Raw genomic sequence first — 56,009 nt, 5'->3', positions numbered from 1 at the left:
TCTGGGCCGGGTCCTTGATGTCGCAGGTCTTGCAGTGCACGCAGTTCTGCGCGTTGATCTGGAAACGCTTGTTGCCGTCTTCCTGGGTGACCACTTCGTACACACCTGCCGGGCAGTAGCGCTGGGCAGGCTCGTCGTACAGCGGCAGGTTGCTGGCGATCGGTACGCTCGGATCGGTCAGCTTCAGGTGGCAGGGTTGTTCCTCTTCGTGGTTGGTGCTGGAGAGGAATACCGAGCTGAGCTTGTCGAAGCTGAGCTTGCCGTCCGGTTTCGGGTAGTCGATCTTTTTCGAGTCGGCGGCCAGCTTGAGGCAGGCATAGTCCGGCTTGGTGTCGTGCAGGGTGAACGGCAGCTTGCCACCGAACCAGTTCTGGTCGACATAGTTGAACGCCGCGCCCAGCAGCGGGCCGAACTTGTGCATGGCCGGGCCGAAGTTGCGGCTGGCGAACAGTTCTTCGTACAGCCAGCTGGCCTTGAAGGCGCTGACATAGCTGTTCAACTGATCACCGCCTTCGCTACCGGCGATCAATGCGTCGGCCACTGCTTCGGCAGCAAGCATGCCGGACTTCATCGCGGTATGGCTGCCCTTGATCTTGGCCACGTTCATGGTGCCCAGGTCGCAACCGATCAGCGCGCCACCATTGAAGACCATTTTCGGCAGCGAGTTGATGCCGCCCTTGGCCAAGGCGCGGGCGCCGTAGCTGATGCGCTTGCCGCCCTCGAGGTACTGGCTGATCACCGGGTGGTGCTTGAGGCGCTGGAATTCGTCGAACGGCGACAGGTAGGGGTTGGCGTAGGACAGGTCGACGATCAGGCCGACCACCACTTGGTTGTTTTCCAGGTGATAAAGGAACGAGCCACCGGTGTTTTCCTTGGCCACCACGTCCAGCGGCCAGCCGGCGGTGTGAACCACCAGGCCCTGTTCGTGCTTGGCCGGGTCGATTTCCCAGATTTCCTTCAGACCGATGCCGTAGTGCTGGACGTCGGACTCGCTGTCGAGGTTGAAGCGCTTGATCAGCTGCTTGCCAATATGGCCACGGCAGCCTTCGGCGAACAGGGTGTACTTGGCGCGCAGTTCCATGCCCGGGGTGTACAGGCCGTCCTTGGGGTTGCCTTCACGGTCGACACCGAGGTCGCCGGTAACGATGCCGCGGACCACGCCGTTGTCGTCGAACAGCGCTTCCTGGGCGGCGAAGCCCGGGTAGATCTCTACACCGAGGTTTTCGGCCTGCTGCGCCAGCCAGCGGCACAGGTTGCCCAGCGAGATGATGTAGTTGCCATGGTTGTGCATGGTCTTGGGCACGAACAGGTCAGGCACCTTGGTCGCGCTGCCGGCATCCTTGAGCACGTAGATGTCGTCGCGCTTCACTTCGGTGTTCAGCGGTGCACCGAGTGCTTTCCAGTCGGGGAACAGCTCGTTCAGGGCGCGGGGCTCGAACACTGCGCCAGAGAGGATGTGGGCGCCGACTTCAGAGCCTTTCTCCACCACGCAGACGCTGATTTCGCTACCGGCTTCGGCGGCCTTCTGCTTCAGGCGGCAGGCGGCGGACAGGCCCGCCGGGCCGGCGCCGACGATGACCACGTCGAATTCCATGTATTCGCGTTCCACTGGTTCTCTCCTACTCATCAAGGCTCGTGCTGTTGCTTTGTCTTATGGGTGCGGGGCATTCGCAGCGGTTCTACGCAACGGCGGAACTGTAGCTGGGCAAATGACGGACTACACCGTTTTGTCTTGGCCGCGCATTATATCTACACCACTTGGCGGGTCCAATACAAACGTTTGTTTGAATTTGCCGCAGGCCAGTAAAATCACAGGAACGCGGCTGGAGGGTGACCGATTTGCCGTATTGACCGGAATGGGTGTTACGGTCAAGATACGAGCGGTTTTACGTTCGCCGTAGGCTTGCAGCCGGGCGCAGGTACACCTCTAAAGACCAGGTGTGGAGCAGGGTTTTGCGGGCTTAGGCCGGTTTGTAGTGGAGTTTACACGCCACGACAGGAAATGACCCGTGAGGATTTGTCGCAAGAGTCCGAACAAGACTGTTTGGTCACTGTGAAGTTGCTGCCTCCCGATACGTCTTTAGAGGTGCCCTTGTACCCACGCGCATCGCAGGGCTCTGCCCCAGGCGACTATCTATTCACCGGAGAGTAACGAGGAATCCATGAAGGTTCTTGTAGCTGTCAAACGAGTGGTCGACTACAACGTCAAGGTTCGCGTCAAAGCGGACAACTCCGGCGTCGACCTTGCTAACGTCAAGATGTCCATGAACCCCTTCTGCGAAATCGCCGTCGAAGAAGCCGTGCGCCTGAAGGAAAAAGGCGTTGCGACCGAGATCGTCGTCGTTTCCGTCGGCCCGACCACTGCCCAGGAGCAACTGCGTACCGCCCTGGCCCTGGGTGCCGACCGTGCCATCCTGGTAGAAGCCGCTGACGAACTGAACTCCCTGGCCGTGGCCAAGGCGCTGAAGGCCGTTGTCGACAAGGAGCAGCCGCAGCTGGTCATCCTCGGCAAACAGGCCATCGACAGTGACAACAACCAGACCGGCCAGATGCTGGCCGCGCTGACTGGCTTCGCCCAGGGCACCTTCGCTTCCAAGGTCGAAGTCGCTGGCGACAAGCTGAATGTCACCCGTGAAATCGATGGCGGCCTGCAGACCGTTGCGCTGAACCTGCCCGCGATCGTCACCACCGACCTGCGCCTGAACGAGCCACGCTACGCGTCGCTGCCGAACATCATGAAGGCCAAGAAGAAGCCGCTGGAGACTGTTACTCCAGACGCACTGGGCGTTTCCCTCGCCTCCACCAACAAGACCGTGAAGGTTGAAGCCCCGGCTGCCCGCAGCGCGGGCATCAAGGTCAAATCGGTGGCCGAACTGGTCGAGAAGCTGAAGAACGAAGCGAAGGTAATCTGATATGACTATCCTGGTTGTCGCTGACCTTCTACAAGGTCCGGAGAACGGTGCCGTAGCCCCGGCCACCCTGAACACTGTCGCCGCAGCCGCCAAGATCGGTGGTGATGTGCACGTGCTGGTCGCAGGCCAGAACGTCGGTGGCGTTGCTGAAGCCGCTGCCAAAATCGCTGGCGTTGCCAAGGTGCTGGTGGCTGATAACGCCGCCTACGCCCACGTCCTGCCGGAAAACGTCGCGCCGCTGATCGTCGAGCTGGCCAAGGGTTACAGCCATGTGCTGGCCCCGGCTACCACCAACGGCAAGAACATCCTGCCACGTGTTGCCGCGCTGCTGGACGTGGACCAGATCTCCGAGATCATCTCGGTCGAGTCCGCCGACACCTTCAAGCGCCCGATCTATGCGGGTAACGCCATTGCTACCGTGCAATCGAGCGCGGCCATCAAGGTGATCACCGTGCGTACCACCGGCTTCGACGCCGTGGCCGCCGAAGGTGGTTCGGCTGCCGTCGAGGCTGTTGGCGCTGCGCACAACGCCGGCATTTCGGCTTTCGTTGGCGAAGAGCTGGCCAAGTCCGATCGCCCAGAGCTGACCGCAGCCAAGATCGTCGTTTCCGGCGGCCGTGGCATGGGCAACGGTGACAACTTCAAGCACCTGTACAGCCTGGCCGACAAGCTCGGCGCCGCCGTCGGTGCTTCGCGCGCCGCGGTCGACGCAGGCTTTGTGCCGAACGACATGCAGGTCGGCCAGACCGGCAAGATCGTTGCGCCACAGCTGTACATCGCCGTCGGTATCTCCGGCGCGATCCAGCACCTGGCCGGCATGAAAGACTCCAAAGTGATCGTGGCGATCAACAAGGATGAAGAAGCGCCGATCTTCCAGGTGGCTGATTACGGCCTGGTTGCTGACCTGTTCGAAGCGGTGCCGGAGCTGGAAAAGCTGGTCTGATCCGCCTGCTTCACTTATAAAGAACCCGGCCCTCGTTTTGAGGGTCGGGTTTTTTTATGGCTTGAGGGGTGAGGGATGACGTTGCGCGGAACGGGCAGGGTGCTGGCATGTGTGGCGCTGTTGGTGTCACCACTGGCCATGGCTGCAGGCAAGTGCGAGCGCCTGGTGGCGACCGGCAGCCCTGATGCGCCGCCCTATTCGTGGCAGGACCCGAAAGACCCGAAGCACCTGGTCGGCGCCAACGTTGACCTGTTGCGCCAGGTGGCGGAAGAGCTGGGTGTGAAGGTCGAGGTGCTGAGTGCCGGTCGCCGTGATCAGGCGCTGGAAGAGGTGCGCAGCGGGCGCATGGACCTGCTGCTCGACACCCCCATGCAGGTGGAGCAACTGACCGCGCTGGACTACATCCATCCGCCGTTGCAGCTCAATGAGTACCTGGTGTGGACCCGCCATGATGCAGCGGTGACCTTTGATGGCCCGGCCGATCTGGCCAGGTACCAGGGCAGTTTGTCCGAGCGTGCGCGCCTGACCCCGGCCTTTACTGCGTTCGCCAAGGCCCAGCTCAAGCTGGTGCCGGCGCAGAACCTGACCCAGGCGTTCCAGAAACTGGTACTCGGCCAGGTGGATTATGTGCTGGCTGGCCGTTACTCCGGTATGGCCATGGCCCAGAGCCTGGGTATGAGCAATGACCTGATAGCCCGCGGCTTGCCGGTGGACAGGCCGGGCCTGTACCTGGCGCTGTCGCACAACTCGGCGTGCAATGACAGCTGGTTGCGTGGGCAATTGGCAAAAAAACTGACAGAATTGCCGATCTCTGGTGCATCCGAAGCTGTGCTGCAACGTAATGTCGAGCGCTGGAAAGCGCAGTTGCACGTGCCTGCGGACGCCCCCAAACACTAGGAAGATTGCGTGAGAACCCAACCACTAATCCTCGCCCTGGCCGTGCTCGGCCTGGCTGGCTGCGCCAATGATCCGGCCCCTGACGAGCAGATGCGCATTTCCGAACAGGCTCTGGACCAGGCCAAGGCCGTCGGCGCCACTGAGCAGGTAGAAACGCTGAAACTGGCTGAAGACAAGCTGGCCCGCGCCAAGGCCAACATGCTTACCCAGGACTATCGCGATGCGCGCATGCGCGCCGAGCAGGCCGAGCTGGATGCGCGCCTGGCCGAGGCCCAGGTGCTGAACCAGAAGAGCGAAGAGCAGCTGCAGGTGCTGCAGTCGCGGGTCAAGCGCTTGCGCAAGCAACTGGAGGTGCAGCCATGATCCGTCGTACGCCTTTGGCTGCATTGGCATTGTTGGCGCTGACGGCAGGTTTGCAAGGTTGTGCCAGCCAGCGCAGCAGTGCCGCGTTGGATGAGGCCACCGTCGCCTTCCAGGGTGTCAAAGATGATTCCGATGTGCTGCGCAGCGCGCCGCGTGACGTGATTCGGGCGGGTGAATCGCTGGCTCGCGCCGAGCGCCTGTCCAGTTACATCGGCACCGGTTCTGATGTGCGGCATTATGCTTACCTCAGCCAGCGCTACAGCGAGATTGCCCGCGAGCATGCCAAGCTGGCGCTGAACCAGGAGCGCCAGGCCAAGCTCGACCTGGAGCGCCAGCGCCTGCAGCTGGCCTTGCGTGAGGCCAAGCTGGCCAGCGTGCAGCAGCAGGGCAAGTGGGTCGAGTCGCAGATTGCTGCGTTGGCTTCGGAGCAGACCGACCGTGGCTTGGTGATGACCTTGGGCGATGTGCTGTTCGATACCGGCAGTGCCGACCTGAAGAACTCGGCCAGCCGGACTGTGCTCAAGCTGGTGCAGTTCCTGCAGCTCAACCCGCGCCGGGTAGTGCGTATCGAGGGCTATACCGACAGTACTGGCGCGGGCGAGGAAAATCTCAAGCTGTCGCGCGACAGGGCGCAGTCCGTGGCCGACATGCTTGTGGACCTGGGCATCGATGAAAAGCGCCTGCAGGTCGAGGGCTATGGCGACCAGTACCCGATCGAGGCCAATGCTTCGGAGCGGGGCAGGGCGCAAAACCGACGAGTGGAGATCGTATTCTCCGATGACAAGGGTCGGCTCGCGCCAGCGCGCTGAGTCTTGTCGAAACGGGCCGCTTTGCGGCCCGTTTTATGTCGGTTTAATCGTTTCGATAGCGGTCACGCTGTTGTATTGTCGACTATGTTGCAATCTGTCCCAGTACACTTTGCAACTGTTACGGTATTCTCTACCGTCAGTGACCCGTACAAGAATAACGAGCATGTCGACATGACCAACCTGCTGCTGTACCAGCGTATCGCCCAGCAACTGGCCGATGATATCCGTCGCGGTGTCTACCAGCCAGGCGAGCGGGTACCTTCCGTGCGCAAGATGAGCGCCCAGCTCAACGTCAGCCATGCCACGGTGTTGCAGGCCTATGCCAATCTTGAGGACCAAGGGCTTATCCGGGCGCGGCCGCAGTCTGGCTATTACGTGCACCAGACCCCTGCCTTGACCGCGCAAACCCCGGACATCGCCCGGGTGGAACGCCCCGGCCTGGTCACGCGCGCCAGCATCATCCAGCAGGTGCTGACTGAGGCGCGCCGCGATGGTGTGTTCCCGTTTGGCGCTGCAGTGCCGCATGTCGACTACCTGCCAGTGCGCGCCCTGCATCAGCAAATCGCCAAGGTGACGCGCTTCCACAGCCCGCGCGCCTTCAGCTACATGTTCAGCCCCGGTTTCGAGCCGCTGCGCCGACAGATTGCCATACGCATGCGCGATGCCGGCGTGCTGGTCGACCCGCGCGAAGTGATCGTGACCCATGGGTGTGTCGATGCCCTGCAGATGTCGCTGCGGGTGCTCACCCGCCCAGGTGACCTGATTGCCGCCGAGTCGCCGACCTATTACGGCTTGCTGCAGCTGGCTGACCTGCTGGGTTTGAAAGTGATCGAAATCCCCAGTGACCCGTCCACCGGTATCAGCCTCGAAGCCTTGCAACTGGCGGCTAACCAATGGTCGATCAAGGCGCTGGTGCTCACTGCGCGCTTGAGCAACCCGCTGGGCGGCACCGTTCCCGAAGAGCGGCAAAAGCAATTGCTGCGCCTGGCCTCGGACTTCGATATCCAGATCATCGAGGATGACATCTACGGTGAGCTGATGTTCGAGCAGGGCAAGACCAAGGCGCTGAAGGCGTTCGACCGGCTGGACCGGGTAATCTACTGTTCGAGCTTCTCCAAGACCCTGTCCCCTGGCGTGCGGGTGGGCTGGATGATCGCCGGGCGTTACCAGGACGAGATTCAGCGCCTGCAGACGTTTACCACCCACTCGGCCTGTAGCGTGACGCAGATGGGCGTGGCAGCCTACCTGGAGAATGGCGGCTACGACCGGCATCTGCGCTACATACGCCAGGAATATCGCAAGAACCTCAGTGCCTATCAGTTGGCAGTGCAGCAGCACTTCCCCGAGGGTACCCAGATGACCCGGCCGACAGGCGGCTTCATTCTCTGGGTGAGCCTGCCGGGTCGGGTCAATACCCAGGAGCTGCATGTGCGCGCGCTGGAGCAGGGCATCAGCATTGCGCCAGGACTTATATTCAGTAACACAGAGCAGTTCAACCACTGTGTGCGACTCAACTGCGGCATTCCTTGGAATAAGGAGGCCGAGCGGGCTGTGATTACGCTCGGTTTGCTGGCGCAGCAGTTGTGCAGGGAGACTGCGGTTACGCTTTTGTAAGGCTTGCAAGCTGCCTGTGGAACAGGGAGCATACGCATTTTTCCTGCCAGTCTGTCCATTTGCCATGAACGTTTTGCGCTGCTTTGTTCTGATCGTGTGCCTTTTGCCGTTTTGCTGCCCGGTCGCCCCTGCCTTGGCTGCGCAACCGGCAAACGAGGTTCAGGCGGCTCAGGGTAAGCACGTGCCAAAAAAGGCGACAGCCAAGCCCGCGCACAAGCCGGTCAGCAAAGCGGTTGCCAAGCCATTGCCCAAGACAGGGCTGGACCTTAGCTTGCCCGTCGAGATGGTCAACAACCTTGAGCCGAATGTGGGCACGCTTTCCCCAATCCAGCGGCGCAAACCTTTGTTGCCGCCCATGTTCACAGAAAAGCCAGAGACCAATGACAGCCCGTTCCAGCTCAATGGCCGGCTGATCAACAACGAAATGCAGCTGCAACTGCGCAATGATAGCCGTCGTGAGGTGGAGGGCGCTGCCATCGATTTCGAGTATCGCCAATAGGCGAGAACTGACTGCTGGGTCACAGCAGATTTCATCGTGCCAGCAATTTCAAACGACTGTTTGAGCGGTTACTATCCAGGGACGTTCGTCCCGTTTTGTTCCAGGGAGTCCTGATTTTGGTGAATAGCCATGAAATGCCGTGAGGGCTGTGGTGCCTGCTGCATCGCCCCGTCCATCACTTCTGCGATGCCGCGAATGCCCAATGGCAAGCCGGCGGGTGAGCGCTGCCTGCACCTGACTGCGGCCAACCTTTGCGACCTGTTCGGCAAGCCCGAGCGGCCGGCGGTGTGCGGTGGCTTCAAGGCGGATGCCGAGGTGTGCGGCAGTGATCGTGACGAGGCAATCAGGATTCTTGGCTGGTGGGAGCAGATGACGGCGGCGTGACAGGCTGGATCTTCGACAACAAGGATAAACATGATGAGATCGTTCAAGCGTATTGCACTGCTGTGTGGCGTGGGTGTTCTGCTGTCGCCTGTGGCCTGGGCTGAAAACTGGCAAGTGGCCAAGAACGAGGACGGGATCAAGGTATCCCTCAGCGAAGTGGCGGGTTCCAAGTACAAGGCCTATCAGGGCGTTACCGTGATCAAGGCGCCGCTGGCCAAGGTGCAGGCGTTGCAGGAAGATGTGGTGGGTGCCTGCGCATGGATTCATGAGTGCAAGTTGCAGAAATTGCTCAAGCAAGAAGGTGACCAGACCTGGACCTACACCCAGTTCAATACACCCTGGCCGGTGACGCCGCGTGATTCGGTTTTGCATGTGACCACGGTCAAGGAGACGGACGGCAGCCTGGTGCGTAACCTGAAGGAAGAGCCGACCTATTTGCCGGAAGAGAAGGGCTTTGTGCGGGTGGCCAAGGTTGAGGGCTTCTGGAAGCTGGTGCCCAAGGGCGACAGCACGGAGGTGACCTACCAGGTGCACACCGAGCCGGGCGGCAGCGTGCCGGCGATGGTGGCCAACAAGTTCGTGGTGGATGCGCCGTTCAATACCCTGAAAGCTCTGCGCGAGCGGGCTGAGAAAAACTGAGGTTTAACGCGGCGCGCGGTCTGTGGGAGCGGCCTTGCGTCGCGAATGGGGCGCGCAGCGGCCCCCGAATCTTAGGCTTGGCGCAATATTGCGTGGGCTGCTTTGCAGCCCTTTCGCGACGCAAGGTCGCCCCCGCAAAGGCCGCACTGCGACCGGCAGGATTTACAATAAAAAAGGCTGCCCGAGGGCAGCCTTTTACGTTCAGCGATCAACGCTTACTTGCGGTCTTTCAGAGCAACGATGTCACGCTTCTGCTCACCGGTGTACAGCTGGCGCGGACGGCCGATCTTGTACGGGCTGGAGAGCATTTCTTTCCAGTGCGAGATCCAGCCCACGGTACGTGCCAGGGCGAAGATCACGGTGAACATGCTGGTCGGAATGCCGATCGCCTTGAGGATGATCCCCGAGTAGAAGTCGACGTTCGGGTACAGCGAACGCTCGATGAAGTAAGGATCGGTCAGGGCGATCTCTTCCAGGCGCATGGCCAGTTCCAGCTGCGGGTCGTTCTTGATGCCCAGCTCGCGCAGGACTTCGTCGCAGGTCTGCTTCATCACGGTGGCGCGCGGGTCGCGGTTCTTGTACACGCGGTGACCGAAGCCCATCAGCTTGAACGGGTCGTTCTTGTCCTTGGCCTTGGCGATGAATTTGTCGATGTTCGAAACATCGCCGATTTCATCCAGCATGGTCAGTACGGCTTCGTTCGCACCGCCGTGGGCCGGGCCCCACAGTGCAGCGATACCGGCGGCGATACAGGCGAACGGGTTGGCACCCGACGAGCCGGCCAGACGAACGGTGGAGGTGGAGGCGTTCTGCTCGTGGTCGGCGTGGAGGATGAAGATCCGGTCCATTGCCTTGGCCAGCACCGGGCTGATCGGTTTGATCTCGCACGGGGTGTTGAACATCATGTGCAGGAAGTTTTCCGCGTACGACAGGTCGTTGCGCGGGTACATCATCGGCTGGCCCATGGAGTACTTGTAAACCATCGCAGCCAGGGTCGGCATCTTGGCGACCAGGCGCACCGCGGAGATTTCGCGGTGTTGCGGGTTATTGATGTCCAGGGAGTCGTGATAGAACGCCGACAGGGCGCCGACCACGCCGCACATCACCGCCATCGGGTGAGCGTCGCGGCGGAAGCCGTTGAAGAAGGACTTCAGCTGCTCGTGAACCATGGTGTGGTTCTTGACGGTGCTGACGAACTGGGCCTTCTGCTCGGCATTCGGCAGTTCGCCGTTGAGCAGCAGGTAGCAGGTTTCGAGGTAGTCGGACTGTTCGGCGAGTTGCTCGATCGGGTAGCCGCGGTGCAGCAGGATACCTTTGTCGCCGTCAATATAGGTGATCTTCGACTCGCACGAGGCAGTCGCCATGAAACCTGGGTCGAAGGTGAAGTGACCAGTGGCCCCTAACCCGCGGACGTCGATTACATCAGGACCAACGGTGCCGGTTAAAATGGGCAGCTCGACGGGGGCAGCGCCCTCGATGACCAACTGCGCTTTTTTGTCAGCCATGTGGCCTCCTATTAATGCTTGAAATCATCAGACAGACCCCCCACGCAGGGCCCGCACCACTATAGAGGGATAAATTCAGATGTCAATTTGCCTAAAGGCTTGTTGAATCAGGCATTCAAGCCTGATTTTTCCCGAAATTCTCGCCCATTTACGCCTTTTGTTCATTAAAGGCAATGCGCTATTTGGGCTACCCCGTCACGTTGTCATAAGCAGCCTAACTGTCTATACTCGGCACCCGACCGCCAGGGGCTTGCAAGCCCGAACTGCTGGGGGTCGCCGTTCCCTGGGTGGTGGGTACCTGACCAGTACACTTACCAACAACTTTGCCCTGATTCGCTAGGGGCTCTTCAGTGTGAAAAAAGCCGTGAAAAGCCAACGACCTGTAAACCTAGACCTAAGGACCATCAAGCTCCCCGTCACTGCGTACACGTCCATCCTGCACCGTATCTCCGGCGTCATCCTGTTCATCGGCCTTGCCATCATGCTTTATGCACTGGGCAAGTCGCTGGGTTCCGAGGAAGGCTTCGGTGAGGTGAAGGCGTGTCTGACCAGCCCGCTGGCCAAGTTCGTGACCTGGGGTCTGCTGTCCGCCCTGCTTTATCACCTCGTGGCAGGTGTTCGTCACCTGATCATGGACATGGGTATCGGTGAGACGCTGGAAGGCGGCAAGCTGGGCTCGAAAATCGTGATCGTCATCTCCGTGGTGCTGATCGTTCTGGTGGGAGTTTGGGTATGGTAACCAATGTCACGAACCTGTCGCGTTCGGGCCTCTATGACTGGATGGCGCAGCGCGTTTCTGCGGTCGTTCTCGCGGCTTACTTCCTCTTCCTGATCGGCTACGTGGTCGCCCACCCAGGCATTGACTACACCCAGTGGCATGGTCTGTTCTCCAACAACGCGATGCGGATCTTCAGTCTGCTGGCCCTCGTTGCCCTGGGCGCTCACGCCTGGGTTGGCATGTGGACCATTGCAACCGACTACCTGACGCCTATGTCGTTCGGCAAGTCGGCAACTGCGATTCGTTTCCTGTTCCAGGCGGTATGCGGCGTTGCGATGTTCGCTTACTTCGTCTGGGGTGTGCAGATTCTCTGGGGTATCTGATCCATGGCTAGCATTCCAACCATTTCCTTCGACGCCATCATCATCGGTGGCGGCGGTGCCGGCATGCGCGCAGCGCTGCAACTGGCTCAAGGCGGCCACAAGACTGCCGTAGTCACCAAGGTCTTCCCGACCCGTTCGCACACCGTATCCGCCCAGGGCGGCATCACCTGCGCCATCGCTTCGGCCGACCCGAACGACGACTGGCGCTGGCACATGTACGATACCGTCAAGGGTTCCGACTACATCGGTGACCAGGACGCTATCGAGTACATGTGTCAGGAAGGCCCGGCTGCGGTCTTCGAACTGGACCACATGGGTCTGCCGTTCTCGCGCACCGAAACCGGCCGCATCTATCAGCGCCCGTTCGGTGGTCAGTCCAAGGACTTCGGTAAAGGTGGCCAGGCCGCCCGTACCTGTGCCGCTTCGGACCGTACCGGTCACGCGCTGCTGCACACCCTGTACCAGGGCAACCTGAAAGCGGGCACCACGTTCCTCAACGAGTACTACGCAGTTGACCTGGTGAAGAACCAGGACGGCGCATTCGTGGGTGTGATCGCCATCTGCATCGAAACCGGCGAAACCCTGTACATCAAGTCCAAGGCCACCGTACTGGCCACTGGCGGTGCAGGCCGTATCTACGCGTCCACCACCAACGCCCTGATCAATACCGGTGACGGTATCGGCATGGCCCTGCGTGCAGGCGTGCCGGTGCAGGACATTGAAATGTGGCAGTTCCACCCGACCGGTATCGCCGGCGCCGGTGTACTGGTCACCGAAGGTTGCCGTGGTGAAGGTGGCTACCTGATCAACGCCCACGGCGAGCGCTTCATGGAGCGTTACGCGCCGAACGCGAAAGACCTGGCCGGCCGCGACGTGGTTGCCCGTTCCATGGTCAAGGAAATCATCGCCGGCAATGGCGTGGGCCCGAACAAGGACCACGTACTGCTGAAGCTGGACCACCTGGGCGAGGAAGTGCTGCACAGCCGCCTGCCAGGTATCTGCGAACTGTCCAAGACCTTCGCCCACGTCGACCCTGTGGTCGCGCCGGTGCCGGTGGTTCCAACCTGCCACTACATGATGGGCGGCGTTGCCACCAACATTCATGGCCAGGCCATCACCATGGACGCCGACGGTCAGGATCACATCATCCCGGGCCTGTTCGCCGTAGGTGAAGTGGCGTGCGTATCGGTTCACGGTGCCAACCGCCTGGGCGGCAACTCGCTGCTCGACCTGGTGGTGTTCGGCCGTGCTGCCGGCCTGCACCTGGAGAAGGCGCTGAGCGAAGGCGTGGAATACCGCGACGCCAGCGACACCGACGTCGATGTTGCCCTGAACCGCCTGAACAAGCTCAACGAGCGTACCAGCGGTGAAGACGTTGCCAGCCTGAAGCGCGAGCTGCAGAGCTGCATGCAGAACTACTTCGGTGTATTCCGTACTGGCGAATACATGCAGAAGGGTATCGAGCAACTGGCCGGTCTGCGTGACCGTATCGCCAACGTCAAGATCAACGACAAGTCCCAGGCCTTCAACACCGCGCGTATCGAAGCGCTGGAGCTGCAGAACCTGCTGGAAGTTGCCGAAGCTACCGCCATCGCGGCGGAAGCCCGTAAAGAGTCCCGCGGCGCTCACGCCCGTGAAGACTTCGAAGACCGTGACGACGAAAACTGGCTGTGCCACACCCTGTACTACCCGGGTGAGAAGCGCGTTGCCAAGCGCGGCGTCAACTTTGCGCCGAAGACTGTTCCAGCCTTCGAACCAAAAGTCCGGACTTACTAAGGGTGGCTGCTATGTTGAAAGTCGAAGTTTATCGTTACAACCCGGACACCGACTCGGCGCCAAAAATGGAGTCGTTCGACGTCGATACCGGCGGCAAGGACCTGATGGTGCTGGATGTATTGGCACTGATCAAGGAAAAGGACGAGGGTTTCTCGTACCGTCGCTCCTGCCGTGAAGGCGTTTGCGGTTCCGACGGCATGAACATGAACGGCAAGAACGGCCTGGCCTGCATCACCCCGCTGTCGGCGGTGGTGAAGGGCGGCAAGCTGGTTCTGCGTCCTCTGCCAGGCCTGCCGGTCATTCGTGACCTGGTGGTCGATATGAGCATCTTCTACAAGCAGTACGAGAAGGTGAAGCCGTTCCTGCAGAACGACACCCCGGCCCCGGCCATCGAGCGCCTGCAGTCGCCGGAAGACCGTGACAAGCTGGACGGCCTGTACGAGTGCATCCTGTGCGCGTGCTGCTCGACTTCCTGCCCGTCGTTCTGGTGGAACCCGGACAAGTTCCTGGGCCCGGCAGCCTTGCTGCAAGCCTACCGCTTCCTTGCCGACAGCCGCGATACCAAGACTCAGGAGCGCCTGGCGTCCCTGGATGACCCGTTCAGCGTATTCCGCTGCCGCGGGATCATGAACTGCGTAAACGTTTGCCCGAAAGGTCTGAACCCGACCAAGGCAATCGGTCACGTACGTAACATGCTGCTGCAAAGCGGCACCTGATACAAAGCGTTGTACCTGCAGTAAGCCGAGGTGCGGGTGGTGAGCCCGCACTGAGGTAAAACCCGAACAAGGGCCCACAAAGCCCGCGTTCATTACCTATGAAGATATGAGACCAGCAGGGGCTTTCCGGGCTGGTACCCGGAAAATCAGCAGGATCCAAGTGGCGTGGTTCAGTCGCTGTTTTCGGACTTTTCCAGGTTTGCTGTGGCTCTCGCCGATCAGTCCCCTAATCGAGGGTGACCAAGCATGCAAGAAAGCGTGATGCAGCGCATGTGGGATAGCGCCCACCTTTCAGGTGGTAACGCTGCATATGTGGAAGAGCTCTACGAGCTCTACCTGCACGACCCTAACGCTGTGCCAGAAGAGTGGCGCACTTACTTCCAGAAGTTGCCAGCCGACGGCAGCACCGCTACTGATGTATCGCACTCGACAATCCGCGACCATTTCGTACTGCTGGCAAAGAACCAGCGCCGCGCCCAACCGGTTTCCGCCGGGAGCGTGAGCAGTGAACACGAGAAGAAGCAGGTTGAAGTTCTGCGACTGATCCAGGCCTATCGTATGCGCGGCCATCAGGCTGCCAAGCTCGACCCGTTGGGGTTGTGGCAGCGCCCTGCGCCCGTAGACCTGTCGATCAATCACTACGGCTTGACCAATGCCGATCTTGATACGACCTTCCGTGCCGGCGACCTGTTCATCGGCAAAGAGGAGGCGAGCCTACGCGACATCTTCGATGCACTCCAGAAGACATATTGTCGCACCATTGGCGCCGAATTCACCCACATCGTCGATTCCGAGCAGCGCAGCTGGTTCCAGCAGCGCCTGGAAAGCGTGCGCGGCCGTCCGGAGTTTTCCGCTGACGTGCAGGCCCACCTGCTCGAGCGCGTGACCGCCGGTGAGGGCCTGGAAAAGTACCTGGGCACCAAGTACCCGGGCACCAAGCGTTTCGGCCTTGAAGGCGGCGAGAGCCTGATTCCGATGCTGGATGAAATGATCCAGCGTTCCGGCTCTTACGGCGCCAAGGAGGTCGTGATCGGCATGGCCCACCGTGGCCGCCTGAACGTGCTGGTGAACACCTTCGGCAAGAACCCGCGCGAGCTGTTCGACGAGTTCGAAGGCAAGAAGATGAACGAGCTGGGCTCCGGTGACGTGAAGTATCACCAGGGCTTCTCCTCGAACGTGATGACCCCGGGTGGCGAAGTGCACCTGGCCATGGCGTTCAACCCGTCCCACCTGGAAATCGTTTCGCCGGTGGTCGAGGGGTCGGTGCGCGCCCGTCAGGACCGCCGCAACGACACCGTTGGCGACAAGGTGCTGCCGATCTCGATCCACGGCGACGCTGCGTTCGCTGGCCAGGGCGTGGTCATGGAAACCTTCCAGATGTCGCAGACCCGCGGTTTCAAGACCGGCGGTACCGTGCACATCGTGATCAACAACCAGGTTGGTTTCACCATCAGCAACCCACTGGATGCGCGCTCCACCGAGTACGCGACCGACGTTGCCAAGATGATCCAGGCACCGATCCTGCACGTGAACGGCGATGACCCGGAAGCCGTGCTGTTCGTCACCCAGCTGGCCATCGACTACCGCATGCAGTTCAAGCGTGACGTGGTCATCGACCTGGTCTGCTACCGTCGCCGTGGTCACAACGAGGCTGACGAGCCGAACGGCACCCAGCCGCTGATGTACCAGCAAATCAGCAAGCAGCGCACTACCCGTGAGCTGTATGCCGAGCAGCTGATCCAGGCCGGTCGCATCGACGCCGAGCGCGCTCAGGCCAAGATCGACGAGTACCGCAACGCGCTGGACAATGGCCTGCACGTGGTGAAAAGCCTGGTCAAGGAGCCGAACCGCGAGCTGTTCGTCGACTGGCGTCCGTACCTGGGCCATGCCTGGACCGCGCGTCACGACACCCGTTTCGACCTCAAGACCCTGCAGGATCTGTCGGCCAAGCTGCTCGAGCTGCCGGAAGGTTTCGTGGTCCAGCGTCAGGTGTCGAAGATCTACGAAGACCGTCAGAAGATGCAGGCCGGTGGCTTGCCGATCAACTGGGGTTATGCAGAGACCATGGCTTACGCCACCCTGCAGTTCGAAGGTCACCCGATCCGCATGACCGGCCAGGACATCGGCCGTGGCACCTTCTCGCACCGTCACGCGGTGCTGCACAACCAGAAGGACGCCAGCACCTACATTCCGTTGCAGAACCTGTTCCCTGGCCAGCCACGTTTCGATCTGTACGATTCGTTCCTGTCCGAGGAGGCGGTACTGGCCTTCGAATACGGCTACTCCACCACCATGCCGAACGCGCTGGTGATCTGGGAAGCCCAGTTCGGCGACTTCGCCAACGGTGCGCAAGTGGTGATCGACCAGTTCATCACCAGTGGTGAGCACAAGTGGGGCCGCCTGTGTGGCCTGACCATGCTGCTGCCACACGGCTATGAAGGGCAGGGGCCGGAGCACTCCTCCGCGCGTCTGGAGCGTTACCTGCAGCTGTGCGCCGAGCACAACATCCAGGTCTGCGTACCGACGACGCCGGCACAGATTTACCACCTGCTGCGTCGCCAGGTCATTCGCCCGCTGCGCAAGCCGCTGGTCGTCCTGACGCCGAAGTCGCTGCTGCGCCACAAACTGGCCATCTCGACGCTGGAAGACCTGGCAGAAGGCTCGTTCCAGACCGTGATCCCGGAAATCGACGCAATCGATCCGGCCAAGGTCGAGCGCCTGGTGCTGTGCAGCGGCAAGGTCTACTACGACCTGCTGGAAAAACGCCGTGCCGAAGGCCGTGAAGACATCGCCATCCTGCGTCTCGAGCAGCTGTACCCGTTCCCGGAGGACGACCTGGTCGAAATCCTGGCGCAATACAGCAACCTCAAGCACGCCGTATGGTGCCAGGAAGAGCCGATGAACCAGGGCGCCTGGTACAGCAGTCAGCATCACATGCGCCGTATCCTGGGCCGCCACAACAAGGCATTGGTCCTGGAGTACGCCGGTCGCGACGCTTCTGCCGCGCCAGCCTGTGGTTACGCTTCGAAGCACGCCGAACAGCAGGAAAAACTGCTGCAAGACGCCTTCACTGTCTAACGCCTTCGCGCACCTGAAACCGAATTTAAGGAAACACTGATAATGGCTATCGAGATCAAAGCCCCAACCTTCCCGGAATCGGTTGCCGATGGCACCGTTGCCACCTGGCACAAGAAGCCGGGCGAAGCCGTCAAGCGTGACGAGCTGATCGTCGACATCGAGACCGACAAGGTTGTCCTGGAAGTTCTGGCTACCGCCGATGGCGTGCTGGGCGACATCGTCAAGGGCGAGGGCGACACCGTCCTGTCCGACGAAGTGCTGGGTTCGATCGTTGAAGGCGGTGCTGCCGCCGCTCCAGCCGCAGCTGCCGCGCCTGCTGCTGCTCCGGCTGATGCTGGCGAAGATGACCCGGTTGCTGCCCCGGCCGCGCGCAAGCTGGCTGAAGAAAACGGCATCGACCTGGCTACCGTTGCCGGTACTGGCAAAGGCGGTCGCGTCACCAAGGAAGACGTGGTGGCTGCTGTTGCCAACAAGAAGTCGGCCCCTGCCGCTGCACCGGCTGCCAAGCCTGCTGCCGCTGCTGCACCGGTTGTCGTCGCCGCTGGCGACCGCACCGAGAAGCGCGTGCCGATGACTCGCCTGCGTGCCAAGATCGCCGAGCGTCTGGTCGAAGCCCAGTCGAACATGGCCATGCTGACCACCTTCAACGAAGTCGACATGACCGAAGTCATGGCCCTGCGTTCGAAGTACAAGGACCTGTTCGAGAAGACCCATAACGGCGTACGCCTGGGCTTCATGTCGTTCTTCGTCAAGGCCGCCACCGAAGCCCTGAAGCGCTTCCCGGCTGTCAACGCCTCGATCGACGGTAACGACATTGTCTACCACGGCTTCGCTGACGTGGGTGTTGCGGTTTCCAGCGACCGTGGCCTGGTGGTCCCGGTACTGCGCAACGCCGAGTCGATGAGCCTGGCTGAAATCGAGAACGGCATTGCCACCTTCGGCAAGAAAGCCCGTGACGGCAAACTGTCGATCGAAGAAATGACCGGCGGTACCTTCACCATCACCAACGGCGGTACCTTCGGTTCGATGATGTCGACCCCGATCGTCAACCCGCCGCAGGCCGCGATCCTCGGCATGCACAACATCATCCAGCGCCCGATGGCCGTCAATGGTCAGGTCGTGATTCGCCCGATGATGTACCTGGCACTGTCCTACGATCACCGCCTGATCGATGGTAAGGAAGCGGTAACCTTCCTGGTCACCATCAAGAACCTGCTGGAAGATCCGTCTCGCCTGCTGCTGGACATCTAACCCTCTGGCTGCGTACCGTGCCGGCCTTGGCTTCGCAAGAAGCCATGCCGCGCGGTTCGCGGCTTGTAGCTTGTAGCTGATAAGGAATCTTTTATGACCCAGAAATTCGACGTAGTGGTGATTGGTGCAGGTCCTGGCGGCTATGTGGCTGCCATCAAGGCAGCCCAACTTGGTCTGAAGACTGCCTGTATCGAGAAGTACACCGACGCCGAGGGCAAGCTGGCCCTGGGCGGCACCTGCCTGAACGTAGGTTGCATTCCTTCCAAGGCGCTGCTGGACAGCTCCTGGAAATACAAGGAAGCCAAAGAGAGCTTCAACGTCCACGGTATCTCCACTGGCGAAGTGAAGATGGACGTCGCCGCGATGGTTGGCCGCAAGGCTGGCATCGTCAAGAACCTGACCGGTGGCGTTGCCACCCTGTTCAAGGCCAACGGCGTTACTTCGATCCAGGGCCACGGCAAGCTGCTGGCGGGCAAAAAAGTCGAAGTCACCAAGGCTGACGGCACCACCGAAGTCATCGAAGCCGAGAACGTGATCCTGGCTTCCGGCTCGCGCCCGATCGACATTCCACCGGCCCCGGTCGACCAGAACGTCATCGTCGACTCCACCGGCGCCCTGGAATTCCAGACCGTACCGAAGCGCCTGGGCGTTATCGGTGCTGGCGTGATCGGCCTGGAGCTGGGTTCGGTATGGGCTCGTCTGGGTGCTGAAGTCACTGTCCTGGAAGCCCTGGACACCTTCCTGATGGCTGCCGACACCGCTGTGTCGAAAGAAGCCCAGAAGACCCTGACCAAGCAAGGCCTGGACATCAAGCTGGGCGCTCGCGTCACCGGCTCGAAAGTCAACGGCAACGAAGTCGAAGTCACCTACACCAACGCCGAAGGCGAGCAGAAGATCACCTTCGACAAGCTGATCGTCGCGGTCGGCCGTCGCCCGGTGACCACCGATCTGCTGGCTGCCGACAGCGGCGTGACCATCGACGAGCGTGGCTACATCTTCGTCGACGATCACTGTGCCACCAGCGTTCCGGGCGTGTTCGCCATCGGTGACGTGGTACGCGGCATGATGCTGGCCCACAAGGCGTCGGAAGAGGGCATCATGGTGGTCGAGCGCATCAAAGGCCACAAGGCCCAGATGAACTACGACCTGATCCCGTCGGTTATCTACACCCACCCGGAAATCGCATGGGTCGGCAAGACCGAACAGGCCTTGAAGGCCGAGGGCGTTGAGGTTAACGTGGGCACCTTCCCGTTCGCGGCCAGCGGCCGTGCGATGGCTGCCAACGACACCGGTGGTTTCGTCAAGGTCATCGCCGATGCCAAGACCGACCGCGTCCTGGGTGTACACGTGATTGGCCCATCGGCTGCCGAACTGGTGCAGCAGGGCGCAATCGCAATGGAATTCGGCACCAGTGCCGAGGATCTGGGCATGATGGTCTTCAGCCATCCGACCCTGTCCGAAGCGTTGCATGAAGCAGCGCTGGCAGTGAATGGCGGCGCCATTCACGTGGCCAACCGTAAGAAGCGTTAATTATAAGAAACCACGGCGGGCAGCCCGTCGTGAGTCTTGCGTGCATGACTCACCGCGGAACGTCCGCCGGACCGGATCACATGGGAAAACCCGGGGTCAACGGTCACAGGTGGTGCGGCGCCAGTAATGGCGCAGCGCCGAAGCGCAGTACCTAACGAAGACGGTAAAAAGCATGAATCTTCACGAGTATCAGGGTAAGCAGCTGTTCGCTGAATACGGCCTGCCAGTTTCCAAGGGTTTCGCAGTCGATACCCCTGAAGCTGCAGCAGAAGCTTGCGACAAGATCGGCGGTTCCGAGTGGGTTGTAAAAGCTCAGGTTCACGCGGGTGGTCGCGGCAAAGCGGGCGGCGTCAAGCTGGTTCGCAGCAAGGAAGACGCCAAGGCGTTCGCTGCGCAATGGTTGGGCAAGCGCCTGGTAACCTACCAGACCGATGCCAACGGTCAGCCAGTGACCAAGATCCTGGTCGAATCCTGCACTGACATCGCCAAAGAGCTGTACCTGGGCGCTGTAGTCGATCGCTCGAGCCGCCGTATCGTGTTCATGGCCTCCACCGAAGGTGGCGTGGACATCGAGAAAGTCGCTCACGAAACTCCTGAGAAGATCATCAAGGCTACTATCGATCCGCTGGTCGGCGCTCAGCCGTTCCAGGGTCGTGAACTGGCATTCCAGCTGGGTCTGGAAGGCAAGCAAGTTGCACAGTTCGCCAAGATTTTCGTAGGCCTGGCCAAGCTGTTCAAAGAACATGACCTGGCCCTGCTGGAAGTCAACCCGCTGGTCATCAAGGCCGACGGCGACCTGCACTGCCTGGATGCGAAGATCAACATCGACGCAAACGCCATGTACCGTCAGCCTAAGCTGAAAACCTTCCACGACCCGTCTCAGGACGACCCTCGTGAAGCCCACGCTGCCAGCTTCGAGCTGAACTACGTGGCCCTGGAAGGCAACATCGGCTGCATGGTCAACGGTGCTGGCCTGGCCATGGGTACCATGGACATCGTCAACCTGCACGGCGGCAAGCCGGCCAACTTCCTCGACGTTGGCGGTGGTGCTACCAAAGAGCGCGTTACCGAAGCGTTCAAGATCATTCTGTCCGACAGCAATGTCGCGGCCGTTCTGGTCAACATCTTCGGCGGCATCGTTCGCTGCGACATGATTGCCGAAGGCATCATCGGTGCAGTGAAAGAAGTCGGCGTTAAAGTTCCGGTTGTGGTTCGCCTCGAAGGCAACAACGCCGAACTGGGCGCTAAAGTACTGGCAGAAAGCGGTTTGAACATCATTGCGGCAACCAGCCTGACCGACGCTGCTCAACAAGTTGTCAAAGCTGCGGAGGGCAAGTAATGAGCGTCCTGATCAATAAAGACACCAAAGTCATCTGCCAGGGCTTCACCGGCTCGCAAGGTACTTTCCACTCCGAACAGGCCATCGCCTACGGCACCAAGATGGTCGGCGGCGTAACCCCAGGCAAGGGTGGCACCACCCACCTGGGCCTGCCGGTGTTCAACACCGTCAAGGAAGCCGTGGAAGCTACCGGCGCTGACGCTTCGGTCATCTACGTACCGGCTCCGTTCTGCAAAGACTCGATCCTGGAAGCTGCCTTCGGCGGCATCAAGCTGATCGTCTGCATCACCGAAGGCATTCCTACCCTGGACATGCTGGATGCCAAGGTCAAGTGCGACGAGCTGGGCGTGACCCTGATCGGCCCTAACTGCCCAGGTGTCATCACCCCGGGCGAGTGCAAGATCGGCATCATGCCAGGCCACATCCACCTGCCAGGCAAGGTCGGTATCGTTTCGCGTTCCGGCACCCTGACCTACGAAGCTGTGAAGCAGACCACCGACGCCGGCTTCGGCCAGTCGACCTGCGTCGGCATCGGCGGTGACCCGATCCCGGGCTCCAACTTCATCGACATCCTGAAGCTGTTCCAGGAAGACCCGAAGACCGAAGCGATCGTCATGATCGGTGAGATCGGCGGTTCGGCTGAAGAAGAAGCTGCGGCCTACATCAAGGCCCACGTGACCAAGCCAGTCGTTTCCTACATCGCTGGTGTTACCGCACCTGCGGGCAAGCGCATGGGCCACGCTGGCGCCATCATCTCCGGCGGCAAGGGCACTGCGGACGAGAAGTTCGCCGCCCTGCAGGACGCTGGTGTGAAGACCGTGCGTTCCCTGGCTGACATCGGCAAGGCCCTGGCCGAGCTGACTGGCTGGGAAGCCAAGAAGTAATACTGCTACACCCCCCACGCGCACAGAGGCCACCTTCGGGTGGCCTTTGTCGTTTCTGGGGGCATCACGGGCGGCGAGGAAACTTGATGAGTTTGATAGGAATTTTCGTACAGACGAAGTTTTCAAGTGGAGGATAATTCTTACTGTCTTCGGTCGCACAGACGACAAACATGTACGCACATCGGACAAGCAGCACTGTGCCAGTGCGTTTAACTGACAAAACAGTTACATTACGCGTTCACTCTGTGCCCGTACCCCAAAAGGGAACGACACGCTAAACGGGTCTGGCCTATCAAGCCGGGCAGCATTTCCCCTCATCCAAAGGGAAATCCCCTCTCGAATCCCGATTTCAGCAGTGTGGTACTACCTTAAATGAAAGTTCTCAAAGGCCAGGATATCCTGGCGCTTGGCTTTATGACGTTTGCGCTTTTCGTTGGCGCAGGCAATATCATCTTCCCGCCTATCGTCGGTCTGCAGTCTGGTCCGCACGTGTGGATGGCAGCCCTGGGCTTCCTGGTCACTGCCGTGGGCCTGCCAGTCATCACCGTGGTCGCGCTGGCCAAGGTCGGTGGCGGCATGGATGCCCTGAGCAGCCCGATCGGCAAGTTCTTCGGCGGCCTGCTGGCAGCCGTGTGCTACCTGTCGGTCGGTCCGCTGTTCGCCACCCCGCGCACCGCGACCGTGTCGTTCGAAGTGGGTGTTGCACCGCTGACCGGTGAAAGCCCGCTGGCGCTGTTCATCTACAGCCTGGTGTACTTCGCCGTGGTACTGGCCGTGTCCATGTACCCTGGCAAGTTGCTCGACACCGTGGGCCGCTTCCTGGCGCCGTTGAAGATCATCGCTCTGGCCGTGCTGGGCATCGCTGCCTTCGCGCTGCCGGCCGGGACCATTGGTGAGGCACAGCCTGCCTATGCTGCGGCTGCGTTCTCCAAGGGCTTCTCCGATGGCTACCTGACCATGGACACCCTGGGTGCCTTGGTGTTCGGTATCGTCATCGTCAACGCCATCCGCTCGCGCGGTGTCGAGTCGCCGAAGTTGATCACCCGCTACGCCATCATCGCCGGCCTGATCGCAGGTGTTGGCCTGGCGCTGGTGTATGTCAGCTTGTTCCGTCTGGGTGCCGGCAGCCATGACATCGCGGCTGATGCCACCAACGGTGCTGCGGTTCTGCATGCTTACGTGCAGCACACCTTCGGCTCGCTGGGCAGCGGCTTCCTGGCCGTGTTGATCGCACTGGCCTGTCTGGTGACCGCAGTTGGCCTGACCTGTGCCTGCGCCGAGTATTTCAGCCAGATCCTGCCGCTGTCGTACCGTGCATTGGTGGTGATCCTGGCCGGCTTCTCGTTGCTGATCTCCAACCTTGGCCTGACCAAGCTGATCATGTTCTCGATCCCGGTGCTTACCGCCATTTACCCGCCTTGCATCGTGGTGGTTGGCCTGAGCTTCGTGAAGGACCTGTGGAACTCGCCGACCCGCATCCTGGCGCCGGTGATGCTGGTGTCGCTGGTGTTCGGCATGGTTGACGCAATCAAGGGCAGCAGCATTGCCCATGTGCTGCCGGACTTCATGGCGCATCTGCCGTTGAGCGACCAGGGCCTGGCCTGGCTTGTGCCTTCCGTGGTGACCCTGGTTGGCGCCGTGGCTTGCGACCGCATGCTCGGCAAGCCGCGCGAGGCGCTGGCCTGACCTGTTAAGTCGAAGCCTGAGGGCGGCGCCGGCCACAAGCCGAAAGGTGCTCGCCAAGGGCCTAGGCAGGAAAGCCCCGTATCCGCAAGGATGCGGGGCTTTTTGTTTGCCGGCATGATCAGTGGAAAATTCAGGACGGTGTGTGCCTTTTGCCGCTTGCCAGCGTCGAAACCCGGTCCCTATTCTCTAGGCACCTGGCCCTCTCGGGAACCCTGCATGAACTTTATCCAAAGCAACCTCAACAACCTGCTGGCCGTGGCCTGGTTCGCCCTGTGCTGGGGGGGTTATACCCGCTATGCCATCTGGAAGGGCCGTGACACCGCATGCCTGGCCAGCGTGCTGCACCTGTACCGCGAAGACTGGATGCGCCGCATGCTGCTGCGCGACAACCGCATTGCCGATGCCAGCGTAATCGGTAACCTCGAGCGCAACGCGTCGTTCTTTGCGTCCAGTACCCTGATCATTCTCGCCGGTATCCTTACCGTGCTTGGGGCGTCCGACCGGGCGCTGTCGTTGCTGGCCGACTTGCCGCTGGTGCAGCAGACCTCTCAAGGCATGTCGGAGATCAAGTTGCTGTGCCTGGCCACGGTGTTTGTCTACGCCTTCTTCACCTTCAGCTGGTGCATGCGCCAATACAACTTCGCCGCCGTACTGGTGGGTTCGGCACCGATGATCGGCGAGCGGCTGGTCAATGAGCTGGAGCGCAAGGCATTCGCTTCACGGGCGGCTCGGGTATTGTCGTTGGCAGCTAACCAATTCAACCTGGGTTTGCGTTCGTATTACTTCGGCATGGCCATGTTGAGCTGGTTCATCAGCCCATGGCTGTTCATGGCCATGAGTGTCGGGGTAGTGCTTATTCTGTACCGGCGAGAGTTCCATTCGGATGTGCTGGATGTGATGGTGTTCACACCTACCGAAAGTGTCACCAACGAGCCGGTCAAAGAAAGTACTGCTGCCAGCAACTGAAACGATTAATCCAAATGTTGTAGATACAAAAAAACCCGACAAAGTCGGGTTTTTTGTTTTAGCCAATTACTGCTTGGCAGGTTCGGCTGGAGTAGCTTCTGGTGCCGGGGTGGCTGGCGCGGCTTCTGGAGCCGGAGTAGCCGGAGCGGCTTCTTCGGCAGCCTTCTGCTCGGCTTCGGCCTGATCTTTGGCGGCTTCGGCGTTTTCCTTAGCGGCTTCGTTCATTTTATCCTGAGCTTCGCCCGCTTTTTCCTGGGCTTGCTCGGCGTGTTGCTGTGCGTCCTGGGCTTTGTCTTCGCTCGCTTTATCGCAAGCGGCCAGGCCCATGGCAGCAGCCAGCATCAGAGCAAAAGCAAAAGGTTTACGCATGGGGGTGTTTCTCCTTGGTGGAATAAGTGACTTGTTCCTTCGAGTGCAACTACGCGGAATAAGTTCCGCGAAGGTTACAGATATATAACGCCGTGTTCTATATAGACTTTTTAACGAATTTATGCCGCTGCAGCGCAGCCAGTGGGAAGCGCCAATGAGTGATTCAACCTTGATGGCCATGGCCGAGCGTTTTCTTTCGGCATTGAAACATTGTCAGCTGTTGCAGATGCGCGTGGCGCAAGCCGATGGCGATGGCATGACCCTGATCCTGCCCTGGTCACCGGCCATTGTCGGCAACCCGCAAACCGGCGCCGTGCATGGCGGTGCGCTGACCACACTGATGGACACCACCTGCGGCATGGCCACGCTGTGCGTGCTGCCGCGCTTCGAAGTGTGCCCGACGCTGGACCTGCGCATCGACTACATGCACCCGGCCGAGGCCGGCAAGGACATCTACGGCCATGCACAATGCTATCGGGTTACCCGTGACGTGATCTTCACCCGTGGCACCGCCTATCAGGATGACCCCGCACAGCCAATCTGCCAGGTGGTGGGTACGTTCATGCGCCTGGGTCAGGAGATCAAGGGTGGCATCCGTTTTGGCAACAGCCTGAAGGAGGGCGAGGCATGATTCCGCATGCGGTTCGTCAGCAACTGAACGCTGCCCATGCGGTGGGCGACTACAGGCCATTGCTGGCGCTGATTCCCTATGCCGGGCTGATCGGCATCGAATGTGAACGCCAGGGCGATGACTTGTTGTTCCGCCTGCCCGCCAGTGCGGACAACATCGGCAACCCGTTATTGCCGGCCATCCATGGCGGCGTGATCGCCGGCTTCATGGAGTTGTCGGCAGCGCTGTACCTGCTGATCTACAGCGAGAGCGCCAGCATTCCAAAGATCATCGACTTTTCCATCGACTACCTGCGCGCCGGGCATTTTCGTGACACTTACGCCCAGTGCCAACTGTGGCGCCAGGGCCGCCGAGTGACCAACGTGGCCATTACCGCCTGGCAAGGCGACAAGCAGACGCCGATTGCCACAGCCCGTGCGCATTTCAAGATCGAACCGGAAAAGCCCTTGAAATCATCTGGGCAGCCCCCATCTGAATGACATCCGCCGTTAACGCTGGCCGAACTGGCCGCCAGGCGCCAACTGTCATCAGATCGGAGTTTCGAAGACCATGACTGTGGAAACACAAAAGGAAACGTTGGGCTTCCAGACTGAGGTGAAGCAGCTGCTGCACCTCATGATTCACTCGTTGTACTCCAACAAGGAAATCTTCCTGCGGGAGCTGATTTCCAACGCCTCCGACGCCGCTGACAAGCTGCGTTTCGAAGCCCTGGGCAAGCCAGAGCTGCTCGAAGGCGACGCCGACCTGAAAATTCGCCTGAGCTTCGACAAGGACGCCGGTACCGTGACCCTCGAGGACAACGGCATCGGCATGAGCCGCGAAGACGTCATCGCCCACCTGGGTACCATCGCCAAGTCCGGCACCGCCGACTTCATGAAGAACCTCACCGGTGACCAGAAGAAGGACTCGCACCTGATCGGTCAGTTCGGCGTGGGCTTCTACTCCGCGTTCATCGTTGCCGACAAGGTTGACGTGTACAGTCGCCGTGCTGGCCAGCCAGCGGCCGAGGGTGTGCACTGGTCGTCGAAAGGCGAGGGCGAGTTCGAAGTCGCCACCATCGACAAGCCACAGCGCGGCACCCGCATCGTCCTGCACCTGAAGAAGGACGAACTGGAATTCGCTGATGGCTGGCGCCTGCGCAACGTGGTCAAGAAATACTCCGACCACATCGCTCTGCCGATCCAGTTGCCCAAAGAGCAGGCTGGCGCTGAAGGTGAAGAACAGCCGGCCGAAGAGTGGGAAACCGTCAACCGCGCCAGCGCCCTGTGGACCCGTTCGCGCACCGAGGTGAAGGACGAGGAGTACCAGGAGTTCTACAAGCACATCGGCCATGACTTCGAAAACCCGCTGGCCTGGAGCCACAACAAGGTCGAAGGCAAGCTCGAATACAACTCGCTGCTGTACGTGCCGGCCCGTGCGCCGTTCGACCTGTACCAGCGCGAAGCACCGCGCGGCCTGAAGCTGTACGTGCAGCGTGTGTTCATCATGGACCAGGCCGAGTCGTTCCTGCCGCTGTACCTGCGCTTCATCAAGGGTGTGGTCGATTCCAACGACCTGTCGCTGAACGTGTCGCGTGAAATCCTGCAGAAAGACCCGATCATCGATTCGATGAAGACCGCGCTCACCAAGCGCGTGCTGGACATGCTGGAGAAACTGGCGAAGAACGAACCCGAGCAGTACAAGGGCTTCTGGAAGAACTTCGGCCAAGTGTTGAAAGAAGGCCCGGCCGAAGACTTCGCCAACAAGGAGAAAATCGCCGGCCTGCTGCGCTTCGCTTCCACCCAGGACGACAGCGGCGAGCAGAGCGTCGCCCTGGCCGACTACCTGGCCCGTGCGAAGGAAGGCCAGGACAAGATCTACTACCTCACCGGCGAGTCGTACGCGCAGGTCAAGAACAGCCCGCACCTGGAAGTCTTCCGCAAGAAAGGCATCGAAGTGCTGCTGCTGACCGACCGTATCGACGAGTGGCTGATGAGCTACCTCAACGAATTCGACGGCAAGGCCTTCGTTGACATCGCCCGTGGCGATCTGGACCTGGGCAAGCTGGATTCGGAAGAAGACAAGAAAGCCCAGGAAGAAGTCGCCAAGGACAAGGAAGGCCTGGTCGAGCGCCTGAAAGGCGCGCTGGGTGACAGCGTGGCCGAAGTGCGCGTGTCGCACCGCCTGACCGACTCGCCGGCAATCCTGGCCATTGGCGAGCAGGACCTGGGCCTGCAGATGCGTCAGATTCTGGAAGCCAGCGGGCAGAAGGTGCCGGAGTCCAAGCCGATCTTCGAGTTCAACCCGAGCCACCCGCTGATCGAGAAGTTGGACAACGAGCAGAGCGAAGACCGCTTCGCCGAGCTGTCGCACATCCTGTTCGATCAGGCGGCCCTGGCGGCCGGTGACAGCCTGAAGGACCCGGCGGCGTACGTTCGTCGCCTGAACAAGCTGCTGGTCGAGCTGTCTGCTTGAGTTGATGCACAGGAAAGCCCGCTTCGGCGGGCTTTTTTCATGGTGAGCTAAGGAGTGCTTGATGAGCAAGGTAATCGTCGAATCGTTGGTTTATCACCTGTCCGGCAAAACCTATGAAAGCCGCCTGGTCTATGAGCCAGGTGCGCTGCCGAAGCCCGGCCTGGTGATGGCGCCGAACTGGATGGGCATTGGCGAAGGCGCCGAGCGTATCGCCAAGGAAGTGGCCGAGAAGGGCTACGTGGTGTTGATTGCCGACCTGTACGGTCAATCGGTGCGCCCGTCCAACGCCGACGAGGCGGGTGCGGCGATGATGCCGTTGAAGAATGATCGCAGCGAGCTGCGCAAGCGCATGCAGGAAGCCCTGGCGCAGTTGCTGGGGCAGTCGAAGGCGCTACTGGAGCCGGGCAAGGTCGCAACCTTCGGCTTTTGCTTCGGTGGCTGCTGTGCGCTGGAGCTGGCGCGTACCGGCGCCGACCTGCGTGCGGCGGTGTCGTTCCACGGCACCCTGGACACGCCGAACCCGGAGGATGCCAAGCGCATCAAGGGCTCGGTGCTGGTGCTGCATGGCGCTGCCGACCCATTGGTGCCGAAAGAGCAGCTGCCGGCGTTCGAGGACGAGATGAACGCCGCCAAGGTGGACTGGCAGTTGCTGAGCTATGGCGGGGCAGTGCACTCGTTCACCGACCCGAATGCCAATGTGCCGGGTAAGATGCAGTACGACCGCCGTACCTCGGAGCGGGCGTTCCGGTCGATGCATAACCTGCTGACGGAAGTGTTCCAGCGTTGAGATCGCAGGGGGCCGTAACGCGGCCCCCAACATTACCGTGGCAGCTCGATCCTGGAGGTTTCCCCGGGCACCACTGGCCAATCCCTCGCCGCCCAGCGTGCCCTGGCCTGCTCGATCAGCTCCGGGTCACTGGCCACGAAGTTCCAGTTCATCCGCCGTGGACCATCCAGCGGCTCCCCGCCAATCAGCACCAGCTGGCACTCACCCTCCGCGTACAGTGTCACGTCTTCGCCCTCTGGCAGTACCACCAGGCTGCACGGCTCCACGTCCGCGTCGTTCATCTGCAACTCGCCATCCAGCAGGTACAGTGCTCGCTGCGCATGCTCGGTGGGTATCGGCAAGGTGGTTGCCGGCTGCATCCGTACATGGGCATAAAGGGTAGGGGAGAGCACCGGTACCGGTGACTCCAGGCAGAACCCGCTGCCTGCAATCATGCAGATGCGCACCCCCAGGCTGTCACTGACGGGCAGGCTCGCGGCCGGGTGATGGCTGTAGCTTGCCGGGCCTTGCTCATGCTCGCGCGGCGATGCCAGCCATACCTGCAGCCCATGCAGGCGCGAGCCATGGGCCAGGGCATCTTCTGGGGTGCGCTCGACGTGGGCCACGCCGCTGCCTGCGGTCATCCAGCTGACATCACCCGGCAGCACACGCTGTGCCGAGCCGAGGCTGTCCTTGTGCAGGATCGCCCCTTCAAACAGGTAGGTGAGGGTCGACAAGCCGATATGCGGGTGTTGGCGGATGTCCATGCCATGCCCGGGGGCATAGTCGGTTTCGAGCATATGGTCGAAGAACACGAACGGGCCGACGCTGCGGCACTGGGCCGAAGGCAGCGGGCGCAGGATCGGCTGGCCCTCGACCGATTCGGCGCGCGGGCGGATGATCAGGGGGCTGCTCATGGGGTGTGTTCCAGGCGAGGTGGGTGTGCACCCAGCATAGCGGTTTGCCCGCTTCGGCTGAACCGTCTCGTTTGCCGGCCGGTCTACTGTTCTCGTATTTGTAGAAGGAAGCAGCCCATGATTGCCAGAGCGCTGGCCTGCGTAATGTTGTCTGCCTCGCTTTGCCAGGCGGCACACGCGCGCGACTACCGCTACAGCGACGCCCACCTGCACTACGTCGACTTCTTTCAGGAAAGCGAAGGCATGCCGGCGTTGCTCAAGGCCATGGACGCCGCAGGCATCGAGCAGTCGATGATTTCCGGCATTCCAGTGGCCAAGAAATGGCACGAAGACGAACCCAAGCGCCCACGCTATTACGCCGGTGACGACGCCGATGCCTATTGGTACAGCGCCACCGACACCTATGTGGCAGCGGCCCTGGAGCAGTTGCCGATTGAGCAACGAAAACGCTTTCATCCGTTTTTGACCGGCTTCAACCCGGTGGACAAGAACGCTGTCAGCCACATCGAGCGTATGCTCGAAATGAACCCGGGGTTATGGCAGGGCATTGGCGAGGTGTTCACCCGCCACGATGACCTGACCGCGCTGACCAGTGGCGACACACCGCGCGCCAACAACGAGGCCATGACGCGTATCTACCATTTGGCGGCCGAGCGTGACCTGCCGGTGCTCCTGCATTCCAACATCACCTCCAAGCGCGAGCGCAACCCGCTGTACCTGGCGGAGATTGAAGAGCCACTGCGCAATCACCCGCATACACGGTTCATCTGGGCGCATGCGGGCAGCAGCATGGAGATACACCGCCACCAGACGCAGATGGGTTTTCTGTTGCCGGTGCTCACGCGATTGCTGGAGGACTACCCGAACTTGTATGTCGACCTGTCGTGGAGTGTGCTGCAGCCTTATCTGCTGGATGACAAAGGCGTGCCGCGCAAGGAATGGCTGGCGCTGGTCGAGCGCTATCCAGAGCGGTTCATGCTGGGGTCGGATGTGGTGGGGCGGTTTGGCAGCCTGGGTGAGCAGATGCACGGGTTCAAGCCGTTTCTGGATGCCTTGCCGATAGAGGTGGCCAACAAAGTGGTCCGCGATAACTTTCTGGCTGTACTGCCCAGGCAGAAATAAGTGCGACAGGTTAAAAATAAAAACGCCCCGAACCAGTCGGGGCGTTTTCATTTACCGCAGTAGCGTCTTACTTGCCTTCCCAGCGCTTGAGCACCAGGGTGGCGTTTGTGCCGCCGAAGCCGAAGCTGTTGCTCATGACCGTGTCGATCTTGGCGTTTTCTTCGGTGTTACGCAGGATTGGCAGGTCGGCGACCTCTGGGTCCAGCTCATCGATGTTGGCGGAGCCGGCGATGAAGTTGTTTTCCATCATCAGCAGGCAGTAGATCGCCTCGTGCACGCCGGCGGCGCCCAGCGAGTGGCCCGACAGGCTCTTGGTCGAGCTGATCTTCGGTGCCTTGTCGCCGAACACGGCGCGAACACCTTTGATCTCGGCCACGTCACCGACCGGAGTCGAAGTACCGTGGGTGTTCAGGTAGTCGATCGGGGTGTCGACGGTAGCCAGCGCCTGCTGCATGCAGCGGATGGCACCTTCGCCGCTCGGGGCAACCATGTCATAGCCGTCGGAAGTTGCACCGTAGCCAACGATTTCGGCGTAGATCTTGGCGCCACGGGCCAGGGCGTGTTCCAGCTCCTCGACCACCACCATGCCGCCGCCACCTGCGATGACGAAGCCATCACGGTCGGCGTCATAGGCGCGCGAAGCCAGTTCCGGGGTTTCGTTGCGTTTGGTCGACAGGGCGCCCATGGCATCGAACAGGAACGACTGGCTCCAGTGCTCTTCTTCACCACCACCGGCGAAGACGATGTCTTGCTTGCCCCACTGGATCTGCTCCAGGGCGGTGCCGATGCAGTGTGCCGAAGTGGCGCAGGCCGACGAGATCGAGTAGTTCAGGCCCTTGATCTTGAACGGAGTGGCCAGGCACGCCGAAACGGTGCTGCCCATGGTGCGGGTAACGCGGTACGGGCCGACGCGCTTGACGCCTTTCTCGCGCAGGGTGTCCAGCGCTTCCATCTGGTTCAGGGTCGAGGCGCCGCCGGAGCCAGCCACCAGGCCAGTACGCGGGTTGGAAACCTGCTCTTCGGTCAGGCCAGCGTCCTTGATCGCGTCCTGCATCGCCAGATAGGCGTAGGCCGCGGCGTGGCCGACGAAGCGGTAGACCTTGCGGTCGATCAGTTCTTCGAGGTTGAGGTCGATGGACCCGGAAACCTGGCTGCGCAGCCCCATTTCCTTGTATTCCGGGTTGAAACGGATACCCGGACGGCTGTTACGCAGGTTTTCGGTGACGGTCTCTTTGTCATTGCCCAGGCACGATACGATGCCCAGACCAGTGATAACGACGCGGCGCATGCGAATAACCCTTAGAAATTGTCAGTGGAGGTGAACACGCCGACCCGCAGGCCTTCGGCAGTGTAGATCTCGCGGCCGTCGACGCTGACCGAGCCATCGGCGATGGCCATGTTCAGCTTGCCCTTCAGGACGCGCTTGATGTGAATGTTGTAGGTGACTTTCTTGGCGCTAGGCAATACCTGGCCAAAGAACTTCACTTCGCCCGAACCCAGCGCGCGGCCACGGCCTGGCAGACCCTGCCAGCCCAGGAAGAAGCCGACCAGCTGCCACATGGCGTCAAGGCCCAGGCAGCCCGGCATGACCGGATCGCCTTCGAAATGGCAGGCGAAGAACCACAGGTCCGGGGTGATATCCAGCTCGGCGACCAATTCACCTTTGCCGTACTTGCCGCCTTCTTCGCTGATATGGGTGATGCGATCGACCATCAGCATGTTCGGCGCGGGCAGTTGCGCATTACCTGGGCCGAACAGCTCACCGCGACTGCAGCGCAGCAGGTCTTCCCGAGTAAAGGCGTGTTGTTTGGTCATGCGAGCTCCTCAATAACCCCCTGTGGCAGGGGATGAATCTTCCCGGCCGGCCCGAAAACCAATGGCTTCGAGACGGCAGCCTACAGGTAGACTATTGCGTTGTGGTGAAAGTCACAGCGCACCTGCCGAAAGAAGTACAGGTGTGCACTGAAACGTCTATTTTCAGGTCCGATGAAGGTCCTGTCCAGTGTTTAAGACTGCCGCACTTTAGCATTTATCGCCAGTCGCGGTTGTCCGACCGGGTAACCAGCGCTGCAGCACCCGCTGCAGTTCGGTGCGGCGCAAGGGTTTGCTCAGGTAGTCGTCCATGCCAGCGGCCATGCAACGCTCGCGGTCGCCCTGCAAGGCGTTGGCGGTCAGGGCGATGATCGGTAGCCCGGCGCCGTTGGGCAACTGGCGGATGCGCCGGGTGGCTTCATAGCCGTCCAGGTGTGGCAGGCGGCAATCCATCAGCACGGCGGCGAAGCGCTGCTGGCCAACCAGGTCGACCGCCTCAAGGCCATCCTCGGCCGTGCATACCACAAGCCCCAGGCTGCGCAGCATGGCCTCGATGACGCTTTGGTTGACCGGGTTGTCCTCTACCAGCAGTACCTGATCATTGTCGGGCACTATCGTTGGCGCAGTGGTGGGCGGCTTCAGTGGGACGGGGGCAGGGGTGGCGAGGGCCAGTGGCATTTCCAGGGTGAAAGTCGACCCCAGGCCCTCACGGCTTTCACCGCGCAGCTTGCCGCCCATGCGCTCGGCCAAGGTGCGGGCGATCGAAAGCCCCAGCCCGGTGCCGCCATAACGGCGGGAAATCGAGCTGTCGGCCTGCTGGAAAGCGATGAACATCATTTCCAGGCGGTCGCTGTCGATGCCGATGCCGGTGTCGCGCACGCTGCAGGTCAGCCAGATCAGTTGCCGATCGAGTACCTGCCAACGTGCTTCGACCTGTACCTGCCCGCGTTCTGTGAATTTCAGGGCGTTGCCTATCAGGTTCAGCAGGATTTGGCGGATGCGCGTGGGGTCGCCGTTCACCTGCAGTTGCTCGAAGCCGGCCGGCAGTTGCAGGTGCAGGCCCAGGCCGCGCTGCTGGGCGCTGTGCTGGAACGACTGGACACTGCTGGTGATCAACTCGCCGAGATTGAAGTCGATGTGCTCCAGTTGCAGCGCGGCGCGCTCGATACGCGAAAAGTCGAGGATGTCGTTGATGACCTTCAGCAAATGCCCGGTGGACTCGCTGGCCACTGCCGTGTAATCGGCCTGCTCGCTGCTCAGCGGTGTGGTTTCCAGCAACTGCAGCATGCCTAGCACGCCATTCATCGGTGTGCGCAGCTCATGGCTCATCATGGCCAGGAAGTCCGATTTCGCGCGGTTGGCCTGTTCAGCCTCCTCGCGAGCCTGGATCAATTCGGCAATGGCCTGCTTCTGTTCATCGCTGGCCTGTTCCAGGGCGCTGGCCAGGTTGTTGATGTGACGCGCCAGGTGGCCCAGTTCGCTGTCGTCCACCACCGGCAAGGGGGTGTTGTACTCGCCCTGCTGAATGGCCTTGACCGCATGCCCCATGTCGCTGATCGGCTTGGCCAGGCTCAGGGCCAGGCGGCGAGCCAGCAAAAAGGTGAACAGCAGGGCGAACAGTGCAAGGATCCCGGCCTTGATCACGATTTCCTGTTGCCGCTGGCTGAAGGCATCATCGGACATGCCGACTATCACCCGGCCCAGGTAGTCGTCACCAATGGCCGGGGTGGTGGCCTTGCCCTGTTGCAGGAAATCGTTGTCCAGGCGGATCTGTTGCAGGCGGATGGGCGCCTGGAACACTTCTACCTGTTGTGCGCGGTTGGCGCTTTCGTCGGACTGCTCCACGTACACGAGGATGTGGTTGCGGCTGTCCTGCACTTCCAGAAAACGCACATGCGGGATGCTGAGGGTGGCGCGCATCAGCCCTTCAAGTACTTCGTTGTTGCCCGAAATCACCCCGTACTCCGACGCCGGTGCCAACTGGTTGGCGATCAGTTGCCCGGTGTGGTTGAGTTCCTGGCGCAGGTCCTGGATACGCACGAAGGTAAAGAAGCTGATCAACAGCAAGGTCAGCAGCAGGGCAGGGCCGAGGCTGATGATCTGGGTGCGGGTATGAATGTCCCAGCTCAAGCGCTTGGTCATGGGGTGGGGTCTCCTGCGGCCAGGGCCTTGGCGGCGGCGTTCGGATCGATCGGTTCAAGGCCCAGGGCGCGGGCCACCTGCTGGTTGCCACTGACGCCATAGCGTGTCGGGTACAGGCTGCGCGGCCAGCGCGCAGGCGGCTGATCGAGCAACTGGTCGAGCTCCGCCAGCCAGTCGTCCTGATCGCTGTAGGTGCTGGCCAGGGCGCCGGCGCGAACAAAACCGGCGTTCGGCCCGATCAGGGCCATCTGTCGACCATAGCTGCTCAGCAGCAGGTTCTTCGCGGTCTTGGAGTTGTACAGGTTGGGGTCGTCCAGGCCCAGCAGCACATCGCTGCTACCCAGCAGATGCTGCAGCGGCCGGCTGTCACGCGGGTCGGACCAGTCCTGGGCGATGATCTCCAGGCCTAGGGGGCGTGCGGCATGGCGCAACTCGTCGAGCAGAAAACTGCTGTGCTCACCGTACAACACCCCAATGCGCTGGGCCTGCGGCAGCAGGTAGCGCGTCAGGCGCAATTGCCGGCCCAACGGCGCGTCACTCCACAGCAAGGTGAGAAACGCGGGGCGCGACTTTCCCAGGCGCTGTTCAGCCTGTACCCGGCTGACCCGCATGGCCAGGGCCGGTGGGCCGGCGGTTTCGCCCAGCCGCCACTCCAGTGCGGAGCTGTCGAGCAGGATCAAACGCTGGTCGGCTTTGAGCTTGCTCGGGCGCGGCAGGTCGGCTGTGGTCTGGAAATGCACATGATCGTGGGGCCGACGGCTTTCCAGCGCGGCGACGAAACTGCGGATACCGGGCTGGTCCTCAGCCCCCACCAGCAGGATTTCACTGGCCGACAGTGGCCCCAGCGGCCACAGGCACAGCAGCAACAGGCGCAGCAACAGGGCCATCAGAACTCCAGCTCCGCGCTGACGCTCAGGCGGTGGCGGCTGTCGAAGCGGTTCTGGACTGCCGTGGTTGGCTCGTCGTCCAGGCGCTGCTGCCACAGCGCTGCCAGCTCCAGGTTGCTGCCAACCACTCGAAAGCGCTTGGCCAGGCGTAGGTCCAGGCGTTCATAGCGGTACTGGTTGAGAGCATCGTCGCCGTAGTAGAACAGTGCACTCGACCAGCCGGCACCCCATTCGCGCATCCACCCGGCCGAGCCGCTGTTGTGGGCGCTGAGGCGGCGGTCGTCGGGGTTGCTGGCCCAGGCATCGACGTAGGCGTAAGTCAGGCGCAGGCGGTCGCGCAGGGTCGGGCGCCAATCCAATTGTGCCTCGCTGCCGCTGAACCGGGCCTTGTTGGCGTTGCTGGCGATGTACTGGTTGTTCTTCAGCGGTTCACTGATCATGCCGGTGATCTCGTCGTAGAACAGCTTCACATCCATGTTCAAGCCAATGTCGCTGAAAAAGCCGTTGTAGCCCAGCTCGCGCGAGCGCATGCGTTCCTGGTCGAGGTCGCCGGGGCCACGGGTCTTGACGAAGTATTCACCGTGCTGCTGGCCGAACGCGTTGGTGCTGAGGTTCTTGACCGTGTAGCTCCAGTTGACGTTGTTCTCGAACATGTCGGGCGAGCGCACTGCCTCGGAATACACCGCACGCAGGCCATGGCGTGGGGTGATCAGGTAGTTGACCGCGACACGTGGCGTCAGCGAGCTGCCAGACAGGCGCGAGTCTTCGAACATGGCCCCGCCCTGAAGGATCCAGTGCTCGTCGGCGCGCCACTCCAGCTGGCCGAACAGGCGCCAGGTCTGGTCGTCGAGGCTGCCGTTGAAGTAGGTCTGCGAGTCGGCACGGTCATAGCGGTAGTTCATGCCACTGAGCAGGCGAAGGCTGTCGGTCAGGCTCAGGGTATCCTGGATCTCCAGGTCGTAGCGGGTTTCGCGGGTGCTCTGGTCGACATCGCCGCAGACCGGCTGGTTGCCGCCGGCCTTCCATTGCTCCTGCACTTTGTTCGAGAGGGCACTCAACACCGGGTCGCTGGTCGTTGGCAGGTCGCCCAGGGCGACACCGCGCGCTACTTTTTCGGCAAAGTCGGGGTTCATTTGCCAGAGCTGGGTCAGTTCGGCGCTGAACGATTCTAGGGCATCACAGGCGCGCCATACCTGCTGGCGATCGAAATGCTGCGCCGAACCCTGAATATAGAGGCTGTGCTCGGAACTGAAATCCTTGGTCCAGCGCAACGAGCCGGCATAGTCCTTGGCATTGACGTCTGCGTTGTTGCCTGCCTCGTACTTGGCGAACACCGGCTGATAGGTATAAGGCCGCTGGTTGCTACCTTCCTTTGCCGCCAGTTGCCATTCCAGGGTCTGGTCAACCGCCAGGTTGTGGCTGGCACTGAGGTTGAAGCGGGTCAGGCGGCGGCTGTCGCGGTAGTCCTGGCCGAACTGGTTTTCATCGAAGCCGTCGTCTTGCTGGCCCGACACCGACAGGCGCATGTCACCGCCGTCCCAGCCAAAGCCGTGGCTGGCGTAGAAATCGTTGATGCCATCCTGGCCGCGGGTCACCTTCAGCCGCGTGCCATGGCTGTCGGCGGGGTTGCGGGTGAGGATGTTCACCACCGCCATCAGGGCGTTGGCGCCGTAGCTGACGGTGTTTGGGCCGCGGAACACCTCGATGCGCTCGATATCCTCCATGGCCAGGGGAATGTCGCTCCAGTCAACCGTGGCCAGGCCTGCGCGGTACACCGAGCGGCCATCGATCAAAACCTGCATGCGGCGTGCGTCGTTGACGTTGCTGCCGTGGTAGTTGACCGTGGGCTGGTTGCCGGCACCGTAGCCGATCATCATGCCGGGTACCAGGCGCAGCAGCTCAGGGATGTCACGGGCACCGCTGGCGCGGATCAGCTCGCTGTCGAGGACCGTCATGCTGCCCGGGACCGCCGCCGGGGATTGTTTCAGGCGTGTGGCGGTCAGAACCTGTGGCAGGTCGGACGTGTCGATGAACAGGTCGTCGGCCACGGCTGGGCCACCGAGCAGGGCAGTCAGTATGAGCAGGCGCGGGTACGGGGGCGTGCCAGGGAACACGGAGCAGCCTTGTATCAGAGTTGAAACAGGCATGGTAACTGACCTTGGCGTATTTGCCAGTGATCTGGGTTACCTGTACTGGTTCTGTAGCAGGCGAGCCGTATAATGGCGGGGTCGCCACTTAACTTTTGGCTTTAACGGATTGGATATGACTGAACAGCAACCTGTTGCAGTTCTGGGAGGCGGCAGCTTCGGCACCGCCGTGGCGAACCTGCTGGCGGAAAACGGTGTGCCAGTGCGCCAATGGATGCGCGACCCGGCGCAGGCCGAGGCCATGCGCGTCAATCGCGAGAATCCGCGCTACCTCAAGGGCATCCGCCTGCACGATGGCGTCGAACCGGTCAACGACCTGCTCGCTACCCTGCAGGCCAGCGAGTTGGTCTTCGTGGCCCTGCCATCGAGCGCGTTGCGCAGCGTGCTGGCACCGCATGCCGAGTTGCTGCGCGGCAAGGGCCTGGTCAGCCTGACCAAAGGCATCGAAGCGCAAAGCTTCAAACTGATGAGCCAGATACTTGAAGAAATCGCCCCCCAGGCGCGTATTGGCGTGTTGTCGGGGCCCAACCTGGCGCGCGAGATCGCCGAACACGCACTGACTGCCACAGTGGTGGCCAGTGAAGACGAAAAGCTGTGCCAGCAGGTGCAGGCCGTGCTGCACGGGCGTACCTTCCGCGTCTACGCCAGTGCCGACCGTTTTGGCGTCGAACTGGGCGGGGCGCTGAAGAACGTCTACGCGATCATTGCCGGCATGGCCGTGGCCTTGGGGATGGGCGAGAACACCAAGAGCATGCTGATTACCCGGGCCTTGGCTGAAATGACGCGCTTTGCTGTCAGCCAAGGTGCCAACCCCATGACCTTCCTCGGCCTGGCCGGTGTCGGTGACCTGATCGTCACCTGCTCCTCGCCCAAGAGCCGCAACTATCAGGTTGGCTACGCGCTGGGCGAGGGGCACAGCCTGGAAGAGGCGGTCAACCGCCTGGGCGAAGTGGCCGAAGGGGTCAACACGCTCAAGGTGCTCAAGGCCAAGGCTCAGGAAGTGCAGGTGTACATGCCGCTGGTGGCTGGCCTGCATGCCATTCTGTTCGAAGGGCGCACCTTGAACCAAGTGATCGAGCACCTGATGCGTGCCGAGCCCAAAACCGATGTCGACTTCATTTCCATCAGCGGTTTCAACTGAGCCCTTGGTGGCTCTGACACAAGCAAGGAGCAACACATGAACGATACGCCCGAACGCGCCCAGCGCGAGTCGATCATCCTGCGGGTCCTGTGGATGCTGGTGTTCCTGGTGGTCTGGCAACTGGCCGAACTGCTGCTGGGTGGCCTGGTGCTGGTCCAGCTGATCTACCGTCTGGTGTACGGCGCGCCCAGTGCCAGCCTGATGAACTTCGGCGATAGCTTGAGCCAGTACCTGGCGCAAATCGGCCGTTTTGGCAGCTTCCACAGCGACCAGAAGCCCTGGCCGTTCGCGGACTGGCCGGCCCCGCGTGCGCCCGAAGGTGAAGCCGCCCATGCCGTGGCCCCGGCCCCACACCCGGTGCGTGACGAGGAACCCAAGCTGTGAAACTGTGGGTGCTGCGCCACGGGGAAGCGGAGCCACGGGCCAATACCGATGCCGAGCGCCGGCTGACCGCCCATGGCCGCGAGCAGGTGCTGCACAGCGCCGCTCGCCTGCTGGGGCAACCGTTGCAGGCCATCATCGCCAGCCCTTACGTGCGCGCACAGCAGACGGCGGTGCTGGTGCATGACACCCTGGGCTTCGCCGAGCCGGTGCGCACCGTGCCTTGGCTGACGCCCGAGAGTGATGTGCAGCAGGTCATCGGCGAGCTCGAACGCCTGGGGCTTGAGCATGTACTGCTGGTCAGCCACCAGCCGTTGGTGGGCACCTTGGTCGGAGTGCTGGAGCATGGTCACAAGCAGCAGCCGGCAGCCATGAGCACTGCCAGCCTGGCGGAGCTGGAAGGGGATTGGCCACTGGCAGGGCTCATGACGCTTCGGGTGATCAGCTCACCGGGTTGAGCTTGGTGTTGCACGGTGGCCCTGGCCATCAAGAAGGCAACTGGTATTTTTGCCAGTTGCCGCGCTTTATGGCCTCTTGCTAGCGTTGCTCAAAGTCAATCAGGCAGGGAGCAGCGAATGAGCGGTGTGATGCGGGAGCTATTGAGCTCCCTGGACCTGCAACCCACCATAGACCAGGTTGATCAGGGTACTTCGCTGGATTTCGCGCAATACAGCCTGCTGCGCGAATCGGCCGACGCCAAGCTTTACCACCTGATGCACACGGTAAACGGCAACCTCGAACTGGAACCTGCTGTCAGGCAGCAAAGCGAGCTGGACCTGCGCGCCCTGCAGGACGCCTGCATACGTGTCTCCCACCTGTTGCAAACCAGTTGCCTGGCCTTGCGCCGGCTGCAACTGGACTATCACGACCAGCGCCTGGCCCGCGAAGCGCTGGAGAGCCAACTGGCCTACATGCAAGCCTGCCTGCGCCGTTCGCTGAGCAGCTTCGACCGCTCGGCATGACCTGATAGCCCTCGCCGATGACCTTTACGGACATTGCCGAACCGCACCGGGATGCCGACAATAGGCCATCACTCCCGTGCGGACCTGGCGCCATGTCGCAGCAGATCTTCTTCGCCCATGCCAATGGTTTCCCCTCGGCCACCTACGGCAAGCTGTTCGCAGCGCTGGCGCCGGACTATCAGGTGCAGCACCTGGCCCAGCACGCGCATGATCCTCGTTTTCCGGTGGACGAAAACTGGCAAAGCCTGGTCGATGAGCTGTTGCATCACCTGGCGCAACAGGATCAGCCCATCTGGGGCGTCGGCCATTCGCTGGGTGGGGTGCTGCACCTGCACGCCGCCTTGCGCTGCCCCGAGTACTACCGTGGGGTGGTGATGCTCGATTCCCCCGTGCTCACCCGTGCCGACCAGTGGCTGCTGCGCACTGCCAAGCGCTTGGGCTTCATCGACCGAATCACCCCCGCCGGGCGCACCTTGGGGCGCCGCGAAACCTTCAAGGACCGTGACAGCGCCCGGGACTATTTCGCCGGCAAGTCACTGTTCCGCCATTTCGATCCCGACTGCCTCGACGCTTATGTAGAGCACGGCCTGCAGTTGCGCTTCGACCCGGCTACGGAAATCAGCATCTACCGCAGCATCCCTCATACCAGCCCAGCCCCCGCACGGCAGTTGCAGGTGCCGCTGGCCATGGTGCGTGGCGACCGTAGCAATGTCATTCGCCGCCACCATACCCTGGCAGTGCGCGGCATGCTCAAAGGTGAATACCACAGCGTACCGGGTGGGCACATGTTCCCGCTGGAGCGCCCGGCCGACACCGCCAGCCTGATCAAGGGGCTGTTCGACCGCTGGAGCCAGGCATGAGCGCGCAGGTCGAGGAAATCCGCCTGAGCCTGGGCCATATCGAACTGGCTGCGCACTTGTTCGGCCCTGAAGACGGGCTGCCAGTGATTGCCTTGCATGGCTGGTTGGACAACGCCAATAGCTTCGCCCGCCTGGCGCCGCGACTGAAAGGGCTGCGCATCGTCGCCCTGGACCTGGCCGGGCACGGTTACTCGGAGCACCGCCCGCTTGGCGCCGGTTACGCCCTGGCCGACTATGCCCATGATGTGCTGCGCGTTGCCGAGCAGTTGGGTTGGCAGCGTTTCGCCCTGCTGGGCCATTCGCTTGGCGCAATCATTTCGGTACAACTGGCCGGTGCCTTGCCCGACCGGGTCAGCCACCTGGCGTTGATCGACGGTGTCATCCCCCCGACCGGCGCCGAGCAGGATGCAGGCGAGCGCTTGGGGATGGCACTGCAGGCCCAGTTGCGGCTGGATGGCAAGCGCAAGTCGGTGTACGCGACACTGGAGGATGGTGTGCATGCCCGGATGAAAGGCATGGTCGCGGTCAGCCGTGAGGCGGCCGAGCTGCTGGCCCAGCGTGGCCTTATGCCGGTGCCCGGTGGCTACAGCTGGCGTAGCGACAGCCGCCTGACACTGCCATCACCGGTGCGCCTGAGTGAAGCACAGGCCATGGCCCATGTGCGTCGGGTGAGCTGCCCGGCGCAGTTGCTGGTGGCTGCCGACGGCATGCTGGCGCGCCACACGGCGCTACTGGAGCAGCTACCCTTTGAGCAGGTGACGCTGCCCGGCGGCCATCACCTGCACCTGAACGATGAGCAGGGCGCGGCCCTTGTCGCAGACTGTATCAATCGCTTCTTTGGCTTTGCTTGACTTGCACCGGACAAGTGTCGAGGCTTGGCGGGTTGAACAGGGAGACAACCATGCAACTGCCAGACATCCTGGAGCTTCTTTCCGGCGCTAAGCGCCGCCTGGTTCGCCAATGAGCGCGCCTGTTGCCATCCGTAACGCCATCACCGCCTGCCTGGCGTTCGCCAGCCCCCTATTGTGGGCCGGCGGCTTGCCGGTACCGCAGGACGCCAAGGTTGTCGACCAGCGTCCGGCCGTGGAGCAGGAGCGCGTCTACCCGATGGGCCCGCTACGCAAGATCAGTGGTCGCCTGCGGGTCGACGACAAGGTCGAGAGCCGTGGCCAAGTCAGCTCGGTGACCTACGAGTTGCCCGTCGAGCGTACTGCCCGCGAAGCCTTCACCAGTGCCCGCGAAGAACTGCAGCGCGACGGTGGCTACCCATTGTTCTGGTGCCAGGGGCGCGATTGCGGTGAGGCTAGCCTGTGGGCCAACGACGTGTTCGCCAATGCCCGCCTCAACGGTGGCGACGAGCAGCAGGCGTTCATCCTGCTACGCCGCTCCGCGGACGAGGCCGACACCCTGGTTGCGCTGTACAGCGTTACCCGTGGCAACCGCCGTGCCTACCTGCATGTGGAAGAGTTCGTCGCCGGCAGCCCGCTGGGCGAGCTGCTGCCCACCGCCGCCACGGTGCTGCGCGAAATGCGCGACACCGGCAAGCTCGACTACCCTGACCTTGCTGCGCCGCAAGACACCTGGGTGAACCTGCTGGCCCGCAGCCTGAACCTCGACAGCACCTTGCGCGCCAGCCTCAGCGGCGCCCAGGCCGAAGCCTGGCGCGAGGCGCTGATCAAGGCCGGGGTGCGCAATGGCCGTCTTGAAGTCGGCAGTGCGCCTACAGACGGCCTGCACCTTGAACTGATCCGTTGAACGAGCGCCACCATGGTTAACAATGATCGCCTGCTGGTCCAGATTCTGCTGCTGGCGTTGCTGGGTGCCGGCCTTTGGGTGATGGCGCCCTTCATTTCGGCGTTGCTGTGGGGGGCCATCCTGGCCTTTGCCAGTTGGCCGTTGATGCGCCTGCTGACGCGCTTGCTGGGCGGACGTGAGACGCTGGCGGCCAGCCTGCTGACCACGGCCTGGATCCTGATCGTGGCACTGCCGTTGGTGTGGCTAGGGTTCAACCTGGCCGATCATATTCGCGATGCCACGGCGTTTGTACGTGACGTGCAGGTCGACGGCTTGCCCGAAGCGCCGGCCTGGCTGGGAGGCATTCCGTTCGTCGGTGAGCGCCTGGTCAACTGGTGGCAATCGCTCGACCAACAGGGCGCGGCCTTGCTCGCTTCGGCCAAGCCATACTTCGGGCAGGTGGGCAACTGGTTGCTGGCGCGCAGCGCACAGATCGGCAGCGGTGTGCTGGAACTGACCCTGAGCCTGGTGTTCGTGTTCTTCTTCTACCGCGACGGGCCACGCCTGGCGGCCTTCGTATTGCGCTTGCTGCACCGGCTGATGGGCGAGCGTGCCGAGTATTACCTGCAACTGGTTGCCGGCACCGTGCAGCGGGTGGTCAACGGGGTGATCGGCACGGCGGCCGCACAGGGCCTGCTGGCGCTCATCGGCTTCCTGATCGCCGGGGTGCCCGGGGCGATCGTGCTGGGCCTGGTGACCTTCATGCTCAGCCTGATCCCCATGGGCCCACCACTGGCCTGGATCCCGGCCACCGGTTGGCTGGTGTGGAAGGGCGAGTACGGCATGGCAGTGTTCCTGGGTATCTGGGGTACCTTCGTCATCAGCGGCGTGGACAACGTGCTCAAGCCCTACCTGATCAGCCGTGGCGGCAACCTGCCGCTGGTGATCGTGTTGCTGGGCGTGTTCGGTGGCTTGCTTGCCTTTGGCTTCATTGGCTTGTTCATCGGGCCGACCTTGCTGGCGGTCGGTTACAGCCTGCTGCTGGACTGGAGCCGTAACGCCGCACAGCAGCCACCCCAGCAGTAAGCTTGTACCGGCCCCTTCGTGGATAACCCCGCGAAGAGGCCGGTACAGGTAGCCCAAAGAAGCTGATCTTTACGCATTCTTTATACCCACCCTTACCCCTCGATCTCGCCCCTTTACACCCCTCCCACGGACAATTTCCCCAAAGCGGCCCAAGCCGCATACGGGGAGAACGACACATGAACATGCTCGACGGGCTGTCACTGCTGCTGGCGGTGGCATTGGCGTTTTACCTGCTGGTGGCGCTGCTGCGCGCCGATCGCAGCTAGGGAGCGGCCATGCACAGTTACGATTTCGCCTTGCTCCTGGCATTCTTCGCCATCGTGCTGCTACCGGCACCTTGGCTCGGGCGGTTCTACTTCAAGGTCATGGAAGGCCAGCGTACCTGGCTTTCGCCGCTGCTGGGCCCGGTCGAACAGGTCTGTTATCGGCTGGCGGGTGTGAACGCCAGCCAGGAGCAGAACTGGCGGCAGTACACCCTGGCCCTGCTGGTGTTCAACCTGGCCGGCTTCCTGCTGTTGTTCGCCGTGCTGCTGTTGCAGGGCTACCTGCCATTAAACCCGCAGCACCTGCCTGGCCAGGAATGGTCGCTGGCGTTCAACACCGCAGTCAGCTTCGTCACCAACACCAACTGGCAAGCCTACAGCGGTGAGGCGTCGGTCAGCTACTTGAGCCAGATGCTTGGCCTGACCGTGCAGAACTTCGTCAGTGCCGCCACCGGCCTAGCCGTGCTGGTTGCCTTATGTCGTGGTATTGCCCGGCGCAGCGCAACGACGCTGGGCAATTTCTGGGTCGACATGACCCGCGCTACCCTGTACGGCTTGCTGCCGCTGTGCCTGTTGTTGGCGCTGTTGCTGGTATGGCAGGGTGTGCCACAGACCTTTGCCGATTACGCCCACGCGCTGACCTTGCAAGGTGCTGACCAGACCATTCCGTTGGGCCCTGCCGCCAGCCAGATCGCCATCAAGCAACTGGGCACCAATGGTGGCGGCTTCTTCGGTGTCAACTCGGCGCACCCCTTCGAGAACCCCACGGCCTGGAGCAACCTGTTCGAAGTGGCGTCGATCATCCTCATTCCGGTGGCCTTGGTGTTCACCTTCGGCCATTACGTGAAGGACCTGCGCCAAAGCCGTGCCATCCTCGCCTGCATGCTGGCGCTGTTTCTGATCGGCGGCGGCACGGCGCTGTGGTCCGAGCACCAACCCAACCCGGCGCTGGAAAGCGCCCAGGTGCAGCAGGCAGCACCCATGGAGGGTAAGGAAAGCCGCTTCGGCACCACCGGTTCGGTGTTGTGGACGGTAACCACCACCGCTGCCTCCAACGGCTCGGTCAACGCCATGCATGACAGCCTCAACCCGCTGACCGGCATGGTGGCCATGGTCAACATGATGGTTGGCGAGGTGATTTTCGGCGGTGTTGGCGCCGGGTTGTACGGCATGCTGCTGTTTGTGCTGATTGCAGTGTTTCTGGCCGGGCTGATGATTGGCCGTACCCCGGAGTACCTGGGCAAGAAGCTGCAGGCCCGTGAGGTGCAGTTGCTGGTGGCAACCCTGCTGGTGATGCCGGTCGGCGTGCTGGTGCTCGGCGCCATCGCCGCCAGCCTGCCTGGCCCTGCGGGGGCGGTCAGCAACCCAGGCGCGCATGGCTTCAGCCAGCTGCTGTATGCCTACACCTCGGGCACCGCCAACAACGGCTCGGCCTTCGCCGGCTTTGCTGCCAACACGGTGTACCACAACCTGATGATCGGCCTGGCCATGCTCATCGGCCGCTTTGGCTACATCCTGCCAATCCTGGCTTTGGCCGGCAGCCTGGCGGCAAAAAAAAGCGCGCCGCAGGGGCAGAACAGCTTCCCCACCCACGGCCCGCTGTTCACCGGCCTGCTGCTGGTGACCATCCTGCTGGTCGGTGGCCTGACCTTCCTGCCGACCCTGGCCCTTGGGCCAATCGCCGAACACCTGAGCCTGGGTTTTTGAGGACCGATCATGAACATGCCCATTCCTGAAGTGAACACCCGGCACAGTGCCAAGGACCAGACCCGCTTCGCCGCGCTATGGCGCCCGGCGCTGGTGCAGGCATTCGTCAAGCTCGACCCGCGCCAGCTAAAACGTTCGCCGGTGATGCTGGTGGTGGCCCTGACTGCGGTGCTGACCACCGTGCTGTGCTTCGCCCCCGGTGGTGGCGTGAGTACTGGCGTTGCCGTGCAGATTGCCCTGTGGTTGTGGTTTACCGTGCTGTTCGCCAACTTCGCCGAAGCCCTCGCCGAAGGCCGGGGCAAGGCCCGCGCTGACAGCCTCAAGGCTGGCAGCCAAGGCCTGACCGCTCAGCGACGCCAGCGTGCTGGCAGCTTTGAGACGGTCGCTGCCAGCGCGCTGCGCAAGGACGACGTGGTACGTGTGGTGGCCGGCGAGATGATCCCCGGTGACGGCGAAGTGCTTGAAGGCATCGCGGCCGTCAACGAGGCCGCCATTACCGGCGAGTCCGCGCCCGTGATCCGCGAATCCGGCGGCGACCGCTCGGCGGTGACCGGCAATACGCGGCTGGTCTCCGACTGGCTGCTGATTCGCATCACCAGCAACCCGGGCGAGTCGACCCTGGACCGCATGATCGCCCTGGTCGAAGGCGCCAAGCGGCAGAAGACCCCGAACGAAATCGCCCTCGACATCCTGCTGATCGGCCTGACCCTGATCTTCCTGATCGTGGTGGTGACCTTGCAGCCGTTCGCTCACTTCGTGGGTGGCAGCCTGCCGCTGATCTTCCTGGCCGCGCTGCTGGTGACGCTGATCCCCACCACCATCGGCGGCCTGCTATCGGCCATCGGCATCGCCGGCATGGACCGGCTGGTGCGGCTGAACGTCATCGCCCGCTCGGGCCGCGCGGTCGAGGCGGCCGGTGACGTGCACACGCTGATGCTCGACAAGACCGGCACCATCACCTTCGGCAACCGCCGCTGCAGCGCGTTGCATGCTGCACCGGGCATTACCGCTCGCGAGCTGGGGGAGGGCGCTTTGCTGGCCTCGCTGGCCGACGACACTGCCGAAGGCAAGTCGATTGTCGAATACCTGCGCCAGTTGCATGACTTTGTCGAACCGCCTGCCGGGCAGTTCGAAGCCGTGGCCTTCAGTGCCGAGACCCGCCTGTCGGGCATCGACTTCCAGCAGCATCGCTACCGCAAGGGCGCCGTCGATGCGGTGCTGGCATTCGTTGGCATGCAACGCCTAGAAATACCCCCGGCGCTGGCCCGCGAAGTGGAGCGCATCGCCCAAAGCGGCGGTACGCCATTGCTGGTGTGCATCGATAAACGCCTGCTGGGTGTCATTCACCTCAAGGACGTGGTCAAGCCTGGTATCCGCGAGCGCTTCGCCGAGCTGCGCAAGCTGGGCATTCGCACGGTGATGGTGACAGGCGACAACCCGCTGACCGCCGCAGCCATCGCCGCCGAAGCGGGGGTGGATGATGTGTTGGCCGAGGCCACGCCCGAGAAGAAGCTGGCGCGCATTCGCCAGGAGCAGAATGACGGCCGCCTGGTGGCCATGTGCGGTGACGGCGCCAACGACGCCCCGGCACTGGCCCAGGCTGATGTCGGCATGGCCATGAACGATGGCACCCAGGCCGCGCGTGAGGCGGCGAACATGGTCGACCTGGACAGCGACCCGACCAAGCTGCTGGACGTGGTGCAGGTTGGCAAGGAGTTGCTGGTCACCCGTGGTGCGTTGACCACGTTCTCCATTGCCAACGACGTGGCCAAGTACTTCGCCATCCTACCGGCGCTGTTCGCTGCCATTTACCCACAGCTGGGCGTGCTCAACCTGATGCACCTGGCCAGCCCGCAGAGCGCGATCCTGTCGGCCATCGTGTTCAACGCACTGATCATCATCGTGCTGATTCCACTGGCGCTGCGAGGTGTGCGGGTGCAGGCCGCCAGTGCGGCGCACCTGCTGCGGCGCAACCTGCTGGTCTACGGGCTGGGCGGCATCGTGGTGCCGTTTGCCGGCATCAAGCTGATCGACCTGCTGCTCAATGCACTGAACCTGGTCTGAGGAGGCCGCCATGAATGCTTATGTTCGCCCGGCGTTGAGCTTGGCTTTGTTGATGACGTTGCTGACTGGCGTGCTGTATCCGCTGGCGGTGACGGGTGTTGCCCAGGTCGCCTTCCCGAACCAGGCCAACGGTAGCCTGGTGCGCGATGAGCATGGCCAGGTGCGGGGGTCGGCACTGATCGCCCAGGATTTCCAGGGCGATGGCTGGTTCCATTCGCGGCCTTCGGCAGGTGCTTACGCTACCGTCGCCAGCAGCGCCAGCAACTTGTCGCCAAGCAACCCGGCGCTGGCTGAGCGGGTGAAGGGCGATGCGGCTACGTTGTTCCAGGCACAGCAGGGGCCCGTGCCGCAGGCGCTGCTCACCACCTCGGGCAGCGGCCTTGATCCACACCTGCCGCCGGAGGCTGTGGCCTACCAGATCCCGCGTGTGGCGGCGGCACGGCAGCTGCCGGTGGAGCGCTTGCAAGCCTTGCAGGAAGAGGCCACCCTCCACCCATTGATCGGCCCGCCGGTGGTCAATGTGCTGGCGTTGAACCAGAAGATCGAGCAACTGAGCCACTGATATTTGGGCCGCTTTGCGGCCCGGTTTTGGTCGACTGTGGCAAATCCTGAAGGATGAAACATGAGTGATTCCGCCCGCGCAGACGCGCTGTTGGCTAACCTTGCGCGAACCGGCCGGGGCCGGCTGAAGGTGTTCCTTGGCGCCGCCCCCGGTGTCGGCAAGACGTTTGCCATGCTCCAGGCCGCACACGCCCAGCAGCGTCAGGGCGTGCAAGTGCTGGCTGGCGTTGTCGAAACCCACGGCCGCGCCGAAACCGAAGCGCTGCTTGCCGGCCTTCAGCAACAGCCCTTGCTGCGCAGCCAGTACCGTGGCGTCACCCTTGAGGAAATGGACCTCGACGGCCTGCTCCAAGCCTCACCGGCCTTGGCCCTGGTCGACGAACTGGCCCACACCAACGCCCCCGGCAGCCGCCACGCCAAGCGCTGGCAGGACGTGCAGGAGTTGCTGGCCGCCGGTATCGACGTGTACACCACGGTCAACGTCCAGCACCTGGAAAGCCTCAACGACAAGGTGCGCGACATTACGGGCGTGCAAGTGCGCGAAACGCTACCGGACTGGGTGCTGCAGGAAGCCTTCGAGTTGGTGCTGATCGACCTGCCCCCGCGCGAGCTGCTCGAACGCCTGCGCGAAGGCAAGGTGTATGTGCCCGAGCAAGCGCGTGCGGCCATCGACGCGTACTTCTCGCAAACCAACCTCACCGCCCTGCGCGAACTGGCCATGCAGACCGCCGCTGCTCAGGTCGACGCTGACCTGGCCCACGGCTATCGCCAGCGCGGCCAGGAAGCCCCGGCCTTGCGCGGGCGGTTACTGGTAGGCGTGGACGGCGATGACCAGGCCGAACGCCTGGTGCGTCATGCCAGCCGTGTGGCTCAGCGCCGCCACCTGCCCTGGAGCCTGGTGCATGTGGACAACGGCCGCCTGCGTGACGAAACCGCGCGGCATCGTTTGCAGGCCGCGCAGCAACTGGCCGAACGTCTGGGTGGGGAGGTGGTGCTGCTGCGTGCTGGCGAAGTGGCGCGCACGTTGATCCAGCATGCTGCCGAGCGGCGGGCCAGTCTGGTGCTGGTCGGGCAGTCCCGCGACCGCCTGCGTCGGCGGCTGTTCGGGGCCGGTGTGGCGGCGCGGCTGCTGCGTGAAAGCCATGGCCTGGAAGTCAACGTGCTGGACCGCGACATGCAGCCGCCAGCGCCGCGTTCGGCGGTGCGGCGGGTATGGGTGTGGCGCCATTATCTGCTGGCGCTGCTGGCCACCGTGATGGCGGCGGGCCTGGCCTGGGCAGTGTCGAGCGTACTGGCGCTGCCCAACATCTCACTGGTGTTCCTGGCGGCAGTGTTGCTGGTGGCGGTGCGCAGCAGCCTGGGGCCTGCGTTGGCCTGCGCCGCGCTGTCGTTCCTGACTTACGATTTTCTGTTCATCCCGCCCAACTTCTCGTTCAGCATCCAGCGCGAAGAAGATGTGCTGACCCTGGTGTTCTTCCTGCTGATGGCCGCGCTCACCGGCAACCTGGCCGCGCGCCAGCGCCGCCAGTTGCAGGCACTGCGCGAGACCCAGGCGCAGACCAGCCAGTTGCTCGACCTGTCGCGTCGGCTGACGGTGGCCACCGATCGCCAAGCCGTGTTCAATGCCGCCGGCCAACATCTGGACGGCTGGCAGGACATGCAGGTGTGCCTACTTGAGCGCAATGCCGAAGGCCAGCTGGAAGTGGCCAGCGGCGAAGCCCACGCCCTCAGTGACACCGAACGGGCTGCCGCCGACTGGGCCTGGCAGCACGGCCAGGCCGCTGGCCATGGCAGCGACACCTTGCCCAATGGCCGCTGGTGGTGGTGGCCGCTGGCGGTGGACGAACAACCTCTGGCGCTGCTGGGCGTGCGCCCGCGCAACGGGCAGCCGCTCAGCGACCCACGCCGGCGCCTGCTCACCGCCCTTGGCCAGCCACTGGCCCAGGCCCTGGCCCGCGCTCGCCTGGCCGAACAACTGGAGGCCGCGCGCCTGCACGGCGAAACCGAGCAACTGCGCAGCGCCTTGCTGGCCTCGGTATCCCATGACTTGCGTACACCGTTGACCGCCATGCGTGGCAGCATCGACAGCCTGCTGGCGTTGGGCGAGGCGATCCCGGCTGAAGACCGCCGCGAGCTGTTGGAAGGCACCCGTAACGAGGCCGAACGCCTTGACCGCTACATCCAGAACCTACTGGACATGACCCGCCTGGGCCACGGTGGCCTCAAGCTGGCCCGCGACTGGGTAGCCCCGGCGGACATCGTCGGTAGCGCGCTTAACCGCCTGCGCGTGGTGCTGGCACCGCTGCGGGTGCACACCGACGTACCGGCCGAGCTGCCGTTGCTGTTCGTACATGCGGCGCTGATCGAACAGGCGCTGGTCAACGTGCTGGAAAACGCCGCACGCTTCTCCCCGACCCAGGGTCGCCTTGAGCTGCAGGTGGCCGTGCAGGATGACCAGTTGCGCTTTACCGTCCGCGATCAGGGCCCCGGCATTCCCGTCGCCGACCGCGAGAAGATCTTCGACATGTTCTACACCGCTGCTCGGGGCGACCGAGGCGGGCAGGGCACCGGGCTGGGCCTGGCGATCTGTCAGGGCATGATCGGCGCGCATGGCGGGCAGATTCTGGTGGGCGAAGGCATCGATGGCCAGGGCACCGGCATCACTCTATGCTTGCCGCTACCTCCTCAACCTGAAGCCGAAAGCGAAACCCCATGAGCCAGTCCGCCACGCTGTTGGTCATCGACGATGAACCGCAGATCCGCAAGTTCCTGCGCATCAGCCTGGCTTCGCAAGGCTACAAAGTGCTCGAAGCCGCTACCGGCGAGGAAGGGCTGGCCCAGGCAGCTTTGGGCAAGCCGGACCTGGTGGTGCTCGACCTGGGGCTGCCGGACATGGACGGCCAGCAGGTGCTGCGTGAACTGCGCGAGTGGAGCGCGGTGCCGGTGATGGTGCTGTCGGTGCGTGCCAGTGAAGTGCAGAAGGTCGATGCGCTGGATGGCGGTGCCAATGACTACGTGACCAAGCCGTTCGGCATCCAGGAGTTTCTCGCGCGGGTGCGGGCCTTGCTGCGCCAGGTGCCACAGGCCGGCGGCTCTGAGGTGGCGGCCAGCTTTGGGCCGCTGACCGTGAACTTCGCCTTTCGCCGGGTGACTATTGACGGTGTGGAAGTGGCGTTGACGCGCAAGGAGTATGCCTTGCTGGCGCTGTTGGCCGGTCACCCTGGGCGGGTGATCACCCAGCAGCAACTGCTCAAGGATATCTGGGGGCCGACGCATGTGGAGGACACTCATTACTTGCGGATCGTCGTAGGGCATTTACGGCAGAAGCTGGGGGATGACCCCACGGCGCCAAGGTTTATCATCACCGAAGCGGGAGTGGGGTACAGGTTGGTGGCGCCGGCCGCATAAACCGAAATTATACGGACAGTGCCAATTCAGGGCGCTGTTCTCGACTCCAGGGCCAAGGAGCATCGGCTTCCTAACGAGTTGTAGGATATTTCGCTTTAGCACGAGGCAACCCCTGGCAGGCGCTACGCGAACAACTCGTTCACCGCACGTGACGCTTCATCAATAGCCGCATGCGCATAGGCCTCCCAGGCCGCATCAGAGTTGGCTATGGCCACATTGCCGACCTTCTGGCGGGCGAGGTTCATCAGCTTTTCACTCTCTTCTTCGTCATCGAACAGGCTGTTGGCGAAGTACGAGTAACCGTGTGGCCAACGGTTGATGGTAATGGCCTGAACATCCTTGTGATAGTCAAAGCCGGCCGGCCCTAGCATGGCCTGTAGCTGGTCTCGCACCATGGCCTCCATCTGCTCGAAGTTCATGGCGTACAACTTGCTGCGGCCGACGCGGGCCTGGCTGCGAGCATCCATGCCCGCGTTGGGCGTGGTCGGTACGTAGACCATGTGCAAGCCTATGGGCTGGTCGGGGTCGCGTGGATGGCTGTAGCCGCCGATGTCCACCGGATAATCCAGCTTGACGCGGCTGTAGGGCTGGTTCGGTGCGTAGATTTCGTGCACACCCAATTTCATAAAGCTGTGCCAATTGCGAATCACCACTTTGGTGTACACCAGCGGGAACTTCACGTTCTGCGCCAAGGCGTGGGCCTGCTCGGCGGTGAGGTCGCGCAGCAGGTAGGGGATCATCATGTTGTAGCAGGCCAGTATGCAGTGCTTGCCGTGTACACGGTGCAGCTGGCCGGCCCGGCTGTAGCCGATGTCGACGCCACCGTTGCGGTTGCCGACGCTGACTGCGGTGCTGTTCAGGCGCAGGCGTACCGGGCTTTGTGCCACGTCCAGCCTGGCGTAATCGAAGGGCGCCAGGACAATGTCGTTCATGTCGTTGCCGGGTGCTACAGCGGGGATCAGGCTACGCACCAGTAGCCGTGCCAGCGAGGCGTTGCCGTCGGGGAAGTGATAGATGTAGGGCTCTTCCATTTCTGCTTTCAGCGCTTCGCTGACCGGCGCAAGGCCCATGGCGGCAAAGCCGGGGAAGCCCACGCCATAGGCGTCGGCGGCGGCCACGGCATCGATGCTCAGCGCGGAAAAGTCGTTGGTGCGGCTGAGGAAGTAGCGCGCTGCCGCTTCGCTCAGGCCGACGTCTTTGCGCAGGAAGTCCTGATAGCTGGTCTTGGCCAGATAGGCCTCTTTCTGTTCCAGGGTTTTGCCCGCCAGGTAGTCTCTGGGTGCTTCGTGCAGATCGATCAATGCCTGGCGGTCGGCCTCGGGCAGTGGGAAGTCGCCAATGAACGCACGCCAGCTGCGCGCGTTGAGTTTGTCCGGGGCAATGTCGTCGGCGACCATGGGCGTCGGATCGCCACTGACCAGCTTCGCTTCGCCGAAGCCGGCCTTGTCGAAGAATACGCCACGAGACAAGCTGAGGTTGGGGTAAAAGTTGCGGTCGAAGGCGGTCTGGAAGCGGTCCATGTCCACGTTCAGTCGTTTGAGCAGGCCGTTCACCGTAGCGCTGTAAAGGTGCTTGGGCGACTGGAAGGCTTCGCTGCCGCCGTAGCCAAGGATCATCTGGCTTCCCGCCTGGAATTCGTTGCGCTTGGCATGGCCGCCGAAGTCGTCGTGGTTCTCGATGATCAGCACGCGCGCGGTTGGGTGCTGCTGCCGATAGAACCAGGCTGCGGACAAGCCGCTGATGCCCGCGCCGACCACCACCAGATCGTACTGCTCCTCAATCTTCAGGCTGCTGGTGTCGAATACTTTCTTTTCCCAGCCCATCTGGTGCGCAACTTCGAATGCACCGGGGTGGCTGCCGCGCAGCCCGGTGAGGGCGGGCGGGTAGTAGCGGCCGGAAGGCGCGGCCTGGAGTATTTGCAATGGGGTGAGCCCGGCACCGATGGTGAGGGCTACGCCATTGAGGAAGTCGCGTCGAGTGATGGTCATGTCAGTGTCCTTACTGGGTAACCTTTGGTTTGCTCGAAGCGTAGTTGGGTATGGCTCAGGACCTTGGGGATTCTGTTTCAAAGCATTGGCGCATGACGTCCAGGTAACGCCTGGCGCCCAGGCCCAACGGCCGCGACTTTATCCAGATGATGTCCACCCACAAGCGCAGGCGGCTGGCCATGTTGTCAAAGCGTACCTCGGCCAGTGCGCCCGAAGCGATCAGCGGTTCAACCAGTGGCTGCGGCAGGTAGGCCCAGCCCAGCCCTGACTGCACCAGGTCCAGCGTGGCCAGGTAGCTGTCGGTCAGCCAGATGCGCCGCGACAGCACCATGCGCGGGTCTGACCCGGTGGCCTTGCCCGAGGCCACGATGATCTGCCGTTGTTCGGCGAAGGCCTCTTCAGGCAGAGGCGTACCGCTGTTTTGCCCGGCAGGATGGCGCGGTGAGGCGACGGCCACCAGCAATTGGCTGCCGGCTTCGAGGAATGACTCGCGCTCGTCGATGCCGGGCCGTTCGAACACCAGCGCCAACTGCACACTGCCGTCATGCAGCAGGCGAATGGCTTCGGTCTGGGTGGCGGAGCGCACTTCGATTTCCAGGCTGGGGAATTCCTGGGCGAGGACTTCCAGCGGCTGGCTCCAGCGGCCGGTCTGCAACTCGGGCGCCATGGCGATGGTCAGGCGTTTTTCCAGGCCCTTGTGCAATTGCAGGGCTTGGGCGTCGAGCAGGTTGAGTTGGCAGATCACCTGCCTGGCTTGGGGTTCCAGTGCCAGGGCGGCACTGGTGGGTAAGGCTTTGCGTGTGGCGCGGTCGAACAATGGCAGGTCCAGCTCCGCTTCCAGCTGGGCGATCGCCATGCTCACGGCCGAAGGTACACGGCCCAATTTGCGGGCGGCGGCGGAGAACGAGCCGGCATCCAGCACCGCGAGGAATATTGCCAGGGAGTCGCTGCTAAAGGCCATTGTCAGTAAACCTGATGATGATCATCTTTTATTGCTAGAAATTATGAACATTAATGCACATTCAGGACAGTCCCCTCATGGAGAAGCGCGTGCACAGACCAACCGCTTGGCATGTCACTCACTGGAGTACAGACCCGTTCAGCCTCGGTGCCTACAGTGCCCTGTTGCCTGGGGGGACGCCGCAGCATCGGAGTGCCTTGGGCCAAGTGCTGAACGAGCGCTTGGTCATTGCCGGAGAAGCCTGTAACGCCACTGCGCCGGCGATGACACATGGCGCTTGGGATGATGGGCTGCGTGCCGCCGAGGCAGCCTTGAGGGCCGGCGCGCGCAAGGTGATCGTGATTGGTGCGGGCTGTGCAGGCCTGGCCGCCGCGCAACGCTTGCGGGCGTGGGGTATCGATTGCACGGTGCTGGAGGCACGTGGGCGAACAGGTGGGCGCACGCACACGGTCGAGTTGGGCGGCGTGAAAGCGGATGAAGGTGCGGCATGGCTTCAGCATTTCGCCGAGAATCCATTGGCCGCCGTTGCGCAGCAACATGGGTTGGCTTGTGTCGAGACCGACTTCAGTTTCCCGCTTGCAGCAGCAAGCGGTGGAGAGTTGCCGGATGTCGACGCGGCCTGGGACGCCTTGACCCAGCAGCTTGACCGGCGACTGCCTTTGTCTGAGGCGATCAACCGCTACATGGCCACACTCGACCCTGTGCACGCGCGCGCCGCTCAGTTCGCCATCGACGCCAACCTTGTACTGGAAGC

At 62.2% G+C, this 56,009-nt stretch carries 51 protein-coding genes (2 of these 51 cut by a window edge); 40 read left to right on the top strand and 11 right to left on the bottom strand.

The features are described 5' to 3' along the window. Positions 1–1,627 carry the 5' portion of an electron transfer flavoprotein-ubiquinone oxidoreductase gene (locus ACNQP3_RS19685; RefSeq protein ID WP_023389616.1) on the bottom strand. The gene continues 56 nt to the left of window position 1, outside the view, so the window shows 1,627 of its 1,683 coding nt (coding positions 1–1,627); its start codon is at positions 1,625–1,627; its stop codon lies beyond the left edge, outside the window. A 535-nt stretch (positions 1,628–2,162) separates the two neighbouring features. On the opposite strand from ACNQP3_RS19685, the gene ACNQP3_RS19680 reads away from it, so the two are divergent. The 9 genes from ACNQP3_RS19680 to ACNQP3_RS19640 all read left to right on the top strand — a co-directional run bounded on the left by ACNQP3_RS19680 (position 2,163) and on the right by ACNQP3_RS19640 (position 9,060). Then, complete coding sequence (locus ACNQP3_RS19680; RefSeq protein ID WP_003254232.1) at positions 2,163–2,912, top strand: electron transfer flavoprotein subunit beta/FixA family protein; 750 nt, start codon at positions 2,163–2,165, stop codon at positions 2,910–2,912. Position 2,913: 1 nt separating this feature from the next. Further along, positions 2,914–3,855, top strand: coding sequence for an electron transfer flavoprotein subunit alpha/FixB family protein (locus ACNQP3_RS19675; protein ID WP_047604111.1), 942 nt, complete (start codon positions 2,914–2,916; stop codon positions 3,853–3,855). 75 nt (positions 3,856–3,930) lie between these two features. Further along, a complete protein-coding gene (locus ACNQP3_RS19670) occupies positions 3,931–4,752 on the top strand; it encodes a substrate-binding periplasmic protein (RefSeq protein ID WP_003254229.1) in 822 nt (273 codons plus the stop codon). 9 nt (positions 4,753–4,761) lie between these two features. Continuing rightward, positions 4,762–5,115 (top strand): DUF4398 domain-containing protein, encoded by a 354-nt coding sequence (locus tag ACNQP3_RS19665; RefSeq protein WP_003254227.1) that lies wholly within the window; start codon positions 4,762–4,764, stop codon positions 5,113–5,115. Then, positions 5,112–5,924: an OmpA family protein gene (locus ACNQP3_RS19660; RefSeq protein WP_003254225.1), complete on the top strand. Its 813-nt coding sequence runs from the start codon at positions 5,112–5,114 to the stop codon at positions 5,922–5,924. The genes ACNQP3_RS19665 and ACNQP3_RS19660 overlap by 4 nt, the downstream gene beginning before the upstream one ends. Before the next feature lie 171 nt (positions 5,925–6,095). Beyond that, complete coding sequence (locus ACNQP3_RS19655; RefSeq protein WP_003254223.1) at positions 6,096–7,538, top strand: PLP-dependent aminotransferase family protein; 1,443 nt, start codon at positions 6,096–6,098, stop codon at positions 7,536–7,538. Positions 7,539–7,602: 64 nt separating this feature from the next. Next, a complete protein-coding gene (locus tag ACNQP3_RS19650; protein ID WP_088513741.1) occupies positions 7,603–8,037 on the top strand; it encodes a hypothetical protein in 435 nt (144 codons plus the stop codon). 129 nt (positions 8,038–8,166) lie between these two features. Next, the gene (locus ACNQP3_RS19645; protein ID WP_003254220.1) at positions 8,167–8,421 is read left to right on the top strand and encodes a YkgJ family cysteine cluster protein; all 255 of its coding nucleotides are present in this window, start codon (positions 8,167–8,169) and stop codon (positions 8,419–8,421) included. 33 nt (positions 8,422–8,454) lie between these two features. Continuing rightward, on the top strand, positions 8,455–9,060 hold the full coding sequence (locus ACNQP3_RS19640; RefSeq protein ID WP_047604107.1) for an START domain-containing protein: 606 nt from the start codon (positions 8,455–8,457) through the stop codon (positions 9,058–9,060). A 215-nt stretch (positions 9,061–9,275) separates the two neighbouring features. On the opposite strand, the gene gltA is transcribed toward ACNQP3_RS19640, so the two are convergent. After that, complete coding sequence (gltA, locus tag ACNQP3_RS19635) at positions 9,276–10,565, bottom strand: citrate synthase (RefSeq protein ID WP_003254218.1); 1,290 nt, start codon at positions 10,563–10,565, stop codon at positions 9,276–9,278. A 352-nt stretch (positions 10,566–10,917) separates the two neighbouring features. Between gltA and sdhC the strand changes: the two genes are divergently transcribed. The 11 genes from sdhC to ACNQP3_RS19580 all read left to right on the top strand — a co-directional run bounded on the left by sdhC (position 10,918) and on the right by ACNQP3_RS19580 (position 24,892). Continuing rightward, positions 10,918–11,304 carry a succinate dehydrogenase, cytochrome b556 subunit gene (gene sdhC, locus ACNQP3_RS19630; protein ID WP_008091902.1) on the top strand — a complete coding sequence of 129 codons (387 nt, stop codon included), beginning with the start codon at positions 10,918–10,920 and terminating at the stop codon, positions 11,302–11,304. After that, entirely contained in the window at positions 11,298–11,666 is a 369-nt protein-coding gene (sdhD, locus tag ACNQP3_RS19625; protein WP_003254214.1) for a succinate dehydrogenase, hydrophobic membrane anchor protein, read from the top strand. Before sdhC ends, sdhD begins: the two co-directional genes overlap by 7 nt. 3 nt (positions 11,667–11,669) lie before the next feature. Next, positions 11,670–13,442 (top strand): succinate dehydrogenase flavoprotein subunit, encoded by a 1,773-nt coding sequence (gene sdhA, locus ACNQP3_RS19620; protein ID WP_003254213.1) that lies wholly within the window; start codon positions 11,670–11,672, stop codon positions 13,440–13,442. 11 nt (positions 13,443–13,453) lie between these two features. Then, positions 13,454–14,158 (top strand): succinate dehydrogenase iron-sulfur subunit, encoded by a 705-nt coding sequence (locus ACNQP3_RS19615; protein WP_003254212.1) that lies wholly within the window; start codon positions 13,454–13,456, stop codon positions 14,156–14,158. Between the two features lie 246 nt (positions 14,159–14,404). Beyond that, complete coding sequence (locus ACNQP3_RS19610; RefSeq protein WP_264316357.1) at positions 14,405–17,236, top strand: 2-oxoglutarate dehydrogenase E1 component; 2,832 nt, start codon at positions 14,405–14,407, stop codon at positions 17,234–17,236. A gap of 42 nt (positions 17,237–17,278) precedes the next feature. Next, complete coding sequence (gene odhB, locus ACNQP3_RS19605; protein ID WP_264316356.1) at positions 17,279–18,487, top strand: 2-oxoglutarate dehydrogenase complex dihydrolipoyllysine-residue succinyltransferase; 1,209 nt, start codon at positions 17,279–17,281, stop codon at positions 18,485–18,487. A gap of 93 nt (positions 18,488–18,580) precedes the next feature. Further along, positions 18,581–20,017, top strand: coding sequence for a dihydrolipoyl dehydrogenase (gene lpdA / locus ACNQP3_RS19600; protein ID WP_012273351.1), 1,437 nt, complete (start codon positions 18,581–18,583; stop codon positions 20,015–20,017). A 172-nt stretch (positions 20,018–20,189) separates the two neighbouring features. Beyond that, a complete protein-coding gene (sucC, locus tag ACNQP3_RS19595) occupies positions 20,190–21,356 on the top strand; it encodes an ADP-forming succinate--CoA ligase subunit beta (RefSeq protein WP_008091914.1) in 1,167 nt (388 codons plus the stop codon). Continuing rightward, positions 21,356–22,240 carry a succinate--CoA ligase subunit alpha gene (sucD, locus tag ACNQP3_RS19590; RefSeq protein WP_003254203.1) on the top strand — a complete coding sequence of 295 codons (885 nt, stop codon included), beginning with the start codon at positions 21,356–21,358 and terminating at the stop codon, positions 22,238–22,240. Before sucC ends, sucD begins: the two co-directional genes overlap by 1 nt. A 372-nt stretch (positions 22,241–22,612) precedes the next feature. Continuing rightward, the gene (brnQ, locus tag ACNQP3_RS19585; RefSeq protein ID WP_012273350.1) at positions 22,613–23,926 is read left to right on the top strand and encodes a branched-chain amino acid transport system II carrier protein; all 1,314 of its coding nucleotides are present in this window, start codon (positions 22,613–22,615) and stop codon (positions 23,924–23,926) included. A gap of 216 nt (positions 23,927–24,142) precedes the next feature. Continuing rightward, positions 24,143–24,892: a DUF599 domain-containing protein gene (locus tag ACNQP3_RS19580; RefSeq protein ID WP_012273349.1), complete on the top strand. Its 750-nt coding sequence runs from the start codon at positions 24,143–24,145 to the stop codon at positions 24,890–24,892. Between the two features lie 66 nt (positions 24,893–24,958). Here the strand turns inward: ACNQP3_RS19580 and ACNQP3_RS19575 are convergent, their stop codons facing one another. Further along, positions 24,959–25,261 (bottom strand): hypothetical protein, encoded by a 303-nt coding sequence (locus tag ACNQP3_RS19575; protein WP_012273348.1) that lies wholly within the window; start codon positions 25,259–25,261, stop codon positions 24,959–24,961. 154 nt (positions 25,262–25,415) lie between these two features. Here ACNQP3_RS19575 and ACNQP3_RS19570 point away from each other — a divergent pair, with 154 nt between their 5' ends. The 4 genes from ACNQP3_RS19570 (at position 25,416) to ACNQP3_RS19555 (ending at position 29,133) form a co-directional block, all read left to right on the top strand. Then, positions 25,416–25,892, top strand: a complete 477-nt coding sequence (locus ACNQP3_RS19570; RefSeq protein WP_012273347.1) for a PaaI family thioesterase — start codon at positions 25,416–25,418, stop codon at positions 25,890–25,892. Beyond that, on the top strand, positions 25,889–26,371 hold the full coding sequence (locus tag ACNQP3_RS19565; RefSeq protein WP_012273346.1) for a PaaI family thioesterase: 483 nt from the start codon (positions 25,889–25,891) through the stop codon (positions 26,369–26,371). Before ACNQP3_RS19570 ends, ACNQP3_RS19565 begins: the two co-directional genes overlap by 4 nt. Before the next feature lie 70 nt (positions 26,372–26,441). After that, positions 26,442–28,346, top strand: coding sequence for a molecular chaperone HtpG (gene htpG / locus ACNQP3_RS19560; RefSeq protein WP_264316355.1), 1,905 nt, complete (start codon positions 26,442–26,444; stop codon positions 28,344–28,346). 61 nt (positions 28,347–28,407) lie between these two features. Continuing rightward, a complete protein-coding gene (locus ACNQP3_RS19555; protein WP_012273344.1) occupies positions 28,408–29,133 on the top strand; it encodes a dienelactone hydrolase family protein in 726 nt (241 codons plus the stop codon). A 32-nt stretch (positions 29,134–29,165) separates the two neighbouring features. Here the strand turns inward: ACNQP3_RS19555 and ACNQP3_RS19550 are convergent, their stop codons facing one another. Next, positions 29,166–30,029 carry a pirin family protein gene (locus ACNQP3_RS19550; RefSeq protein ID WP_012273343.1) on the bottom strand — a complete coding sequence of 288 codons (864 nt, stop codon included), beginning with the start codon at positions 30,027–30,029 and terminating at the stop codon, positions 29,166–29,168. 117 nt (positions 30,030–30,146) lie between these two features. On the opposite strand from ACNQP3_RS19550, the gene ACNQP3_RS19545 reads away from it, so the two are divergent. Beyond that, positions 30,147–31,151, top strand: coding sequence for an amidohydrolase family protein (locus ACNQP3_RS19545; RefSeq protein WP_264316354.1), 1,005 nt, complete (start codon positions 30,147–30,149; stop codon positions 31,149–31,151). A gap of 67 nt (positions 31,152–31,218) precedes the next feature. On the opposite strand, the gene fabB is transcribed toward ACNQP3_RS19545, so the two are convergent. The 5 genes from fabB to ACNQP3_RS19520 all read right to left on the bottom strand — a co-directional run bounded on the left by fabB (position 31,219) and on the right by ACNQP3_RS19520 (position 38,139). After that, positions 31,219–32,439: a beta-ketoacyl-ACP synthase I gene (fabB, locus tag ACNQP3_RS19540; protein WP_012273341.1), complete on the bottom strand. Its 1,221-nt coding sequence runs from the start codon at positions 32,437–32,439 to the stop codon at positions 31,219–31,221. 11 nt (positions 32,440–32,450) lie between these two features. After that, positions 32,451–32,966: a 3-hydroxyacyl-[acyl-carrier-protein] dehydratase FabA gene (fabA, locus tag ACNQP3_RS19535; RefSeq protein WP_012273340.1), complete on the bottom strand. Its 516-nt coding sequence runs from the start codon at positions 32,964–32,966 to the stop codon at positions 32,451–32,453. A 207-nt stretch (positions 32,967–33,173) separates the two neighbouring features. Further along, on the bottom strand, positions 33,174–35,105 hold the full coding sequence (locus ACNQP3_RS19530; RefSeq protein WP_264316353.1) for an ATP-binding protein: 1,932 nt from the start codon (positions 35,103–35,105) through the stop codon (positions 33,174–33,176). Then, on the bottom strand, positions 35,102–35,992 hold the full coding sequence (locus tag ACNQP3_RS19525) for an ABC transporter substrate-binding protein (RefSeq protein WP_012273338.1): 891 nt from the start codon (positions 35,990–35,992) through the stop codon (positions 35,102–35,104). Before ACNQP3_RS19525 ends, ACNQP3_RS19530 begins: the two co-directional genes overlap by 4 nt. Continuing rightward, a complete protein-coding gene (locus ACNQP3_RS19520) occupies positions 35,992–38,139 on the bottom strand; it encodes a TonB-dependent receptor plug domain-containing protein (protein ID WP_264316352.1) in 2,148 nt (715 codons plus the stop codon). Before ACNQP3_RS19520 ends, ACNQP3_RS19525 begins: the two co-directional genes overlap by 1 nt. A gap of 115 nt (positions 38,140–38,254) precedes the next feature. Here ACNQP3_RS19520 and ACNQP3_RS19515 point away from each other — a divergent pair, with 115 nt between their 5' ends. From ACNQP3_RS19515 to ACNQP3_RS19450, 14 genes are all read left to right on the top strand, one after another. Next, positions 38,255–39,280 carry an NAD(P)H-dependent glycerol-3-phosphate dehydrogenase gene (locus tag ACNQP3_RS19515; protein ID WP_060493908.1) on the top strand — a complete coding sequence of 342 codons (1,026 nt, stop codon included), beginning with the start codon at positions 38,255–38,257 and terminating at the stop codon, positions 39,278–39,280. Positions 39,281–39,316: 36 nt separating this feature from the next. Beyond that, on the top strand, positions 39,317–39,664 hold the full coding sequence (locus ACNQP3_RS19510; RefSeq protein WP_060514473.1) for a DUF4389 domain-containing protein: 348 nt from the start codon (positions 39,317–39,319) through the stop codon (positions 39,662–39,664). After that, positions 39,661–40,119, top strand: coding sequence for a phosphohistidine phosphatase SixA (sixA, locus tag ACNQP3_RS19505; protein ID WP_060514472.1), 459 nt, complete (start codon positions 39,661–39,663; stop codon positions 40,117–40,119). The genes ACNQP3_RS19510 and sixA overlap by 4 nt, the downstream gene beginning before the upstream one ends. A gap of 129 nt (positions 40,120–40,248) precedes the next feature. Continuing rightward, the gene (locus tag ACNQP3_RS19500) at positions 40,249–40,623 is read left to right on the top strand and encodes a hypothetical protein (RefSeq protein ID WP_041166758.1); all 375 of its coding nucleotides are present in this window, start codon (positions 40,249–40,251) and stop codon (positions 40,621–40,623) included. A 92-nt stretch (positions 40,624–40,715) separates the two neighbouring features. Beyond that, positions 40,716–41,483: an alpha/beta fold hydrolase gene (locus ACNQP3_RS19495; RefSeq protein WP_264316351.1), complete on the top strand. Its 768-nt coding sequence runs from the start codon at positions 40,716–40,718 to the stop codon at positions 41,481–41,483. Further along, positions 41,480–42,334, top strand: a complete 855-nt coding sequence (locus tag ACNQP3_RS19490) for an alpha/beta hydrolase (protein WP_012273331.1) — start codon at positions 41,480–41,482, stop codon at positions 42,332–42,334. The genes ACNQP3_RS19495 and ACNQP3_RS19490 overlap by 4 nt, the downstream gene beginning before the upstream one ends. Positions 42,335–42,443: 109 nt before the next feature. After that, positions 42,444–43,238, top strand: a complete 795-nt coding sequence (locus ACNQP3_RS19485; protein ID WP_012273330.1) for a DUF4892 domain-containing protein — start codon at positions 42,444–42,446, stop codon at positions 43,236–43,238. A 12-nt stretch (positions 43,239–43,250) separates the two neighbouring features. Next, positions 43,251–44,303: an AI-2E family transporter gene (locus tag ACNQP3_RS19480; RefSeq protein WP_012273329.1), complete on the top strand. Its 1,053-nt coding sequence runs from the start codon at positions 43,251–43,253 to the stop codon at positions 44,301–44,303. Between the two features lie 176 nt (positions 44,304–44,479). Next, positions 44,480–44,569, top strand: coding sequence for a K(+)-transporting ATPase subunit F (kdpF, locus tag ACNQP3_RS19475; protein WP_003251485.1), 90 nt, complete (start codon positions 44,480–44,482; stop codon positions 44,567–44,569). A 9-nt stretch (positions 44,570–44,578) separates the two neighbouring features. Further along, positions 44,579–46,273, top strand: coding sequence for a potassium-transporting ATPase subunit KdpA (kdpA, locus tag ACNQP3_RS19470; RefSeq protein ID WP_012273328.1), 1,695 nt, complete (start codon positions 44,579–44,581; stop codon positions 46,271–46,273). Between the two features lie 9 nt (positions 46,274–46,282). Beyond that, positions 46,283–48,337 (top strand): potassium-transporting ATPase subunit KdpB, encoded by a 2,055-nt coding sequence (kdpB, locus tag ACNQP3_RS19465; protein ID WP_264316350.1) that lies wholly within the window; start codon positions 46,283–46,285, stop codon positions 48,335–48,337. A 10-nt stretch (positions 48,338–48,347) separates the two neighbouring features. Further along, entirely contained in the window at positions 48,348–48,899 is a 552-nt protein-coding gene (gene kdpC / locus ACNQP3_RS19460) for a potassium-transporting ATPase subunit KdpC (protein ID WP_012273326.1), read from the top strand. 60 nt (positions 48,900–48,959) lie between these two features. Further along, the gene (locus ACNQP3_RS19455; protein WP_060493902.1) at positions 48,960–51,614 is read left to right on the top strand and encodes a sensor histidine kinase; all 2,655 of its coding nucleotides are present in this window, start codon (positions 48,960–48,962) and stop codon (positions 51,612–51,614) included. Continuing rightward, positions 51,611–52,306: a response regulator gene (locus tag ACNQP3_RS19450; RefSeq protein ID WP_264316349.1), complete on the top strand. Its 696-nt coding sequence runs from the start codon at positions 51,611–51,613 to the stop codon at positions 52,304–52,306. The genes ACNQP3_RS19455 and ACNQP3_RS19450 overlap by 4 nt, the downstream gene beginning before the upstream one ends. A 122-nt stretch (positions 52,307–52,428) precedes the next feature. Here ACNQP3_RS19450 and ACNQP3_RS19445 read toward each other — a convergent pair whose 3' ends face one another. Next, positions 52,429–54,294 (bottom strand): FAD-dependent oxidoreductase, encoded by a 1,866-nt coding sequence (locus ACNQP3_RS19445; protein WP_264316348.1) that lies wholly within the window; start codon positions 54,292–54,294, stop codon positions 52,429–52,431. 55 nt (positions 54,295–54,349) lie between these two features. Further along, positions 54,350–55,255: a LysR family transcriptional regulator gene (locus ACNQP3_RS19440; RefSeq protein ID WP_012273322.1), complete on the bottom strand. Its 906-nt coding sequence runs from the start codon at positions 55,253–55,255 to the stop codon at positions 54,350–54,352. A gap of 77 nt (positions 55,256–55,332) precedes the next feature. Here ACNQP3_RS19440 and ACNQP3_RS19435 point away from each other — a divergent pair, with 77 nt between their 5' ends. Beyond that, on the top strand, positions 55,333–56,009 hold the 5' portion of the coding sequence (locus ACNQP3_RS19435; protein ID WP_060493899.1) for a flavin monoamine oxidase family protein. It continues 559 nt past the right edge of the window; the window shows 677 of its 1,236 coding nt (coding positions 1–677); it begins with the start codon at positions 55,333–55,335; its stop codon lies beyond the right edge, outside the window.

The sequence above is a fragment of the Pseudomonas sp. LFS074 genome (genome assembly GCF_047978165.1).
In the GTDB taxonomy this organism is placed as follows: Bacteria; Pseudomonadota; Gammaproteobacteria; order Pseudomonadales; family Pseudomonadaceae; genus Aquipseudomonas; species Aquipseudomonas putida_P.
Note: the sequence above shows the minus strand (reverse complement) of the source record. Positions and strands in the feature narration are given on the sequence as shown.

Excerpts from the sequence above, each read along its gene's own strand:
- ACNQP3_RS19510 (WP_060514473.1), top strand. The coding sequence starts at position 39,317 with ATGAACGATACGCCCGAACGCGCCCAGCGCGAGTCGATCATCCTGCGG.
- ACNQP3_RS19525 (WP_012273338.1), bottom strand. The coding sequence starts at position 35,992 with ATGGCCCTGTTGCTGCGCCTGTTGCTGCTGTGCCTGTGGCCGCTGGGG.
- ACNQP3_RS19640 (WP_047604107.1), top strand. The coding sequence starts at position 8,455 with ATGAGATCGTTCAAGCGTATTGCACTGCTGTGTGGCGTGGGTGTTCTG.
- ACNQP3_RS19550 (WP_012273343.1), bottom strand. The coding sequence starts at position 30,029 with ATGAGCAGCCCCCTGATCATCCGCCCGCGCGCCGAATCGGTCGAGGGC.
- ACNQP3_RS19495 (WP_264316351.1), top strand. The coding sequence starts at position 40,716 with ATGTCGCAGCAGATCTTCTTCGCCCATGCCAATGGTTTCCCCTCGGCC.
- sdhD (WP_003254214.1), top strand. The coding sequence starts at position 11,298 with ATGGTAACCAATGTCACGAACCTGTCGCGTTCGGGCCTCTATGACTGG.
- ACNQP3_RS19450 (WP_264316349.1), top strand. The coding sequence starts at position 51,611 with ATGAGCCAGTCCGCCACGCTGTTGGTCATCGACGATGAACCGCAGATC.
- ACNQP3_RS19545 (WP_264316354.1), top strand. The coding sequence starts at position 30,147 with ATGATTGCCAGAGCGCTGGCCTGCGTAATGTTGTCTGCCTCGCTTTGC.
- ACNQP3_RS19645 (WP_003254220.1), top strand. The coding sequence starts at position 8,167 with ATGAAATGCCGTGAGGGCTGTGGTGCCTGCTGCATCGCCCCGTCCATC.
- brnQ (WP_012273350.1), top strand. The coding sequence starts at position 22,613 with ATGAAAGTTCTCAAAGGCCAGGATATCCTGGCGCTTGGCTTTATGACG.
- ACNQP3_RS19455 (WP_060493902.1), top strand. The coding sequence starts at position 48,960 with ATGAGTGATTCCGCCCGCGCAGACGCGCTGTTGGCTAACCTTGCGCGA.
- ACNQP3_RS19490 (WP_012273331.1), top strand. The coding sequence starts at position 41,480 with ATGAGCGCGCAGGTCGAGGAAATCCGCCTGAGCCTGGGCCATATCGAA.
- ACNQP3_RS19565 (WP_012273346.1), top strand. The coding sequence starts at position 25,889 with ATGATTCCGCATGCGGTTCGTCAGCAACTGAACGCTGCCCATGCGGTG.
- sucD (WP_003254203.1), top strand. The coding sequence starts at position 21,356 with ATGAGCGTCCTGATCAATAAAGACACCAAAGTCATCTGCCAGGGCTTC.
- ACNQP3_RS19660 (WP_003254225.1), top strand. The coding sequence starts at position 5,112 with ATGATCCGTCGTACGCCTTTGGCTGCATTGGCATTGTTGGCGCTGACG.
- ACNQP3_RS19555 (WP_012273344.1), top strand. The coding sequence starts at position 28,408 with ATGAGCAAGGTAATCGTCGAATCGTTGGTTTATCACCTGTCCGGCAAA.
- gltA (WP_003254218.1), bottom strand. The coding sequence starts at position 10,565 with ATGGCTGACAAAAAAGCGCAGTTGGTCATCGAGGGCGCTGCCCCCGTC.
- ACNQP3_RS19655 (WP_003254223.1), top strand. The coding sequence starts at position 6,096 with ATGACCAACCTGCTGCTGTACCAGCGTATCGCCCAGCAACTGGCCGAT.
- lpdA (WP_012273351.1), top strand. The coding sequence starts at position 18,581 with ATGACCCAGAAATTCGACGTAGTGGTGATTGGTGCAGGTCCTGGCGGC.
- ACNQP3_RS19570 (WP_012273347.1), top strand. The coding sequence starts at position 25,416 with ATGAGTGATTCAACCTTGATGGCCATGGCCGAGCGTTTTCTTTCGGCA.
- ACNQP3_RS19520 (WP_264316352.1), bottom strand. The coding sequence starts at position 38,139 with ATGCCTGTTTCAACTCTGATACAAGGCTGCTCCGTGTTCCCTGGCACG.
- ACNQP3_RS19445 (WP_264316348.1), bottom strand. The coding sequence starts at position 54,294 with ATGACCATCACTCGACGCGACTTCCTCAATGGCGTAGCCCTCACCATC.
- ACNQP3_RS19530 (WP_264316353.1), bottom strand. The coding sequence starts at position 35,105 with ATGACCAAGCGCTTGAGCTGGGACATTCATACCCGCACCCAGATCATC.
- ACNQP3_RS19615 (WP_003254212.1), top strand. The coding sequence starts at position 13,454 with ATGTTGAAAGTCGAAGTTTATCGTTACAACCCGGACACCGACTCGGCG.
- htpG (WP_264316355.1), top strand. The coding sequence starts at position 26,442 with ATGACTGTGGAAACACAAAAGGAAACGTTGGGCTTCCAGACTGAGGTG.
- ACNQP3_RS19675 (WP_047604111.1), top strand. The coding sequence starts at position 2,914 with ATGACTATCCTGGTTGTCGCTGACCTTCTACAAGGTCCGGAGAACGGT.
- ACNQP3_RS19515 (WP_060493908.1), top strand. The coding sequence starts at position 38,255 with ATGACTGAACAGCAACCTGTTGCAGTTCTGGGAGGCGGCAGCTTCGGC.
- kdpC (WP_012273326.1), top strand. The coding sequence starts at position 48,348 with ATGAATGCTTATGTTCGCCCGGCGTTGAGCTTGGCTTTGTTGATGACG.
- ACNQP3_RS19680 (WP_003254232.1), top strand. The coding sequence starts at position 2,163 with ATGAAGGTTCTTGTAGCTGTCAAACGAGTGGTCGACTACAACGTCAAG.
- ACNQP3_RS19440 (WP_012273322.1), bottom strand. The coding sequence starts at position 55,255 with ATGGCCTTTAGCAGCGACTCCCTGGCAATATTCCTCGCGGTGCTGGAT.
- kdpF (WP_003251485.1), top strand. The coding sequence starts at position 44,480 with ATGAACATGCTCGACGGGCTGTCACTGCTGCTGGCGGTGGCATTGGCG.
- ACNQP3_RS19575 (WP_012273348.1), bottom strand. The coding sequence starts at position 25,261 with ATGCGTAAACCTTTTGCTTTTGCTCTGATGCTGGCTGCTGCCATGGGC.
- ACNQP3_RS19610 (WP_264316357.1), top strand. The coding sequence starts at position 14,405 with ATGCAAGAAAGCGTGATGCAGCGCATGTGGGATAGCGCCCACCTTTCA.
- sucC (WP_008091914.1), top strand. The coding sequence starts at position 20,190 with ATGAATCTTCACGAGTATCAGGGTAAGCAGCTGTTCGCTGAATACGGC.
- odhB (WP_264316356.1), top strand. The coding sequence starts at position 17,279 with ATGGCTATCGAGATCAAAGCCCCAACCTTCCCGGAATCGGTTGCCGAT.
- ACNQP3_RS19580 (WP_012273349.1), top strand. The coding sequence starts at position 24,143 with ATGAACTTTATCCAAAGCAACCTCAACAACCTGCTGGCCGTGGCCTGG.
- sdhA (WP_003254213.1), top strand. The coding sequence starts at position 11,670 with ATGGCTAGCATTCCAACCATTTCCTTCGACGCCATCATCATCGGTGGC.
- ACNQP3_RS19670 (WP_003254229.1), top strand. The coding sequence starts at position 3,931 with ATGACGTTGCGCGGAACGGGCAGGGTGCTGGCATGTGTGGCGCTGTTG.
- ACNQP3_RS19485 (WP_012273330.1), top strand. The coding sequence starts at position 42,444 with ATGAGCGCGCCTGTTGCCATCCGTAACGCCATCACCGCCTGCCTGGCG.
- ACNQP3_RS19500 (WP_041166758.1), top strand. The coding sequence starts at position 40,249 with ATGCGGGAGCTATTGAGCTCCCTGGACCTGCAACCCACCATAGACCAG.
- kdpB (WP_264316350.1), top strand. The coding sequence starts at position 46,283 with ATGAACATGCCCATTCCTGAAGTGAACACCCGGCACAGTGCCAAGGAC.
- fabB (WP_012273341.1), bottom strand. The coding sequence starts at position 32,439 with ATGCGCCGCGTCGTTATCACTGGTCTGGGCATCGTATCGTGCCTGGGC.
- kdpA (WP_012273328.1), top strand. The coding sequence starts at position 44,579 with ATGCACAGTTACGATTTCGCCTTGCTCCTGGCATTCTTCGCCATCGTG.
- ACNQP3_RS19650 (WP_088513741.1), top strand. The coding sequence starts at position 7,603 with ATGAACGTTTTGCGCTGCTTTGTTCTGATCGTGTGCCTTTTGCCGTTT.
- fabA (WP_012273340.1), bottom strand. The coding sequence starts at position 32,966 with ATGACCAAACAACACGCCTTTACTCGGGAAGACCTGCTGCGCTGCAGT.
- ACNQP3_RS19480 (WP_012273329.1), top strand. The coding sequence starts at position 43,251 with ATGGTTAACAATGATCGCCTGCTGGTCCAGATTCTGCTGCTGGCGTTG.